The organism is Nocardia glycosmidis (genome assembly GCF_052545115.1).
The window spans coordinates 1-57671 of the sequence record NZ_JBQWRH010000027.1; the positions used below are offsets into that span (position 1 = coordinate 1).

General features: G+C 64.1%; 53 protein-coding genes and 4 pseudogenes (1 of these 57 running past the window's edge). 17 read left to right on the top strand and 40 right to left on the bottom strand.

What is annotated here, in order from left to right:
• Window positions 1-941: 941 nt before the first annotated feature.
• Window positions 942-1631: a site-specific integrase gene (locus tag ACT86A_RS25300; RefSeq protein ID WP_445094717.1), complete on the top strand. Its 690-nt coding sequence runs from the start codon at window positions 942-944 to the stop codon at window positions 1629-1631.
• A gap of 51 nt (window positions 1632-1682) precedes the next feature.
• Window positions 1683-2815 (top strand): IS3 family transposase gene (locus tag ACT86A_RS25305; RefSeq protein ID WP_445094718.1). Its coding sequence is split into 2 segments (ribosomal slippage): window positions 1683-1956 and window positions 1956-2815, totalling 1134 coding nucleotides; the frame shifts between segments, so codons are not numbered across the junction.
• A gap of 294 nt (window positions 2816-3109) precedes the next feature.
• On the opposite strand, the gene ACT86A_RS25310 is transcribed toward ACT86A_RS25305, so the two are convergent.
• The 7 genes from ACT86A_RS25310 to ACT86A_RS25340 all read right to left on the bottom strand — a co-directional run bounded on the left by ACT86A_RS25310 (window position 3110) and on the right by ACT86A_RS25340 (window position 10214).
• Window positions 3110-4531, bottom strand: coding sequence for an amidohydrolase family protein (locus ACT86A_RS25310; RefSeq protein WP_445094719.1), 1422 nt, complete (start codon window positions 4529-4531; stop codon window positions 3110-3112).
• 87 nt (window positions 4532-4618) lie between these two features.
• Entirely contained in the window at window positions 4619-5527 is a 909-nt protein-coding gene (locus ACT86A_RS25315) for an alpha/beta fold hydrolase (protein ID WP_445094720.1), read from the bottom strand.
• A 45-nt stretch (window positions 5528-5572) separates the two neighbouring features.
• Window positions 5573-6790 (bottom strand): NAD(P)/FAD-dependent oxidoreductase, encoded by a 1218-nt coding sequence (locus tag ACT86A_RS25320; protein WP_445094721.1) that lies wholly within the window; start codon window positions 6788-6790, stop codon window positions 5573-5575.
• 81 nt (window positions 6791-6871) lie between these two features.
• On the bottom strand, window positions 6872-7750 hold the full coding sequence (locus ACT86A_RS25325; RefSeq protein ID WP_445094722.1) for an alpha/beta fold hydrolase: 879 nt from the start codon (window positions 7748-7750) through the stop codon (window positions 6872-6874).
• Between the two features lie 156 nt (window positions 7751-7906).
• Window positions 7907-8245: a Rieske (2Fe-2S) protein gene (locus ACT86A_RS25330; protein WP_445094723.1), complete on the bottom strand. Its 339-nt coding sequence runs from the start codon at window positions 8243-8245 to the stop codon at window positions 7907-7909.
• 49 nt (window positions 8246-8294) lie between these two features.
• Window positions 8295-8861 (bottom strand): aromatic-ring-hydroxylating dioxygenase subunit beta, encoded by a 567-nt coding sequence (locus ACT86A_RS25335; protein WP_445094724.1) that lies wholly within the window; start codon window positions 8859-8861, stop codon window positions 8295-8297.
• Between the two features lie 15 nt (window positions 8862-8876).
• Window positions 8877-10214 carry an aromatic ring-hydroxylating oxygenase subunit alpha gene (locus ACT86A_RS25340; RefSeq protein WP_445094725.1) on the bottom strand — a complete coding sequence of 446 codons (1338 nt, stop codon included), beginning with the start codon at window positions 10212-10214 and terminating at the stop codon, window positions 8877-8879.
• 300 nt (window positions 10215-10514) lie between these two features.
• Between ACT86A_RS25340 and ACT86A_RS25345 the strand changes: the two genes are divergently transcribed.
• Entirely contained in the window at window positions 10515-10724 is a 210-nt protein-coding gene (locus ACT86A_RS25345) for a transposase (protein WP_445094726.1), read from the top strand.
• Between the two features lie 461 nt (window positions 10725-11185).
• A pseudogene (locus tag ACT86A_RS25350) lies at window positions 11186-11422 on the top strand (IS3 family transposase); the annotation flags it as partial.
• On the opposite strand, the gene ACT86A_RS25355 reads toward ACT86A_RS25350, so the two are convergent.
• From ACT86A_RS25355 to ACT86A_RS25370, 4 genes are read right to left on the bottom strand one after another with little or no spacing between them, the layout of a single operon-like run.
• On the bottom strand, window positions 11367-12257 hold the full coding sequence (locus tag ACT86A_RS25355) for an alpha/beta fold hydrolase (RefSeq protein ID WP_445094727.1): 891 nt from the start codon (window positions 12255-12257) through the stop codon (window positions 11367-11369). The pseudogene ACT86A_RS25350 and the gene ACT86A_RS25355 sit on opposite strands and share 56 nt — an antisense overlap.
• Window positions 12254-13204 carry a DODA-type extradiol aromatic ring-opening family dioxygenase gene (locus ACT86A_RS25360; protein WP_445094728.1) on the bottom strand — a complete coding sequence of 317 codons (951 nt, stop codon included), beginning with the start codon at window positions 13202-13204 and terminating at the stop codon, window positions 12254-12256. Before ACT86A_RS25360 ends, ACT86A_RS25355 begins: the two co-directional genes overlap by 4 nt.
• 24 nt (window positions 13205-13228) lie before the next feature.
• Window positions 13229-13780 carry a cupin domain-containing protein gene (locus ACT86A_RS25365; protein WP_445094729.1) on the bottom strand — a complete coding sequence of 184 codons (552 nt, stop codon included), beginning with the start codon at window positions 13778-13780 and terminating at the stop codon, window positions 13229-13231.
• Between the two features lie 48 nt (window positions 13781-13828).
• Window positions 13829-14566: an SDR family NAD(P)-dependent oxidoreductase gene (locus tag ACT86A_RS25370; protein ID WP_445094730.1), complete on the bottom strand. Its 738-nt coding sequence runs from the start codon at window positions 14564-14566 to the stop codon at window positions 13829-13831.
• Between the two features lie 99 nt (window positions 14567-14665).
• On the opposite strand from ACT86A_RS25370, the gene ACT86A_RS25375 reads away from it, so the two are divergent.
• A complete protein-coding gene (locus tag ACT86A_RS25375) occupies window positions 14666-15337 on the top strand; it encodes a PadR family transcriptional regulator (protein WP_445094731.1) in 672 nt (223 codons plus the stop codon).
• A 359-nt stretch (window positions 15338-15696) separates the two neighbouring features.
• Here the strand turns inward: ACT86A_RS25375 and ACT86A_RS25380 are convergent, their stop codons facing one another.
• The 6 genes and pseudogenes from ACT86A_RS25380 to ACT86A_RS25405 form a co-directional block, all read right to left on the bottom strand.
• Window positions 15697-16572, bottom strand: coding sequence for an alpha/beta fold hydrolase (locus ACT86A_RS25380; protein ID WP_445094732.1), 876 nt, complete (start codon window positions 16570-16572; stop codon window positions 15697-15699).
• A gap of 366 nt (window positions 16573-16938) precedes the next feature.
• Complete coding sequence (locus ACT86A_RS25385) at window positions 16939-18360, bottom strand: amidohydrolase family protein (protein WP_445094733.1); 1422 nt, start codon at window positions 18358-18360, stop codon at window positions 16939-16941.
• Window positions 18361-18552: 192 nt separating this feature from the next.
• A complete protein-coding gene (locus ACT86A_RS25390) occupies window positions 18553-19419 on the bottom strand; it encodes a sugar ABC transporter substrate-binding protein (protein ID WP_445094734.1) in 867 nt (288 codons plus the stop codon).
• 420 nt (window positions 19420-19839) lie between these two features.
• Complete coding sequence (locus ACT86A_RS25395; RefSeq protein WP_445094735.1) at window positions 19840-20916, bottom strand: ABC transporter permease; 1077 nt, start codon at window positions 20914-20916, stop codon at window positions 19840-19842.
• Window positions 20913-22487 (bottom strand): sugar ABC transporter ATP-binding protein, encoded by a 1575-nt coding sequence (locus ACT86A_RS25400; RefSeq protein ID WP_445094736.1) that lies wholly within the window; start codon window positions 22485-22487, stop codon window positions 20913-20915. Before ACT86A_RS25400 ends, ACT86A_RS25395 begins: the two co-directional genes overlap by 4 nt.
• A gap of 549 nt (window positions 22488-23036) precedes the next feature.
• Window positions 23037-23237: pseudogene (locus ACT86A_RS25405) on the bottom strand (acyl-CoA dehydrogenase family protein); the annotation flags it as partial.
• On the opposite strand from ACT86A_RS25405, the gene ACT86A_RS25410 reads away from it, so the two are divergent.
• Complete coding sequence (locus tag ACT86A_RS25410; RefSeq protein ID WP_508104372.1) at window positions 23181-23960, top strand: HTD2 family dehydratase; 780 nt, start codon at window positions 23181-23183, stop codon at window positions 23958-23960. The pseudogene ACT86A_RS25405 and the gene ACT86A_RS25410 overlap by 57 nt on opposite strands.
• Before the next feature lie 266 nt (window positions 23961-24226).
• Here the strand turns inward: ACT86A_RS25410 and ACT86A_RS25415 are convergent, their stop codons facing one another.
• Window positions 24227-24931 (bottom strand): TetR/AcrR family transcriptional regulator, encoded by a 705-nt coding sequence (locus ACT86A_RS25415; protein ID WP_445094738.1) that lies wholly within the window; start codon window positions 24929-24931, stop codon window positions 24227-24229.
• 183 nt (window positions 24932-25114) lie between these two features.
• Here ACT86A_RS25415 and ACT86A_RS25420 point away from each other — a divergent pair, with 183 nt between their 5' ends.
• From ACT86A_RS25420 to ACT86A_RS25430, 3 genes are read left to right on the top strand one after another with little or no spacing between them, the layout of a single operon-like run.
• Window positions 25115-25516, top strand: coding sequence for an SCP2 sterol-binding domain-containing protein (locus ACT86A_RS25420; protein WP_445094739.1), 402 nt, complete (start codon window positions 25115-25117; stop codon window positions 25514-25516).
• A 26-nt stretch (window positions 25517-25542) separates the two neighbouring features.
• A complete protein-coding gene (locus ACT86A_RS25425) occupies window positions 25543-27057 on the top strand; it encodes an aldehyde dehydrogenase family protein (protein WP_445094740.1) in 1515 nt (504 codons plus the stop codon).
• A 3-nt stretch (window positions 27058-27060) separates the two neighbouring features.
• A complete protein-coding gene (locus ACT86A_RS25430; protein WP_445094741.1) occupies window positions 27061-28164 on the top strand; it encodes an NAD(P)-dependent alcohol dehydrogenase in 1104 nt (367 codons plus the stop codon).
• Between the two features lie 123 nt (window positions 28165-28287).
• Here the strand turns inward: ACT86A_RS25430 and ACT86A_RS25435 are convergent, their stop codons facing one another.
• From ACT86A_RS25435 to ACT86A_RS25465, 7 genes are all read right to left on the bottom strand, one after another.
• On the bottom strand, window positions 28288-28497 hold the full coding sequence (locus ACT86A_RS25435) for a hypothetical protein (RefSeq protein ID WP_445094742.1): 210 nt from the start codon (window positions 28495-28497) through the stop codon (window positions 28288-28290).
• A 472-nt stretch (window positions 28498-28969) separates the two neighbouring features.
• Window positions 28970-30508 (bottom strand): long-chain-fatty-acid--CoA ligase, encoded by a 1539-nt coding sequence (locus tag ACT86A_RS25440; protein WP_445094743.1) that lies wholly within the window; start codon window positions 30506-30508, stop codon window positions 28970-28972.
• Between the two features lie 93 nt (window positions 30509-30601).
• Complete coding sequence (locus ACT86A_RS25445; RefSeq protein WP_445094744.1) at window positions 30602-30973, bottom strand: Zn-ribbon domain-containing OB-fold protein; 372 nt, start codon at window positions 30971-30973, stop codon at window positions 30602-30604.
• Window positions 30970-32127, bottom strand: coding sequence for a thiolase C-terminal domain-containing protein (locus tag ACT86A_RS25450; protein ID WP_445094745.1), 1158 nt, complete (start codon window positions 32125-32127; stop codon window positions 30970-30972). The genes ACT86A_RS25445 and ACT86A_RS25450 overlap by 4 nt, the downstream gene beginning before the upstream one ends.
• Before the next feature lie 30 nt (window positions 32128-32157).
• Window positions 32158-33417 (bottom strand): NAD(P)/FAD-dependent oxidoreductase, encoded by a 1260-nt coding sequence (locus ACT86A_RS25455; protein WP_445094746.1) that lies wholly within the window; start codon window positions 33415-33417, stop codon window positions 32158-32160.
• Complete coding sequence (locus tag ACT86A_RS25460) at window positions 33381-33575, bottom strand: ferredoxin (RefSeq protein WP_445094747.1); 195 nt, start codon at window positions 33573-33575, stop codon at window positions 33381-33383. Before ACT86A_RS25460 ends, ACT86A_RS25455 begins: the two co-directional genes overlap by 37 nt.
• Window positions 33576-33600: 25 nt before the next feature.
• Window positions 33601-34854 carry a cytochrome P450 gene (locus ACT86A_RS25465; RefSeq protein ID WP_445094748.1) on the bottom strand — a complete coding sequence of 418 codons (1254 nt, stop codon included), beginning with the start codon at window positions 34852-34854 and terminating at the stop codon, window positions 33601-33603.
• A 121-nt stretch (window positions 34855-34975) separates the two neighbouring features.
• Here ACT86A_RS25465 and ACT86A_RS25470 point away from each other — a divergent pair, with 121 nt between their 5' ends.
• Window positions 34976-36610 carry a long-chain-fatty-acid--CoA ligase gene (locus tag ACT86A_RS25470; protein ID WP_445094749.1) on the top strand — a complete coding sequence of 545 codons (1635 nt, stop codon included), beginning with the start codon at window positions 34976-34978 and terminating at the stop codon, window positions 36608-36610.
• A 49-nt stretch (window positions 36611-36659) separates the two neighbouring features.
• On the opposite strand, the gene ACT86A_RS25475 is transcribed toward ACT86A_RS25470, so the two are convergent.
• Window positions 36660-38105: an aldehyde dehydrogenase gene (locus ACT86A_RS25475; protein WP_445094750.1), complete on the bottom strand. Its 1446-nt coding sequence runs from the start codon at window positions 38103-38105 to the stop codon at window positions 36660-36662.
• Between the two features lie 3 nt (window positions 38106-38108).
• The gene (locus ACT86A_RS25480; RefSeq protein WP_445094751.1) at window positions 38109-39209 is read right to left on the bottom strand and encodes an NAD(P)-dependent alcohol dehydrogenase; all 1101 of its coding nucleotides are present in this window, start codon (window positions 39207-39209) and stop codon (window positions 38109-38111) included.
• Window positions 39210-39305: 96 nt separating this feature from the next.
• On the opposite strand from ACT86A_RS25480, the gene ACT86A_RS25485 reads away from it, so the two are divergent.
• Window positions 39306-40106, top strand: a complete 801-nt coding sequence (locus ACT86A_RS25485) for a crotonase/enoyl-CoA hydratase family protein (protein WP_445094752.1) — start codon at window positions 39306-39308, stop codon at window positions 40104-40106.
• Between the two features lie 259 nt (window positions 40107-40365).
• On the top strand, window positions 40366-41106 hold the full coding sequence (locus ACT86A_RS25490) for an SDR family NAD(P)-dependent oxidoreductase (protein WP_445094753.1): 741 nt from the start codon (window positions 40366-40368) through the stop codon (window positions 41104-41106).
• Between the two features lie 50 nt (window positions 41107-41156).
• Here the strand turns inward: ACT86A_RS25490 and ACT86A_RS25495 are convergent.
• From ACT86A_RS25495 to ACT86A_RS25515, 5 genes and pseudogenes are all read right to left on the bottom strand, one after another.
• Window positions 41157-41351 (bottom strand): annotated as a pseudogene (locus ACT86A_RS25495) (IS3 family transposase); the annotation flags it as partial.
• Window positions 41330-41507: pseudogene (locus tag ACT86A_RS25500) on the bottom strand (DUF1801 domain-containing protein); the annotation flags it as partial. The pseudogenes ACT86A_RS25500 and ACT86A_RS25495, both read right to left, overlap by 22 nt.
• Before the next feature lie 142 nt (window positions 41508-41649).
• Complete coding sequence (locus ACT86A_RS25505) at window positions 41650-42570, bottom strand: carotenoid biosynthesis protein (RefSeq protein ID WP_445094754.1); 921 nt, start codon at window positions 42568-42570, stop codon at window positions 41650-41652.
• Complete coding sequence (locus ACT86A_RS25510; RefSeq protein WP_445094755.1) at window positions 42545-43201, bottom strand: TetR/AcrR family transcriptional regulator; 657 nt, start codon at window positions 43199-43201, stop codon at window positions 42545-42547. Before ACT86A_RS25510 ends, ACT86A_RS25505 begins: the two co-directional genes overlap by 26 nt.
• A gap of 381 nt (window positions 43202-43582) precedes the next feature.
• The gene (locus tag ACT86A_RS25515; RefSeq protein ID WP_445094756.1) at window positions 43583-44221 is read right to left on the bottom strand and encodes an STM3941 family protein; all 639 of its coding nucleotides are present in this window, start codon (window positions 44219-44221) and stop codon (window positions 43583-43585) included.
• A 508-nt stretch (window positions 44222-44729) separates the two neighbouring features.
• Here ACT86A_RS25515 and ACT86A_RS25520 point away from each other — a divergent pair.
• From ACT86A_RS25520 to ACT86A_RS25530, 3 genes are all read left to right on the top strand, one after another.
• Window positions 44730-45344 (top strand): class I SAM-dependent methyltransferase, encoded by a 615-nt coding sequence (locus ACT86A_RS25520; RefSeq protein WP_445094757.1) that lies wholly within the window; start codon window positions 44730-44732, stop codon window positions 45342-45344.
• A 613-nt stretch (window positions 45345-45957) separates the two neighbouring features.
• Complete coding sequence (locus tag ACT86A_RS25525) at window positions 45958-46287, top strand: hypothetical protein (RefSeq protein ID WP_445094758.1); 330 nt, start codon at window positions 45958-45960, stop codon at window positions 46285-46287.
• A 365-nt stretch (window positions 46288-46652) separates the two neighbouring features.
• Complete coding sequence (locus ACT86A_RS25530) at window positions 46653-47570, top strand: aminoglycoside phosphotransferase family protein (RefSeq protein ID WP_445094759.1); 918 nt, start codon at window positions 46653-46655, stop codon at window positions 47568-47570.
• Window positions 47571-47967: 397 nt separating this feature from the next.
• Here the strand turns inward: ACT86A_RS25530 and ACT86A_RS25535 are convergent, their stop codons facing one another.
• From ACT86A_RS25535 to ACT86A_RS25570, 8 genes are all read right to left on the bottom strand, one after another.
• Complete coding sequence (locus ACT86A_RS25535) at window positions 47968-48300, bottom strand: hypothetical protein (RefSeq protein ID WP_445094760.1); 333 nt, start codon at window positions 48298-48300, stop codon at window positions 47968-47970.
• Window positions 48297-48575 (bottom strand): hypothetical protein, encoded by a 279-nt coding sequence (locus ACT86A_RS25540; protein WP_445094761.1) that lies wholly within the window; start codon window positions 48573-48575, stop codon window positions 48297-48299. Before ACT86A_RS25540 ends, ACT86A_RS25535 begins: the two co-directional genes overlap by 4 nt.
• A gap of 31 nt (window positions 48576-48606) precedes the next feature.
• Complete coding sequence (locus ACT86A_RS25545) at window positions 48607-49497, bottom strand: P-type ATPase actuator domain-containing protein (RefSeq protein WP_445094762.1); 891 nt, start codon at window positions 49495-49497, stop codon at window positions 48607-48609.
• Window positions 49494-52112 (bottom strand): cation-translocating P-type ATPase, encoded by a 2619-nt coding sequence (locus ACT86A_RS25550; RefSeq protein ID WP_445094763.1) that lies wholly within the window; start codon window positions 52110-52112, stop codon window positions 49494-49496. Before ACT86A_RS25550 ends, ACT86A_RS25545 begins: the two co-directional genes overlap by 4 nt.
• 91 nt (window positions 52113-52203) lie before the next feature.
• Window positions 52204-52353 (bottom strand): hypothetical protein, encoded by a 150-nt coding sequence (locus ACT86A_RS25555; RefSeq protein WP_445094764.1) that lies wholly within the window; start codon window positions 52351-52353, stop codon window positions 52204-52206.
• A 268-nt stretch (window positions 52354-52621) separates the two neighbouring features.
• Window positions 52622-53182 carry a hypothetical protein gene (locus ACT86A_RS25560; protein WP_445094765.1) on the bottom strand — a complete coding sequence of 187 codons (561 nt, stop codon included), beginning with the start codon at window positions 53180-53182 and terminating at the stop codon, window positions 52622-52624.
• Between the two features lie 200 nt (window positions 53183-53382).
• On the bottom strand, window positions 53383-54189 hold the full coding sequence (locus ACT86A_RS25565) for an SDR family NAD(P)-dependent oxidoreductase (RefSeq protein WP_445094766.1): 807 nt from the start codon (window positions 54187-54189) through the stop codon (window positions 53383-53385).
• Between the two features lie 333 nt (window positions 54190-54522).
• On the bottom strand, window positions 54523-55602 hold the full coding sequence (locus ACT86A_RS25570; RefSeq protein WP_445094767.1) for a nicotinate phosphoribosyltransferase: 1080 nt from the start codon (window positions 55600-55602) through the stop codon (window positions 54523-54525).
• A gap of 185 nt (window positions 55603-55787) precedes the next feature.
• Here ACT86A_RS25570 and ACT86A_RS25575 point away from each other — a divergent pair, with 185 nt between their 5' ends.
• Window positions 55788-56432: a DUF2267 domain-containing protein gene (locus tag ACT86A_RS25575; RefSeq protein WP_445094768.1), complete on the top strand. Its 645-nt coding sequence runs from the start codon at window positions 55788-55790 to the stop codon at window positions 56430-56432.
• A 62-nt stretch (window positions 56433-56494) separates the two neighbouring features.
• Window positions 56495-57671, top strand: the 5' portion of a protein-coding gene (locus tag ACT86A_RS25580; RefSeq protein WP_445094769.1) for a bifunctional aminoglycoside phosphotransferase/ATP-binding protein. It continues 350 nt past the right edge of the window; only the first 1177 of its 1527 coding nucleotides appear in the window; it begins with the start codon at window positions 56495-56497; its stop codon lies off the right edge, out of view.

Below are 57671 nucleotides of genomic sequence, written 5' to 3' on the forward strand. Positions count from 1 at the left end.
CCCGGTCCCTGAGCTGTCGGCCGCACTATGGGTCCGGAAAAGGACACTCAAACTGGGTATCTTCGATCCGTTGACGACAGAACGACAGGGCGCAATGCTCAAATACGTGGCAAGTAGGCATGATTGCGTGCGGCTGATGTACGTGGGCTCTGCTCCATCGTCGCCCGAGCGGAAGAATGCGCTTCGAACCGGACCAGGATTCGGAAGGGTTTGCGCCTACCTGCATACATCGGAGATGCGGATCAACAGCATTGCAGTGCAAGCCAATTCAGCAAGTTCGTAGCAGGGAGTGTCAACGGCAGGACGGTGTCGGATGACCGCCCGGACGTGGAGAATGTGTATGGTGACGGCATGTACACGAAATGTGTGCAGAAATGGGACAATTCGAGTGTCCGACTCCCCCTCCGGACACTCAATGACACGGTTCTGTGGCAGATTTGCCGCAGAACCGTGTATTTTTTGCCTTCAACCGGGGTCCGGTGCCGTTTTCGGGGCAAGAATGCCGCGCGGTGGTGTCATTGAGCGGCTCGGATACGTTCCCGATGTCGTCGTGGCTCGCACGAGGGATCCGCCGCTGCGGCAACGCGCGGGCCTGCCTCGGCTCCATGCGACGCAACATGTCCGCACCGGACCACGCACAGCCCGATGACCTGGGCAAAAGCTGTGGAGAGAGTCGGGTGGCGAGTACCTGACAGTGGTTTCGACAAAGTCCACTTCACACCACCCCACTCCCCCACCCGCCGCCTGTGCTCGACCCCAGCACCGACGATGCCCACCTCTTACCGGCTGGTTGTCCTCGGTTTCGTGAGTACATCGACCAGCCGCGCACGACAGTCCCGCCCAAGACGCTGGCAACCTACACCTCAGCATGGCGTGCGATCAGCCAGGTATGGGGTGACCGGGAACTGAGCGGGCCGACCACTGCGGAGATAGAAGAACTGATGGATGCACATCAGCTCCGATCCCGTGGTCGCGCCAACTCCCGGGGCGGACACGCAGCCGCGGAGAATCTGCTATCGGCGTTGCGGCGCATCTACAAGCACGCCGAACGCGACAAGCTCATAGATCCCTCCAGCAACCCAGCATCCGCAGCAAGGCTCCCAGGCCGGCGCACCGGCAAAGTCGACGTTCTGACCAGAGAGCAACTGCTCGAGGTTCATCGCGTTGCGTCCACCACCGGTGACGACCTCAAACTGGACGAACTGATCATCATGCTGCACATCCAAACCGCATGCGATCGGCAAGCTGCCATCGATCTCGCGCTTCACGATCTCGACCGCGACAACTGTCTCGTGCGGCTACGCACGCGGGGCGGGGAATTGCACTGGCATCCGGTTTCTCCCCGCCTCATGACCGCGCTGGGAAAGCATGCCGCACGCCGGGGCGGTGAGAACATCACACATCGCGTGCTGCGCAAACGCAACGGACGGCCGATCTCCCGTAGGCGCTACGACGGGTTGTGGAACCGTGTCTGCGAGAACCTGCCGTGGGCTGAGGAATTGGAGGTCACCACCTACTCGATCACCGAAACCGTGCGTGCCCACGTCCGTCAGTTGTTCGGCGAGACGGTCGAGCGGGTTTATGTCGGGCAGCACCACGACGACAACAGGGACTGCCCCGGCTTCGGTTGACTCCTGACCTGAGGAGACCGTCCGGTCTTCTCTGTGAGAGGATGCATCACCGTGCCGAAGCCCTACCCCGAAGAATTCCGTCGTGACGTCGTGGCGGTCGCCCGCAAGGGCCAGGCGCCGTTGACGCAGATCGCGAAGGATTTCGGGATCTCGGAGAGCTGCCTGGCGAACTGGCTCAAGAAGGCCGACATCGAGGACGGCAACCGGCCCGGTGTCACCCGGGCGGAGTCCGAAGAGCTGCGTGAACTGCGTAAACGCAACAAGCTGCTGGAACAGGAGAACGAGATCCTGCGCCGGGCGGCGGCGTTCTTCGCCCGCGAGCTGCCCCCAAAATGATGTACCCGCTGGTCCGAGATCTTGCCGCTGACCGAATCCCGGTGGCGGTGGCCTGCCGGGTGTTGGGATTCTCGAAACAGGCCTTCTACAAATGGGCCGAGGAACCGGTCTCCCAGCGTGATTGGGACGACGCGCATCTGATCAACGCCGCGCTCGACATTCATGCCGATGATCCGGAGTTCGGGTACCGGTTCATCGCCGACCTCGGCTACGAGGCCGGGGAGAACCGCGTCCAGCGACTGTGCTCGCTGCAGGGTATCTACAGCGTGTTCGCCAAGAAACGCGGCCTCACCGCCCGCCCGGGCCCGCCGGTCCACGACGACCTGGTGAACCGCGATTTCACCGCCGCCAGCCCGAATTTGCTGTGGCTGACCGATATTTCCGAGCACCGCACCGCCGAGGGCAAGCTCTACCTGTGCGCGGTCAAGGACGTGTGGTCCAACCGCATAGTTGGCTACTCCGTCGACGACCGGATGACCGCGGCCCTGGCCTGCTCGGCGCTGCGCAACGCCATCGGCCTGCGGTCCCCGCACGGCACGATCGTCCATTCCGACCGCGGCAGCCAATTTCGGTCCCGGAAGTTCGTCAACCTGTTGACACGCAACGGGTTACGGGGATCGATGGGCCGGGTGGCCGCGTGCGCGGACAACGCCGCCATGGAATCGTGGTTCGCACTGTTGCAGCACAACGTGCTCGACCGGAAACGTTGGGACACAAAGGAAGAGCTCCGCCTGGCCATCGTGCACTGGATCGAACGGACCTACCACCGCCGGCGCCGTCAACGCGGCCTGGCCCGGCTGACCCCGGTCGAGTATGAGACCCTGAACAAGGCCTCACTCGCGGCCTGAAACCACCACAACCCGCGAGTCAATCAGATCCGGGGCAGTCCCCCACAACCGTTCCCGCGGTTGGACAAGCTTCTGATCAGGCCATCGTGGTGGGCCGGGACGGCGCCGGACTTCAGACCGAGAGGACAACTCCCGGGAAGAGCACCCCTACCGGGGGCCAGGCGATTCACGAGTCACGCCCGGTCTGAAGAACCGGCACCACCCTGCCAGCCAGCCCCAGGCCAGCCACCACCAACACTTACAGGCGATTCATACAGCCCGATCGATGCCGGTAGCTCCATGTCGGCTCAATTCTCAGGAAATGCTGCTCAGCCGATCCGCCCAGTCTTTCGAGTGCTCGGCCAGGCTCGCCGCATTTTGCGCGTGGGGACTCTCGGCGGTGAGATGGTTCTTCGACTCCTCGATTTCAGCGACCAGGCGACGGACGTCGACAGCGACCAGCTTTCCACCTCGCTTTCGCACAGCGCCGTTGAGGATCACGGTGTCGACGTTGCCAGTGTTCGCATGCTTGACAAGGCTTCCTACCGGGTCCAGGACCGGCGCCATATTGAGAGCGGCGGTGTCGACCAGTACCAGGTCCGCCAGTTTGCCTGGCGTAAGGCTTCCGACCTGGCCGTCGAGGCCGAGGGCTTTCGCACCCTCGATAGTGGCCCAGCGGAAGACGTCGCGCACAGACAACCGCTGCGACGGGACCAGGTTGTAGTCGGTGAGAGCGCCTTGGTTGAGTTCTCGGCGGCCGACAGTCAGCGCCACCCTCATGTTGGTGTACATGCTGGATGCGGTCGCGACGACACAGTCAGTACTCAACGACGGTTGGATGCCGCCCAGCAGTGCGTTCCGGTACGGGACAGGAGGTCCGTAGCCGCCAGCTGTTTCCGAGTCAGGCGAGCTCGAGAAGTGGGCGCCGAGCTCGGCCATGACCTCGAAATCGTAGACACTGAATTCGTTGCAGTGTGACAGTACGGCGCGATGGTCGACCAGGCCCTTGGTGACGAGATGGTGGAAGCCTCGGGTCACGCGAGTGTTGCCAGGACCACAATGCGTGTGCCCCGTCCACACCAAATCCATGTCCAGCGCAGAGCGGATCTCGTTTTCCGTCATCTCTGCGGGAAGAAGGTTCTGCTCGGTGATGGCGATGCCCATCCGCAGGAGGGCGTCAGGGTCGTTCCGGAAGTACGCATCGTTGACCCGATATGCTTCCTTGACCCGACCCGCATGAGATTTGAAGGCGTCCTTGCCCTCTACCTCGACAGGACAGTATCCGTAGGCCCACACACCCCGGATCCCAGAGGTGGCCATCGCTTCGACGAGGGCATCCGAGTGTGCCGGCGTAACAACGCCGTGACTGAAGTCCAGAACCGAGGTCGTGCCACCGTCGATCAGCTCCAGAGCACCGATGTAGGTCCCGATCCGCACGTCTTCGGGGCGAAATCGGCTCAAGTAGTGACGACGGACGTTGTGCATGTACTCGACCAATGTGGTGTCGGACGCGACACCGCGCAGTCCTGCTTGCCACAGGTGCTTGTGAGTGTCGATGAGGCCGGGGTGGACGATCATGCCCGTCGCATCGATGATCTCGGCACCCTCCGGCGCCTCGATGTCTGTTCCGACCTGAACGATCTTCGTGTCCTCGATCAGGACCGAACCACCGCGAAGCTCCCCGATTTCGGGGTCCATCGACACGATCCAGCCGTTGCGAATCAGCTTGTAAGCCATTCCAGCCCTTTACTTTTCAAAAAAAATCGTGCGTCTGTAGCCGGTGCGGCAACGGTCCCGCATCTGCACGGAAACGGCTCTCTATGGTCAGGATGCGCCGAGGAAGCCGAGCGTCATCGTGTTGAAGTCCTCCGGCATCTCGAACGGTACGAGGTGTCCGCACCGCAGTAGAACGACGCGGCATTCGGGCATGAGCCCCACGGCCTGGACCGCCACCTCCGGCGATACGGTGACGTCATAGCGCCCGTGAAAGAACAGAGTCGGGATCTGGAACTTCCACAGGTCGGGAAGATTGTTGTAGTTCACGTAGCTTGCGTAGTAGCCGGCCGCGCTCCGTATCCGGTCCGCTTTGATCACCGGGTCGGTCGCGACCTCGAACATGTAGTCGATGTGCTTATCTGTGATCTGCCCCGAGTCGAACACCATGCCTTCCTTGAGAAGCTTCTCAACGTTGGCGCGAGTTGGCTCGACCATCGCGGCGATACCGAGCTTGATCCCCTCCTGCCGGCACTGGATCTGCCCGTCCTCGTCATAAAAGACCGGATTGAAAAGCAAGGCATTGTCCCCGTTGGAGATTCCGCATCCCGAGATGACGAGCTTGGTGACCCGCTCCGGGAAAAGGATGCCAAAGCATATGGCCGTCGTGCCACCGGTCGAGGTGCCGATCAGCGCAGCGCGGTCGATGTCGAGCTCATCCATGAAGCCTTTGATGTAACGGCACGCAACCTCGCGGTGCAGAGAGGGCGCCATCTGGTCATTGGCCGGCGTCATCGACCGGCCGGCATGGATGGGGTCGAGCAGCAACACCCGGTAGTGTTTCGCCAACTCCTCGACGTTGCGGTGATAGGTGAACCACGACGTCATTCCCTCGCCCCAGGCGCTGAGGCAGATCAGCGGCTCACCGGCACCCATCTCGTTGTAGTGGATGCGGACCCCGTCGACCTCGACGTATTTGCTGGTCGATTCCTCAGTGAACGGTCCTGCATGCAAGGTCATGGCGTTAGCCTTTCGTGAGTCTATTAGTGCGTGGCTGTCGTCTGGTCACGCTGTGAGCTGACGGAGATCGACGCTGGGGTCTGCCAGCTGATGGGGGTCGATCACGGCCCCCGCCTCGATGTAGCGTTTTGTGCGCTTGATGTCGCGCGCCTGGTTGATTCCGATAGCGGCGCGAAGAGCTCCGTCACGAAGGTAGAACGCGGTGAACGAGCGCGATTCGGGGTCGCCGCGGAACACCACGTCGTCCAGTGGATCCGGTTGTCCCGACATCTGCACGTTGAGGTCGTACTGGTCCGACCAGAACCACGGAACTTCGTGGAAAGCCGTCCGACGGCCCAACATCGACGCTGCCGCTGCGGCCGCTTGGTTCTGGGCGTTTTGCCACGACTCCACACGCACGCGCTCGCCAATGGTGGCACTGGGCTGGCTGGCCACGTCGCCAGCGGCATAGATACTCGGGACAGAAGTCTCGCAGAACTCATTCACGAGGATGCCGTTGCCCACGGCCAATCCCGCGGTTCCGGCGAGCTCGGTGGCAGGCACCAGTCCGATCCCCACCAGGACCAGCCCGGCTTCGATCCGCTCGCCCGTGCTGGTAATCACGTGAGTCACTGATGTCGTGCCGCCGATCCGCTCAACCGAGGTCTTGGTGAGGACGCGTACGCCGGCATCGCGGTGGATCTGGGTGAGGATCTGACCCATCCGGCGGCCGAGGACGCGCCACAGGGGTACGTCCTCGATCTCGATGAGCGTCACCTCGCACCCTGCCTCGCGAGCACACGCCGCGACTTCGGCGCCGATGAAGCCTCCGCCGATGATGACGACCGGGACGCCGGCCGCGATGCGGTCCCGCACGGCGATCGAGTCTTCGATGGTGCGTAGGTATTCGACTCCGTTGAGCTCTGTCCCTGGCAGTTGCAGGCGGCGCAGATGGCCCCCGGTGCAGAGCAGCACCTTGTCGGCCTTGATACGTTCACCCGCCGTCGTGACGAGCTCACCGCCGGACCGGTCGATCCTCTCGACCGTCGTCGAGAGTCTCAGCTTGATTCCCAGTGCGGCCCAATCCTCCTCGGGACTGAGATACACCGAGTGCGGGTCGTGTCCCTTGATCAGCACGTCTTTGGAAAGGGGGGGTCGGTCGTACGGCGGATGACTTTCAGCCCCAATGAGGTGAATATCGCCATCGAATCCATTGCGACGAAGCGCCTGGGCAGCTCGTCCGCCTCCGAGGTTGGCGCCGACGATCGCGTAAGCGGCGGTCATGCCGCACCGCCCGAATTCCTGGTCATCGTGTCCTTCTGTCTGTCGCGCCTTCGCCGCTGGTTGGATTCGATCCTGTCTGGATCACCCCTCATCGGCGATCGAATCCACCTGGCGTTCTTCGTGTTCGGTCAGCCAGGCTCTGATGAGCGATAGGTAGACATCCGGTCGTTCTTCGGGGAAGTGGTGCGACCCGCCCTTGACGATCACGAGTCGAGAGTTCTCAAAACGGGTGAACAAGTGAAGCGGCACCTCGACGGGCGCCCAGGGATCGCGATCACCGTACGCCACCAAGGTCGGAACCTTGTTCCGGTCCAGATAGGGACCCAGGTCCTCGGAGGTCCCCAGCACCTCGGGGTCTGAGAACCGCTCGAGGTGGTTCATACTGGCCTCGAACCGTGCATGCACCAGATCGTCCGGAATCGATTCGGCCTCAGCCCACTCTGCAAAAGCAAGGAGTTCCCGCATGGTCTCCGGTGACGGTTCACCAAGGAACGGCATAATCGCGGCGACAGCGACCTTATCGCTGATATTGGGTGTCACGACGCCATACTCGATCACGACGCCGGTGACCGCCATGCTCGAGAAGAGGTCCGGTCGGTCCGCCGCGAGCCTGATGGCTGCGGCTCCTCCTATCGACTGACACACGAAGTGAGCCTGTTCAACACCGAGGGCCTCGAGGACGTCCACGATGACGGCGCCGAGCGCGGTATACGTCGGCCCCTTCAGTCGACCTGCCGGTGATGCTCCATAGTGAGGGAAATCGAGGTAGATCCTTCGATAGCCTTCGCCGAGCTGTTCGCCAACCGGGTGCCAGTCACTCCATCCGCTACAGCCAGGCCCCCCGCCATGAAGGAAGAGCACCGGGATCGAACCAGGATCCCCCATATCGACAACATTGACCTGAACGCCACCGGACTCGATGAGCCGACAACGGTCCTTGGGCATGGGCGTGAACGCCATGGCGTTTAACTCCTTGTAGAATCTGGGGCATCGAAGCAGTGGGTTCGCGGGGCTTGTTGATTTCGTCGGCACGCCCCGAGTCGAGTCTGGGTGAGCGGAGTCCGGGTGAGCGTGTCCGCCGCGGCGGACACGCTCGAGACAACCGCAGGGCTACCGCTAGGCGTTGGGCTCCTCGGTCGAGCGGATGTAGACTTCACCCTCCTCGACCTTCACCTCGTACACCTCAACCGGCACGTCCGCCGGAATCTGGTGGGGCTTGCCATCGAGAAAGCTGAACTTGCTGTCGTGCAGCGGGCACTCGACTTCACGGCGCTCGGGATAGATCTCGCCGGTACTGAGCTTCGTACGAAAGTGGGTGCAGATATCGTTGATTGCGTGGATCTCATCGTCGAACTTCGCGAGGCAGACCGCAACGCGGCCGATCTCCACGCCCAGCATCTCGCCGTCGGCGACGTCGTCGAAAGATGCGGCCTTGGTCCAGTCACTGATGGTCATTGTGGTTTCGATTCCAGATGGTTTGGGAAAGTGGGGCTCCGGTCCCGGATCAGAAGAAGTTGCTGAGGTTCTTCGCCAGGATCACAGTCTGCTCGAGGTAGATCGACCGTCGGGCGATCTTGAAGACAGTTTCGGGGTCGGGACGTAGGACGTCCTCGCGTCGGCCAACCCAGGTGTCCTCCTCGTGCTCGTACCGGCTGCGGTAGAGAAGGAAGTTGACGCTGACGGTGAGCTCACCCTGGTCGTTGCGATCGACTGCTCGGATGTTGGAGTAAATATGGCGGGTTCGCGAGGGAGGGTCCTCGCTCCAGGAGTAGCCGGTGAGCAATTTCTCGACCCGAAGGGTCAGGAATGCCTTGTCGTCGTCAAAAATGCCGATTTCGTTGCGCTGTGTGAATGCGTGATCCATTTGGCTCGCCAGACGAGTCTGTCGCACTGGCATCCAGTAGTGGAGGTCGTCGGCGAACAGATCCAGCCAGTCTCGGAAACGTTCTTCGTCGAGCAGCGAGGCTTCGTAGAAGTAGAAGTGCTCGAGTTCGTGCTGCTCCTGCGCATTCAGCAGGGGGCGGACCCCTGGGCGGGAACCGGGAAGAGAGGTGTCAGTGGTTGTGGTCATCGTCGGCTCCGTAAGTCAGGATTCGAAGGGCTTGGAGTGGTTGGCCTTCAAGTCCGGCCAGTCGGCAGCGTCCATCCACTCGCCCCATACCTTGTAACCCCAACGCATGAAGTGCTCGTTGGCCATGGTGGTCTCGAGGATGGGGAATGGCAGCGGGCCGTCTGTGACAACCTCACCCTCGCCCATCCCCATTTCATAGTTCAGCGGGGTTTTGCGAAGTTCGGCGGTGCGACTGGCCTGTGTGCTGAGATCCCAGTTGTCGCCGTCTTCCTGCTCGATGAAGCCGGCCGGACCGAGCCAGCGCGATGCGCGCACGCGCACGAACTCCCGCTCCTCGGGTGTCGCGTTCTTGTCAACGAAGCAGAAGTACCACATTTCAGTCTGCCCCGGCCCCTTCGGATGACGAACAGTCAACTCCTGGTAGGTGCCCGTGAACATGCCGGTGTTCGGGAAGATGTTCGCGTGGGACGGCGAGAAGGCGATCCCCGCCCTGGGTGCGGTGTCTTGCATGTGGCCGTATTCCCCAAGAACCACAGCGGCGATGGGCGTGTTGCGGAAGTCGCCCGGCGCTGAACTCGGCTCCAGGGTCGGACCGACTATCTTGGCTCCGGTCTCGGACTCTTCCATCACAATGTCGTCGTTCGAGCCGAATTCGAACGGTGAGACCATCGTCGTGGCGGCGTGAGTGATGCTCGGGTGGTAGAAGTCCTGGTTGTTCTCCATGGCCATCTTCCAGTTGCACGGGGCCAGATGCTTACGGATGCCCGGGATGACCTCCATGTCACCGAAGCCGGCGAGCTCGTCGAGCATGAAGCTGCCCGTCGGTCCGAGGTACTCCGAGAGGGTCGGGGCCTCAGGGTCGAGGGTCGCGAAAACGAATCCACGGTAGGACTCCACCTGAGCGGCCGTTTTCAGGCTGAGGGTGGACCGGTCCAGCTTCTGCTTATAGAGCTCCTTGAAACCGGGGACGCCGATCAGCTTGCCGTCAAGGTCGTAGGTCCACCCGTGGTACTTGCACATGAACGACGAGGAATTGCCGGACTCGGCGTTGCAGACGGAATTGCCGCGGTGGCGACAACTGTTGAGCAGCACCTGAATGCCGCCCTCGCGGTCGCGAGTCACGATGACCCGGTCCTCGCCCATGTATGTCTGGAAGAAGTCACCGGCCTTCGGAATCTGGCTCTCATGGCACATGAACAGCCAGGCACGGGCGAAGATCTGCTCCAACTCCGCCTTGTAGATCTCCGGGTCGGAGAAGATCCGACGATCAACTTGTCCCGTGTCCGAATCCACGAACTGCGAGTGCAGGCCGAGCAACCCGCCCCGACCTAAGGACTCGTTCGACAGAGCCACAGCTTCCTCCAGAATGCTAAAGAATTGAATATTGGTGGTGCCGTCGCCTCAACCAGGTGAGTGGCTCGCTTCGTCAGCGTCCGCCGCATCGTCTGCAACAACTACAGGCAGAAGCGGCCGTAACGCCGCTACGCTGTTCGTGACTGCTTTAGTCCCGAGGTGACGTCGTCATCACAAGTTTCGACTGACGATCCAGGCATGTCAATATTGACATGTAAAAAGATTTCCCATACTGGGGTTCCCCTGAAGTAGTGGACATCTGAGATAGCGGGACCGATGGTCGCTGGAAGGTCGTTCACCATGTCTCGTCCGCTTCGATCGTATTCGCCTGAATATCGGGTGGCAGCGGCGCATCGAGTGATCGGTTCCGGCCGACCGGTGCGGGAGATCGTCCGTGAGCTGGACGTGCACGAGAACCTGTTGCACAAGTGGGTGCGCGAAGAACGCCGCCGTATAGCCGCGGCCGGTCAGGTTGGCGGCCGGTCAGATTGGCGGTCGGGCTGCGGCTGACGGTGGTGGCCGGCCACTTGCAACCGATGAGCGCGCGGAAATGGTGCGGCTGCGGGCGAAGTCGCCGAACAGGCCAAAGCCATCGTGTTCCTGGAAAAAGCCCTCGGCGTACTTTGCGGCACGGCGTCCAAAGTGAGCAGGTTCGAGCTCATGGCGGCAGAGTGCGCCGGCCTCGACGTGACCCGAATGGCCGAACTGCTCGGCGTCTCGACCTCCGGCTACTACCGGTTCCTGCAGGTCCGTGCCAGCGCGGAGCCATCGGCGCGGCTGGCGCCGCGCCGGGATATGGAGGTGAAAATCATCGAGGGCGTCAGCCCGCGCTCGTTCAAGACCACCACCATCGCCGATCCAGCGGCATCGTTCCCGCCGGATCTGGTCGGGCGTCGTTTCGACCGTGGCCGCCCCGACCAGGTCTTGTCCTCGGATATCACCTGCCTGAGCTGCGGTGAGGGCGAGCGGAATCGCTGTGGTCGATATTCGAGCACAAGTGCTACTACCGAAACACCTGTGCCTCCAAGACGGAATTGGTTGCAGTTGATAATTGGATGCACTTCTACAATCATCGGCGGCGGCACTTGGCGATCGGGATGCGCTCACCTATCGACTACGAGCAATCCCTCAAAGCCACCCCCCCGAAGCAAGCTAACGCTGTCCACTTTTTCGGGGGAACCCCAGTCCAGCGCGCCAACTTCCTGTAACGAAGTCGGTCACAAGCTGAGCGAAAGCGTCGGCTCGCTCGATCTGCGACCAGTGACCGCACCCGCTCAGGAGCACCGCGTCCGCCGTGGACATGACGTCGACCAGCTCCCAGGTGCGGGAGGGCGGAATAACGTGGTCTGACATACCGTGCACAAGCAGCACCGGGAGATCGAGCTGCGCCAAGTGCTCGTTATCCAGCGGGAGCGCCGCACGATCTCGCTCACGCGCCTTTATCACCCGGTTCAGCCGTCCCGATTGCACCTCGTACTCGGCCACTACCTGGCGCGCGGCAACCATCTCGTCGGTAACCAGCTTGGGATCAGTAACAAACCCTTCGAAAGATCGTCGCAGCGCATTGAACTCGGTGTCAGGCAAGGCATGCGCCTTTATGGCGGCCGTGGGGGCGCTGCCGCCGGTACCCATCGAGATGACGCCGAGCACCCTGTCGGGATGGTCGATAGCCAGCTGCAACGCGATCCAACCGCCGAGGGAGTTGCCCACCAGCCAGGCCTTGTCGATGCCGAGAGCGTCAAGTACGCGCAGGGTGTGCGCGCCCCACTCACGAATACCGTACGTTGCGTCCGGTGCTTGGATGGTCGCCCCGAACCCGATCAGGTCGGGTGCGATAACCCGAAAATCGCGTTGGAGCGCTGGTAGGGTCAGCCACCAGTTGGCAGCGGCGGACACCCCGGTGCCTGACCCGTGCATGAAGACAAGAGGCGTCCCTTGCCCGAGGTCGTGCAGGTGCGTGACCTCCTCTTCGGCGGTGGGGAGCCAGGTGTCGGGGAGAGCGAAAAATTCCGGAGTCTGGTAGCCCGTGGTCCCGATCGTCATCGTGCAGCCACCACCTCGGGCTTGGTGCTGGCCACGATGCCCATTCCCGTAATCCACGACGGAACCGACTCGTAAGCCGTCCACTCGATTTTGCCGCCCCAGGCTGCGGTCGCAGCAGCCCAGGCCCGCAGTTCGCATGCTCCGGGGCCGGCCAGTCCGACGACGTCTTCGGCGTCGAGAGCGCTCAAAGCGGATGGTTTCGTTGCCAAACGTTGCAGAATGTCTCGATCCCAGGTGTCAGCGACGTCCCCGACACCGTCGGAGTCCGCAAGTGCTCGGGCCCGAGAAACGCGACTTGCTTCGACCTCGTCAACGCGAGGACGCCCGTGGATCAGGAAATCGCGCCATTCAGGCGAGATGGCTTCGTCATAGGCGTCGATTGAGGCGGGCCAATGCGACATCCCGCCGGAGCCCAAGGTGACGATCCGCTCAGCGCCGACACTCTCTGCAATCGCTTCGCCGACGGCCGCGCCGAAGTCAGAGCAGCGTTGGAACGACGGGAGTGGAGGGCAGCCGGAATTCACGATAATCGGCACTATGGGAATATCGAGGTTCGGTACGAGCCGCGAATAGACCTGGGTCAGGCCATGGTCAATTCGCATGTCCAGTGAAACTGCGGGGTCGAATCCCCGCTTCGTCACACCTTCGAAAACGGCCTCCGCGACTGCGGTGTGGAGCGGGAGCTCCCCGGCGGGCGTGCCATAATCACCAACCCCCGAGACCCGCTCGATCCCGATTGTGAACGGGGGTAGGAGGTCATAGAAGATGCCGCGAGCATGATCGGGACCGAAGATGATCATGCAATCGGGGCGGAGGGAGTCCAGAATCTGCCGAGCCTGCTCGACGAAAGCGACGAACGCTGCACCCGGATTGCCGGGTGCAGGGTCCGGGGCGAGATTCCAAAGCGGAGAATGGGAAAGACTGATGGTGCCCACAACCTGTGCCATTGCTTAGCCTCCTAATTCAGCTGCTCAGTGGCCGACCGGAACGGTGCCGCCGATAAGCACGAAGGCAACAACGGTCTGTCGGTCGGATCGGTTCGACCAGGCGTGCCGGGTACCGCGCTGAATCAGGACGTCTCCTGGCTTCATCAGGGTCTCCTCGTCGTCGAGAACGGCCCAGATTTCCCCCTCGATAACGATCGCGTAGTCGAGCGACGGAGTGGCGTGGACCTGATCCGCGGGCCCATCCTCTCGGTCCCGCCACGCACCGTCTGGCGGGAATTCGACCATGCGGAAGATCGATCCAGCCGGCGGAGGGTTCAGACGCACCTCTCCGCCGACACCATCGTCTACCGGCCCATCGTTGACCACAGGGACCTGCTGGTGCTGCCAGAGATTCGTGACAACGAAGGTCGGAGTCTCGGCGACCGTCTGGATGGACGAGGTCTCACCGTCGGCGACGATGACGGAACGACCGGCGTTGTTGACTCCCGTGACGATCCGGCGGAAGCGCCGCGCCTCGGGCGCCGGGGCGACGCCGCGCCCAAGCGTGACGGAGTGCGCGATATCAGCGGCAGACATTGATTCGCCCTTTCTCAGGCTCGTGAAGGTCATGGAACCTCGTGAAGGTCATGGAACAAGGGAGAGGCCGCCGTCGGCGATGACGGTCTGGCCGGTGGTGTACTCGGCACCCATAAGCGAGACGATCAGTCGAGCGACATCCTCAGGGCGGCCCACCCGCTTCAATGGGGCCGCTTGACGCACATGGGCGTAGAGCTGATCCCACGCTTCTCCACTGGTCCACGGCGTCTCGATGAGTCCTGGAGCAACGGCATTGATCCGGATGTTGGGTCCGACGACGGCGCCGAGCAACTTCACCATGTGGTGGAGGGCAGCCTTCGAGACGGCGTACGGAATACTGCTGCCACCGACGTCCGCACCAGCCAGCGCGCCGACGAAGGTGATGGTGCCGTTGCCGGCGGCATCGAGTGCCGGCGCTGCGGCCTTGACCATGCGCCACGGTGCAACGACGTTCATGCTCAGGACACGTTCCCAGACCTCATCGGTCACAGCAGCCAGGTCCGCGTGAGAGATCTTGACGGTCGCGCCCGCGGAATAGACGACGTCGTCCAGACGTCCGTGCTTCTCGAGTACTTGCGCGACGAGCCATTCCGGACATTCCGGATCTTGCATGTCGGCTTGGACGTAGGTGGGGTCGCCGAGCTCCGTCAGTAGCGAGTCTGCTGCCTCCTTCGTGCGTGAACCCGATACGACGATCACGTTTCCTCGAGCGGCGAGCTGGCGGGCCACCTCGGCACCAATTCCAGAAGTGCCACCGACAACGAGAGAGACAGAGGATTGGGACATAGGTCACAAGCTATTACACCCACGAGCAATCATGCAAGTATTTTCATGAAAGTTGTTACATGTCGCACTTAACCTCCTGTGGAAGGTAGCGTATACCTCATGTCGCTTGATCACGCCATTCTTGGCTGGTTGGATACGGGACCAGGCTCCGGCTACGACCTGGTCCGTCAGATGGACCTCGGCCTGAACTGGTTCTGGGGGGCGTCTCACAGCCAGATCTACCCGCGCATGAAAGTCCTCGAGGCCAAAGGGCTCATCGACTCGTCGCCGGTCATGGTCGGCTCGAAGCTCGAAAAGCGCGTCTACTACATAACCGACGAGGGGCGCGCTGTTGTACGCAAGTGGGCGAGCGAGCCGCCGACGTACCCGCCGAATCGGGACAACGAACGACTGCGCCTGATCTTCGGGGATCACAGCAGTACCGCTGACCTTCGCCGTCACTTCGAAACACATCTCCGACGGCACGAAGAGCTTCTTACAGCCCTCCAGGAGTTCAAGGGGGTAATCACCAGCCGTCAGCACCCCCGAATCGAGAAGCGAATCGCCGACGCTCCGACCGCAGCGGAAAAGGCTCTGATCCTAGCCGTCCGTGAGATGGCCTACGGAGGTGATATCCAGCGAGCCGAACTCGAGATCACCTGGGCGAAATCCTGCTTGCAATGGCTTGACGAGTTCGAGCAAGGTCTCAGCAACACTCAGGAGGACGGGACCGAGTCGCCACCGCCGGCTGACGCCCAGGTAAGCTGGTCAGCCGGCTCGATTGGCGACTGACCAGGCGTTTGATGGCGGCCTGCAGTGGAGCGTACCGACCTATCGCTAGGCGACACCGTGGCAATCGCCCCGTGCGATGCTTGTGCGCAACGCGAGTTCGGGCGCGAGTGGCGGTCGGGATCCTGTGGTGTCCGTGTCGCGGTAGCACTTCGCACCTTATTCGGTTCGGCGTGCGACCAGGAACGCATCGCTCTAGCAGAGATGACCGGCCGCCGCCGATGTTCGGTCGCCTCAATACGGGGCCGAGCGATCGGGGCGGTGGTTGCGAAGCGGGTGGCTGGACAGCTTTCCTTCGCAACCGGGAATCGAGGGCGCCGCAGCCCGTACCGTTCGGCGGACATCACCTGCGCGGAGAGAATTCAGGTCTCCAGCGCGTACCCGCGGAGGAATGTCAGCACATGGCCTGCATACTCCGCCGGGCGCTCAAACGGCACCCAGTGTCCTGTGTCGCGGAACACCACTAGTTGGGAGTTCGGAGTGAGATTCAGTGCGTTGATCCCGATCTCGACCATGCACATCCGGTCTTGACGACCCCAGATGATGAGGTTGGGAACGTCGAGGCTTGCGAGCGCCTCGCTGTGATCATAGGGCTCTGAGACGCATTCTTGTGCAGCAGCGCGAATTTCTGGACTTCCAAAGTAGTTCGTACGCACGTACTCCACGAGTTCCTCGGTAACCAGCGATGGATCCCAGATGTGTTGCTCGAGGTATCGCCGGAAGTTTTCGGAGGACGGCTCCTCCACTGCTTGCATCGCAGCCATCGCACCCTGCTCGGGATGCACGGCCAGGAGGTACTCGTTGCGATAGCCGTACGCAGTACCGATGTGACCGGCCCCCCAGACCAACTTTGCGGTCCGATGCGGGTAGCGGTAGGCGAAGACGAATGCAGCCTGTCCTCCTTGGGAGTTCCCGACTATGTGGGCCTTCTCGATGCCGAGCGAATCCATCAGACCGAGAGCTAAGCGGGCATGCACGTAGTGGATCGGCTCCCGGAACACGATCGGACCGGTCTTCCCGTAGTTCGCCAAGTCCAACATGATGCATCGATATCGCTTCACGAAGTACGGCAGGACCCGAAACCAGGTGATCCATGCATTTGACCCTGGCCCGTAGGAGTGCAGGAATACGATCGGCTCGCCGGCTCCGACGTCGTGGTAATGCACGGGTATGCCGTCCACCATCGCCACCCTGCCGGTCTCCTGCTCTGTCTGGCCGTCACGGGTAACGAACGCCATGGGTTCTGCCTCTCGGTTTCGGGGTAGAAGACCGCCCGTTCGGGGCGCTGGTCCAGGTATTCATTTGCGACGCGTGTGCAGCCCTCGGGGAAAATATGTTCGGTGTTGCAACGACTGCTGGAATCCGAGCCCCCGATGGGGAGATAGGTGATGTCGCCCACGCATCTGGTGTTCGACGCGCTCGCCAGTTGCGACCTCTCTCTGGACAATCCAGCACGCTACCGGGAGAACGGCGTGCGCCTCATTCAGGAAGATTCTCGACCCCGGACACGTCACCAGAGCCTGAATCCCCGGAGAACCCACGGGCGCCGGCCTGTCAGACCGGCGCCCGTGGGGGCGGAACCGAAGCACCTTACGGCTGGTTGGTCACGAGATCGACGACAAGCTCTCCGACCAGTCGCCGGTCACGCCGCCGAGTTGATCAGCGCTGGTGATCCTGAGCTTGCCGCCCGTAAGATGGTTCTTCGACGCTTCGAGATCGGCGAGCACACGCGACACGTCGACGTCAACCAGCTTGCCGTGGCGTTTGCGCACAACGCCATCGATGATGACCGTGTCGACGTTGCCGGTATGTGCGTGGCCGACCAGGCTGGCCACCGGGTCGAGAATTGGGGCCATGTTGAGCGTCCTCGCATCCACGAGAACGAGGTCGGCGCGCTTGCCCGGGCTGATACTGCCGATCTGGTCTTCCAGACCGAGTGCCTTGGCACCTTCGACGGTCGCCCAGCGAAGGACGTCGCGAGATGACACTCGCTGCTCGGCAACCAGTTCGAAGTTCGTCGAAGGTCCCTGGTTGAACTGGTAGCGCGCGAACATCAGACCCGTGCGCATGAGGGAGTACATACTCGTTTGAGAACCCACGACGCAGTCGGTGCCGAGCGTGGGTTGCACACCTCCGAGAAGCGCATTACGCAGCGGCGCCGGAAAGTTCATCCCGCCGGCAATTTCGGCGTCAGGCGTCGTGCTGAAATGAGCGCCGAGGTCGGCGACTATCTCGAAATCATCGACGCCGAACTCGTTCAGATGCGACAGTACGGTGCGGTGATCGACTAGCCCCTTCGCCACCAATTGGTGGAACCCGCGTGTCACACGGGTGTTTCCTGGTCCGCAGTGCACATGTCCGGTCCACAGGATGTCCATGTCCCGGGCCGACTGGATCTCGTTCACGGTGAGGTCGAACGGAAGCAGGTTCTGTTCAGTGATGGACACGCCCATACGCAAGAGGGCATCGTCGCTGGAGAAGTGGGCATCTTTGAGGCGATACGCCTCCTTGATCCGAGCTTTGTGGGAGCCGAACTGGTCGCGGCCCTCAACCTCGACCGGACAGTAGCCATAGGCCCAGACGCCCCGGATCCCGGAGCGCTTCTCCGCCTCGACCAGTGCCTCACCATGTGCCGGCGTCACCACTCCGTGGCTGAAGTCCAGCACCGTCGTCGTACCAGCGTCAATGAGCTCTAGTGCGCCCGCGTAGTTCGCGATCTCCACGTCCTCCGGCCGGAAACGACTGAGATAGAACTGCCTGACGTCGTGCATATAGCCAACAAGGGTGCTGTCCTGGGCCGCACCTCGAAGACCTGCCTGCCACAGGTGCTTGTGCGTGTCCACCAACCCCGGATGCACAATCATCCCCGTCGCATCGATGACCTCTGTGTTCTCGGGCGCCTCGATATCCGAAGCCACCTGCGTGATCTTCGAGTCCTCAACGAGGATCGAACCGCCCGCGATCTCCCCCACTTCAGGATCCATCGAGACGATCCAGCCGTTGCGAATTAGCAATCGACGAGTCATATAGCACTCCTTCATTGTTCGACCGATATCGCTTCCACCTGGCGAAACAGCGGCCTCTTACCAAGTAGATTACACTGCTTACATGTAAATATAGTCATATTTTGGCTTCGGGAATAGCTCCGATCGCAGCTTCAACTCACGCAACCGACCTCGGATGAGACGCTTCGCGGCTTCGCCTCCGCTCTTCAGGCCCTACATCGCATCCAACTGCTGTTGAAGGCTGGGGTAGTCCTTAGCATTCTTCGACGTCATGACATAGATGGCGGGAGTGGCCGCTACCACGGCCGGCACTTTGTCACCAGCGGCCGCCGCATAGGCGGCCCAGACGAGTTGGGTTGTCGAGGACTTGAGAATGGAACCCGAGCCAGCGAGTAGCTGGCCGTTCGCGATGGCCTCCACCGTTGCGGCGTCACCCGCGGCGCCGATCACGTCGATGTCTCGCCCTAGACTGCGAGCGGCGATCTTGGCTCCGGCTGCCGTTCCACCGTTATACGTCAAGATGCCGGCCAGGTCGGCATACTTCAGCAGCAAGCCGTTCGCCGGCTGTAGCGCGCTTCCAGCGTCGCCGGCCAATTTGTCAGCAGTGGCTGAGCCGACAACATTCAAGCCGCACTTCTCAGCCCAGTACCTGAGCCGCTCGACCCGGTGTTTCAGGAGTGGAACTGGTACGGGTGCACCTATGATCGCAACCTTGCCGCCGGGATTCTGCTGCGCCATGGCCAGACCTGCCGACCACGCCTCGAGATCTGCAGCACCTGCGAGCTGGGTGGTCCACAGACCTATACCGTCTTTGAAGTCGATCACCGCGTCTTGACCGATCACTGGAATGCCCTGGGACCGCGCCCGTCGCAACATCGGTTCGAGAGCGTCGGCGTTGAGGGGGTTGGGCACGACGATGGCGTCAACATGTTGATTCAGTAGCAGCTCGAACTGCGAGACCTGGCGGTCCGGGTCGCCGCCGGCGTCCAGCGCCTTCACAGAGCCGCCCAGCGAGGTTGCGACTTTCTCGAACATCGCCTGCTGCAACTTCAGCTCCTCGAGGGAGCCGATTGGGTTCAAGTAGCCGATCGTCAGGGGCCGGGGCGTAGGCTGCGGGTACTGGTGCGGGAGGTCGTCAAGGGCACCCCTGTATGCGCACTCTTTCTCCGGCAGACCGCCATCTGCGAGACCGCTGGTATCGAATCCGGACACGCCAGCCGGTGGGACGACTTCTCCCACGTTGGCTGCCTTCGAATCGGATCCGCTCAACGAACTGCTTCGGGCATCACTACCACTGGTGCATCCAGCACTCAGCGTGGCTACGGCGACGACAGCCAGTGCCCAGGCGAGGTGATTCTGACGGAGCTTCTTAGTAGATACGTGCATGTGCACAGCCCTTTCGGGTGGAGTGATTTCCCAGATTTCCCAGATTCCCAGCGGGCCCCGAGGACCGGCCGAGCTGGGTCGAGGCGGCCGAAACGAAGTTGAACGATGGGCCGGTCAATCGACATCGATCGGGCTCCGTTCACCGACGCGAGGTCGCGTGCGCCTGAACGTGACCATCTGCATGATCTTGCGTATCGGGCCGGCGCCCGTGCCCTGCAGGAAGTCGAGGACGCCGGCGATCAGCACGATCGAGCCGGTGATCACATGCTGCCAGTAGCTCGGCGCTCCCACGAGCCCCAAGCCGTTGGACATAACCCCCAGGAAAAGGACGCCGACCGCCGTACCGGTGATCGTTCCACCGCCGCCGACGAAGCTTGCTCCACCGAGAAGAACAGCTGCCGCAGCTTGGAACATGATCTCGCTGTTGACCTGAGGACTCACGGCCGCGATCCTCGACACCTGCATGATGGCGGACAGTGCAGCCATAAGACCCGCGACGCCGAAGACGACCGCAACCGTACGACGAACATTGATGCCGGAAAGCCTTGCCGCTTGCGGATTTCCGCCGATCGAGTAGATGTCTCGACCAAAGAGGGTTCGATTGAGCACCACCCAGGATGCGGCGAACACCCCGATCATCACGACGACGGGCACAGGAATTCCTGCTACTCGACCGAAGGCGAGGGTATCGAGCCACGGGCTGATGAGCGGTTCGGTCTTCGAATCGGTGAAGAGACTGACCAGACCACTCAGCAGCCAGCTCGTACCCAGTGTGACGATCAAAAAGGACAGTCCGAACTGTCCGATCAGGATACCGTTCGCCACGACACCGATCACGAAGCCGCCGGCGATCGTCAGGAGGACGGCTACCTCGATTGGTAGGCCAAATGTATTGAACATCAGCCCGAGAACCACTCCGTTGATGCCGACGAGCGCTCCAAGGGAAAGATCAAATGCGCCGACGAGCATTACGAAGGTCATCCCGATCGCTGCCATCCAGAGCGTGCTCGTACTGGTGAGCATGGAGTTCATATTCGAGACGGTCAGAAACTGTTCCTGGGTGACTGCGAAGTAGACGAAAACTGCCACCAGAATCAGGAATACCGCGAAGAACCGTGCCCGCAGTGCCGAACGCAATGCGTTGAGCCGCCTGACCTTCGTTTGCTCTGGCATTGCCACGAGGGTTGTCATTCGATCACTCCTGATGCGAGATGGTTGAGGCGGGCTTCTGAGGCTTCAGTCCGGGACAGCTGAGCGATCACCCGGCCTTGAAACATGACGAGGAACCGGTCGCAGAGCTGCAGCAACTCCTCGATCTCGGAGGAGACGACCACGATGCTCATTCCGCGATCACGCTGCGCGCGCAGAATCTCGTGGATTTCCGCCTTGGAACCGACGTCGACTCCTCGAGTCGGCTCGTCGAGCAAGAGAACCTCGGGTGTGGTGTTGAGCCATTTGCTCAGCAGGACTTTCTGCTGATTTCCGCCACTCAACGCGGTAACCTTCACCGAGTCCGAGGGCGTCACGATATTCATCGCTTTGATGTTGTCGGCAGCGATACGTCGTTCCGAGCGCGCAGGTGCAATTTTCCAACGCGGCCGATGCGAGAACATCGGTACCACGACGTTCTCCCGGATCGTCGCCTTGATCGACAACCCCTGCGTCTTGCGATCGGATGGCACGAATGCCATACCGCGCCTCATGGCCTCCAACGGGCTCCGCGGAATCCTGTCGGACGCACCGATCGACACCGTCCCGTGTGCTTTGTCCTGCAAGCCGAACAGGGCCTCCAGTAGTTGACTCCGACCGGATCCTGACAGACCGACGAGACCGAGAACCTCTCCTCGAGACAGGGAGAAGTCGGCATCGACGACCTGCCCAGGCACGTTCAGCTCGTGAACCACGAGTGCGCGGTCCTTGCTGTCAATCGGAATCGTGCTCGGCACGAACACCTCGGGAAGCCTGCCGAGCATGTCGGCAACCAGAGATGTCCGGTCGTAGTCGCGGCGGGCCCGGGTATCGATGTGCACGCCGTCGCGCAGAACAGTGATGCGATCAGAGACCTCGAAGAGCTCATCCATCTTGTGTGAGACGTAAACCACGGCAACGCCTTCGCTGGCTACCAGTCGCATGATCGCGAACAGCGCCGCCACAGCCTCCTCGGTCAACGAGCTGGTTGGTTCGTCCAGAATCAGAATTCGGGCATCCGTGTTGACGGCGCGGGCGATCTCGACGAGTTGCTGCTGATCCAAGCGCAGCCTCCCCGTCTGGGCGCGCGTATCGATTTCCACCTGAAGGCGCTCGAGGGTAAGGGCGGCGCGACGGTGCAGCTCGCGCCAATCGATCAACCCGGTTCGACGGGGCTTGCCGTGCCCGAGGAATATGTTCTCGCCGACGCTCAGCTCGGGAGCGAGGCTGAGCTCCTGGCTCACCATGGCGATTCCAGACCTCAAAGCGTCTGCTGGCGAGGCAAAATCTCGCGATTCTCCTGCGATCTCGATGGACCCTGCGTCAGGACGAAACTGTCCTGCCAGGATGTTCAGAAGGGTCGATTTGCCTGATCCGTTCTCCCCGATCAGTCCGCGAATTTCGCCGGGCCGCAAGTCGAAATCCACGCCCTTGAGGGCGTGGACACCACCGAAGCTTTTCCGGATCGACCGCATCCTGAGCACTGTCGAGGTCGCCTCGAAGGCCGGGCTCGGCGATCTCGCCGTGTCCTTGACCCCGGTAGGCGAGGGCGGCTGTTCTACGGGTTGGACCATCGGGTCGTTCCTCCAAGTAAGCACTTGCATGACGTAGAGGGGGCGAGGCTCACCTCACGTCGCTCGGCCGAAGTGGTTCACCTCACACTTCGCGAGACTGACGGTAGTCAACTACGAAAAGAGCAGATTGTCGATATGTACATGACACTTTTTTCATGTTTGTTACGCTTCAGCTGTTGGCGGAACCTGCGGTGCAGCACCCATGGCAACGACAGCGCAACCTAGTGGGCGGCGTGTGTACGTGCAGAGAAGCGGGCGGGTTTGCTGCACGTTCAACGGTTCCTCGGGATCTCATCAGCGAGCTACCATGCCAACAGTGCCCGCACGCCGGTTAGATAGTTGAGACATCCGAGGAGTACGGCGGATGTCACTGGCGGGAAAGGATGCCGATTGACGGATCGGGATCGACAGGGTTCCTGTTGCCGTCACACGGGACGGAAAGGCTCGGCCCCAGCAAGTTTTGGGCACAACGACGATCGAGGTCACCGCTCACGTTCGGGCTCGGCGGCGTAGACGGCGAACAACGGTTCGCTCCTCCGGGATGTGGCGTCAGCTGCCTGACTTGTACTCGCGGAGCAGGCCGCGACTGATGACGGTCTTCTGGATCTCGCTGGCGCCCTCGCCGATCAGCAGGAACGGGGCATCGCGCATGAGCCGCTCGATCTCGTACTCGGTGGCGTAGCCGTATCCGCCGTGGATCCGGAAAGCTTCCTGGGTAACCTCGGAGCAATATTCGCTCGCGAGCAATTTGGGCTGCCACCGCTGTGGCATTGGGTCTATCTGCTCGACCGACCCGCCCAGCGCGACCTCGGCCCCGACGGGCACCCCGCGCGCAATACCGTACCGGCGCCGCCGGAACCGGGCCGGCGGCGAATGTGGGCTGGCGGCCGGGTGCGTTCCCTCGGTCCGCTGCTGCCGGGCGAACCTGCCTCCCGCACCACCTGGGTGAGCGGTATCGAGGACAAGATCGGTCGTTCCGGCCGACTCACTTTCGTGACCGTCGAGCACCTCATCCACCAGTGTGGTGCCCTGGTCATCGACGAACGTCAGGATATCGTGTACCGCGACACGCCGAAAACCGATGTCGCGGAGCCCGAAACGGTTACCGAGATTCCGCTCGCGCCCGGCGATCGACAGATTCCGGTCGATCCCACACTGCTCTTCCGCTACTCCGCCCTCACCTACAACGGTCACCGGATCCACTACGACCGGGAGTACGCCCGCGACGTGGAGGGCTACCCCGGCCTGCTCACCCATGGGCCGCTGCAGGCGCTAACCATGGCCGAGGCCGCCCGGGCGCATCCGGACTATCCGACCGGCAAAACGGTGTTCGACTACCGGCTGATCTCCCCGCTCTTCGACCACCAGGGTTTGGTGGTCCGAGCCGATCCGGACGAGGACAGCGGGCTGGCCACCACCGCGCGCGACCGGTCCGGCCGACAGACCGCCACCGGAGTGCTGCGCTCGGCGTAGCACTCCGGCAACGGAACTCGGGTTTCCCGAGCGGTGTCGGGGCGGCGCGGACGCGAACAATAGTTTGTGCCGCGCCACTCACCGGCGCAGCACGCGCGGTGAGACGGGCACGGTGCGGACCTGATCTTCAGGGTTACGGACTTCAAACCCTCTGCGAGGCAGGCGGTTTGGCGAACGCGATGATCGTCGAACGGCTCCGAGGCCGACCACACGCGGTGCGTGGTGATTCGATCAACACGCACCGCGAGTGGCCAGGCTGCCGGATCCTAGGGCTGGTCGGTGTGCGAGCGGGAACAATCGGTGACGATTTTGGCCACGGCAGTTGCGACCTCGCCGGCCGGATCGGCAAGGCCGTCGAGCGGCGCGCGATCGACCAATAGCGAACCCAGGACGAGTTGCACCAGCTGGCCGCCGGCTTCCAACGCAGACAGCCGCTCGTCCGGTTGAAACCACGTCCACGCCCACTGGGAACTGCCGAAGATCAGCAGACTCTGCAGGTCGACGTCCAAGGAACGAAAGACACTGCTCTCCATGCCGTCGGCCAAGACGGAACGAACCACAGACAAGTATTCGGCGCGCAATTCTCGGCCGTGGGTCAGTGCCTCATGTGTTGCGAGCGTGGCGATCTCTCGCTGGAAGGCAACGGTCGCTTCGCGATCGACCTCCTGATAGAGCAGGAACGCGAACAAGAGCCCCGCGAGCCGCTGCCCTGGCGACCTGAATCGCGCGACGATGTCGTGAGCCTCTACCAACCGTCGCTCCATATATGAGTCGTGCATCTGGGCGAACAGTTGATCTTTGGTGCCGTAGTGGTGGACGATCGTCCCCTTCGAGATGTCCAACTCTCTGGCGATCTCACTGAAATTACTGCCCGCGTAGCCGCTGCGGGCGACGTTGCGGGTGAAGGCGGCCAGGATGTCCCGCGAACGAGAATCGCGAACCCGAGTTCGAACCCCTGCGCCTGTTGCCATCGCGCCGCCCTCTCCACTTCGACTGTTGTCGCCATTTCTGCCAATCCTACCGTACGTACGGGCATCCGATGGTATTCGACCGTACGTACGGCCAAAGAGGTATTGACTGTACGAGCGGTCACTGCGACGCTGGTCACAGTTGGTTGCGGGAGATACGCGCACCACAGTCCAGAAAGGTTCCAGATGAGCTACTTCGAGGATGCAGCAGAGGTCTACAAGTACCTGGGCGGCGTGTTCGTGACGGCCAACGACACCCCTGGTGTCGGCGAGAAATTGCGCGCCGCCAACATCGTATTGCGTCTGGACTACAGCTCACCGGACGCCTCGATCACCGTTGTCCTGAAGGACCCCGCGATCGAGGTCATCGAGGGTGAGTCGGAGCTCACGCCGGATGTCCGCATGGCGATGTCCGCCGACAACGGCAACAAGTTCTGGAGCGGCGACTACAACGTCGCAGTCGGTTTGGCGAAGGGGCAGGTCAAGGCAAGGGGGCCGGTGTCGAAGATCCTGCAGCTCATCCCCGCGGCGAAACCGGTCTTCCCGCTGTACCGAGACCTGGTCGCCGGTAAGAACGCGGACAACTAGCCGCCACGAGAATAGAGAGGACGGCTATGGCACCTGTGCCGCATTACTTGATGTACATCGACGGTGAGTGGGTCGACCGGATCGAGCGCTACGACGTCATCAACCCAGCGACCGAAGAGGTTGTCGCGACCGTCGCCAAGGGCAGCACCGACGACGCCGATCGCGCGGTCGCCGCGGCCCTTCGCGCTCATCGGGACGGCGAGTGGCGCAACACGTCCCCCGACGAGCGCGCCCGCAAGATCTCGCGCATGGTCGAGATTCTCAACGACCGGATGGATGACCTGGTCGACCTGCACATCGCAGAGAACGGCGTGACCAGACGCCAGGCGATGGCCTTTCACGTCGGTTACTCGATCTCGCATCTGCAGTACTTCGCCGATCTTGCGGCCACCTACCAGTTCGAGCGCAGCGGCCCGGTGCTCGGCTACCCCACCGCCGCGGCCGGCGTCGTGCGCCGCGAGCCGATCGGCGTGGTTGCCGGCATCGTGCCGTGGAACTTCCCGATGTTGCTCGCGGTCTGGAAGCTGGGTCCCGCGCTGGCCGCTGGCAACTGCGTAGTGTTGAAGCCGGACGAAAAGACTCCGATGACGCTGATGGAGATCGCCAAGGCCGCCGACGAAGCAGAGATTCCCAAAGGCGTGTTCAATGTCGTCATCGGCCCCGGTGAAACAGTCGGGGCCCGGCTCGCTGCGCACCCGGATGTGCGCAAGGTTGCATTCACAGGTTCTACTGCGGTCGGTAAGACGATCAGCAAGCTCGCAGCCGAGAACATCAAGAAAGTGACGCTCGAACTCGGTGGCAAGGGGCCGAACATAGTCCTCGAGGACGCCGATATCACCCAGGCCGTCGACGGCGCATTGTTCGCGTTCTGTCTGTACTCCGGCCAAGCTTGCGAATCCGGTACGCGGCTGTTGCTGCCGGAGTCCCGCTACGACGAATTCGTCGAGCGGCTGATCGAACGTGCGGCGAAGATCCGGGTCGGCGACCCCGACGACTTCGAGACCGATATGGGCCCGATCATCTCCGCCGAACAGAAGCAGCGTATCGAGCGCTACATCGAACTCGGCAAGAAGGAAGGTGCGACCGTGGCCTTCGGCGGTGAGCCTCTCAGCGGCGCGCCGTTCGACAAGGGCCATTGGATCGGGCCGACGATCCTGACCGACGTCGACAACTCGATGACTGTGGCACAGGAGGAAATCTTCGGCCCGGTCCTGGCAGTCATCAAATACCGGACGGTCTACGAGGCCATCGCGATCGCCAACGACTCCGAATACGGCCTGTCCGCCGGGGTCTGGAGCGAGGACATCGATGCCGCGCTGGCGGTCGCCAACCAGATCGAAGCCGGCACCGTCTGGATCAATGACTGGCACATGGTCAACGCGCTGTACCCGTTCGGCGGGTACAAGCAGAGCGGCAACGGCCGTGAACTCGGACCGCATGCGCTCGACGAATATACCGAGGAGAAATTCGTCCACATCGATCTCTCCCGGAAACTCGACAACAAGGTCTACGACCTGGTTGTTCCGCGAGTGGAGGACTAACGAATGCGATCAGCATTGCTACACGACAACGGCGGGCCACTAACGCTCGAAGATGTCGAGTCCGCCGCGCTGGAACCGGACGAAATCCTCGTCAGGATTGCCGGTGTCGGGATCTGTCACACAGACTTGACAGCCATCAACGGCACAGTGCCACTTCCACTTCCGGCCGTCGTCGGACACGAGGGTGCAGGCGTCGTGAAAGCGGTCGGCACGGACGTGACAACGCTGTCGGCAGGTGATCATGTTGTGCTCAGTTTCGACTCATGCCGACAGTGCGCCGCCTGTACATCCGGGCACCCGGCATACTGCGAATTGTTCGCCGCCCTGAACTATTTCGGTACCAGACTCGACGGCACCACCACGATGCGCAGCGCTGGAGCAGACGTACACGGAAGCTGGTTCGGCCAATCATCGTTCGGCACTCACGCCATCGCCAGCGTGCGCAATGCTGTCAAGGTCGACACCGATCTCCCGTTGGAACTACTCGGGCCGCTCGGGTGCGGCGTGCTGACCGGCGCGGGGACAGTGCTGAACGTCCATAGACCGAGAGCCGGTCAAAGCATCGGCATTTGGGGAATCGGCACCGTCGGCCTGTCCGCAGTCATGGCCGCGAAGACCGCGGGATGTGATCCGATCATCGCCATCGATCCCAACCCCGACCGCCTCGAACTCGCCAAGGAGCTCGGCGCCACCCACACCAAGAACCCAACGGAGACAAAGGATCTCGTCTGGGACATCGTCGAGCTGACGGGAGGACTGGACTTCAGCGTCGAGGCCGTCGGCGCGGGTCCGGTAGTGCGGCAAGCGCTCGAGTCGCTGCGCTCCCCCGGGGCCTGCGCCACACTCGGTCTCAAAGCACTCGAGAACGACGTCACCATCGACCAGGGACACCTGCTCATCGGGCGGACATTGACCGGCGTCATCGAAGGCGACGCCGATCCGCACGTCTTCATCCCGAAATTGATCGAGCTGTGGCGCGCCGGACGTTTCCCGTTCGAGAAGCTGATCCGCACGTATCCCCTGGAGAAGATCAACGACGCCATCGAGGAATTTCGCTCGGGCCAGGTCGTCAAACCCGTGCTTGTCACAGGAGAGCGCCACGAATGACCGCTTCAACCGTCGACCAGACAGCATGCATCGTCGACTTCTTCGCGCACGTCGGTGCCCTCGACTTCGAGTGGATGCAGGGTCAGCTCGCGGAAGATTGCCACATCGAGGCCCCGGGTTCAGTCACGACGGCGCCGAGATCGTCGTCCTTGGATGGCAGGCTTCATCAGTTCCTTTCCGGACCTTCGGCACCGGTCGTATCAGGTCGCCGCGCAGGATGCCCAAGTCCTTGATCTCCGCGCTCGTGGCCGCTGTTCCGCGTGCAACCGCGCAGTGCCGCTCACGCTTCTCGTAGCAGGCATCGCGCTCGTCGCTGTTGGGTTCGTACGCCAACGCCCGAAAGTGTAAACCTGGAATCAGCGGACCACCGCAGCCCACGTTGCGAATCCCCCGAGGACCGGATTGTGTTCGGTTCCCGGGGGATTCGCAACGTCGAGTGTTCTCATCCTCGAAGGCATCGGGGCGCCCGGACGTCAAGACCTTGCCGGGTGTTCTCGTAAGCGCGTCGGGGAGCCTGCTGGAAATGCCGACTTCGGCCAGAACATTTGATGCCGCTGCACCGCAGTGGTTTTCGGCCCGGCGGCGAATGACTTCCTGGCCGAGCGCCACGGCTCGGTCTCGATTGCGCACCATCGCGCAACCGAAATCCGCACGCCGCCACCATGGTTCGAATCTCGCCGGAGGTTGGAACCGTCCGGACGTTCGTGCACCGTAATTCTGGGGATGGATGCCCTGGTTCCGGCCGCGCACGCAGTCGGGCCGGAGCCAGTCGAATCACGTCCTCGGCTCCGGCCCGCACTGGGCGTTACGGCCGGAAACTTATCCGCAGCTCGCGCTTGAGAATTTTGCCGGTGGGATTACGCGGAAGCACGGGGATCACCGAGATCGAGGTCGGGCACTTGTAATGCGCCAGATGGTCACGTGTGAAGGCGATCAGGACCGATTCATCGATCGTCGCGCCGTCGGAGGGGACGATGACCGCCTTGACCGTTTCGCCCCATTTTTCGTGCGGCACGCCGATCACCGCGACGTCGGCGACGTCCTGGTGCTGAAGCAGCACTCGCTCGACCTCAGCCGGGTACACGTTCTCGCCGCCGGTGATGATCATGTCCTTGACGCGATCCTTGACGAAGAGGTAGCCCTCTTCGTCGACGCGGCCGGCATCACCGGTGCGCAACCACCCGTCGGGGGTGAGCGCTTCACGCGTCGCCTCGAGCATGTTCCAGTAGCCGCCCATCACCTGCTCGGAACGCACCCAGAACTCTCCGACCTCCCCTATCTCGACATCCTCGCCCGTGGCCGGATCGACTACCCGGATCTCGTTACCGGGCAAAGGGCGACCGGCGGAGGCGCGCAGGTGCTTGCGATGCTCGTCGCGATGTTCCCCTGGACCCAGGACGCAGAACACGCCCGACATCTCCGTCATGCCGTAGACGGAATACAGCGGAGTGGGCAGCACACTCAACATGCGCTCCATCAAGGGCAACGGCATCGGAGACCCGCCGTAGCCGAGGACTTTCAGCGTGCCCAGCGACGACCGGGCACGGTCGTGGTCCTCGAGAAGCATCTGAATGACCGCGGGAACGAAGAAGGCGTGCGTCGCTCGCCGATCCTTGATCAGGTCGAGCAGTTCGGCGGGAATCACCTCGCGCACGATCACCGTCCGAGCGCCGACGCCCATGCCGCCGAGAGCCCAGCTGGTGCCCCCGACATGAAACAGAGGCATCGCGACGATGTTGACCGAGCTCTCGTTCAATTCGTACGCCGGTGCCACCGACATCGCGTGTGCTGTCATGCTGCGTTGGGTCAGCATCGCACCCTTCGGCCAACCGGTCGTTCCCGAGGTGTAGAGCTGAAGGAAGCAGTCCTCCGCAGCCGACTTCCACGGATCGGTCACGGGTTGCGCAGTGGCGAGCCGGCTCTCGTACTCGTCGCCGTCACCACCGAGCACGATAATCTCTCGAACCCTGGGCAGACGATCATGTAGCGCTTCGAGCGCACCGGTGAATTCCGCGCCCACCACCACCAGCTGCGCGGTGGAGTCATCCAGGACATGGACGAGTTCATCCGGCGAAAGCCTGAAATTGACAACCGCGTTCGCGGCGCCGATCAGCGACGCGGCAAGGGTGAGCTCGAGGCACGCGGGATGGTTCTTGTCCAGAACGGCAAGCCGGTCCCCCGGCCCCAGCCCAGCCGCACGGAGCGCGCCGGCGGCACGGCGAACGCGATCGGTGAGCTGAGCCCAGGTCCAGCTCTGGTCACCGAAAGCCAGCGCTTCGCGATCCGGAGCCGCGGCCGACCAATGTTCGACGCTGTCGAAGATTCGGTGAATCTCGGCGGTCATGGGAGCCTCCTCGATGAGGTGCACGTCAACCGTACGTGCGGTCATTCTAATTCCAAACGGATCCGGAGAAGCTCATTCCGGATAAATATCGGGTCAGGGATCGACGACGAAGACCGGGATCGGCTCGCCTTCGCCCGGGTGAACGGTGAATCTGCCCCGAGCGCCGGCGGCGACGGAGCCGGGAGCCGCTAAGCGGACGTGTAACCAGGGCCCTTCATCGAGTTCCACGAGACCGAGGACCGAGCGCTGGCCGGCAGCGTGATCGACAATCACGCACACAACCACGCCGGTGCCGACCGCTGGTACCCAAGCCAGTTCCGCGCCAAGGCATTCTGGACAGGTTTTCGAATCGGGTCGGCTGTAATGACCGCAGCAAGCGCAGCGCCGGATCAGCAGGCGGCCCTCGACGAGGCCGTCGAACCAGGTCGCGGAATCATCGTCACGGCGAGCAGCGAAAGCCGTCATCGGTCGGCCCCCAACACGAGAGTGGCGTGGTGGTCGAGAATTCCGCCGTTGCCGCTGACGATCGCTGTGTCGTGCGCGGCGACTTGACGAACCCCCGCCTGGCCTCGCACCTGCGTCACCGCTTCCAGCAGCGGAGTCATCCCCCACAGATAGAACGAGGACAGCTGCCCACCACCGGTGTTGGTCGGCAGCGCGCCTCCCGGTGCCAGCGCGCCCCCCGCGGCCAGCTCACCAGCCTCGCCTTTGGCGCAGAATCCATAGTCCTCGAGCGTGACCAGCACGGTGTAGGTGTAACAGTCATAGATCTCGCGTATGTCGATGTCGCCTGGGGTCAGCCCGGCCATTTTCAGAGCAGCAGGGCCGGAGACCGCCGCTCCGGTAACCAGTCCGAAGTCGCTGCCACGCTCGAGAATGTAGCCGGGATGGGATTGCCCCCATCCGAGTACTCGGACGGGCGGCTGGGCGAGATCGGCAGCCCGCTCGGCGGTGGTCACGACCACCGCGGCTCCCCCGTTGGAGACCACACAGCAGTCCGGCAGATGCAGCGGCTGCGCGATCCATCGTGAACGGTGGTAGTCCTCCAGGGTCAGTGGTGTGCGCATCTGAGCGATCGGATTGTCTATAGCCCAAGCTCGCTGTGAGACGGCGACCGCACCGAGATGATCCTGCGGCACCCCGTAATGGCTCATGTATCGGCTAGCAGCAAGCGCGTAGCGGTGGTTGACACTAGTGAAGCCCGCGGCGGTCTCAGCGCTGCGGAACCCGGTCGCGCGCAGGGAAGACCGTTGATAGGCCTGTCCGGCAGAGTCATCCGGGTGGCGCGGGGTGTCGGCGAACACGCACGCCACCACCTCCGCGGTCCCGGCCAGCACGGCTGCCGCGGCCTGCGCGACCATGATGCCCGCCGACGCCCCGAACGCGTTGACCTCGCTGAGCATGCGCAGGTCACGCAACCCCAACTGCCGCGCGAGCGCCAGATCCAGGTCGCTATTGTTGCCGGCGTTGATCAGCAGGCCGTCGACGTCGCGGAGCGTGAGCCCCGCATCGGCAACGGCGCGCCTGACCGCCTCGGCCGCAAATGACCGGGCGGTCCGTCCGTAGACCTTGCCCACCTCGGTCAGCCCAGCACCCGCAATGGCAGCGTAGCGCTGCATACCATTTCCTCCTTACCGAATGCCGAGCGGTCAGGCCGGGGCACTCACCACGCGGGCCTGCCGGTCACTGAACTCGAGTCCGTCTGCCCAACTCGCCCCGCGGGCGATGAGGGCTCGGTACTTCATCACCACGGACTGCCCGTTGACGGTCAAAGCTCCGGTCAAACGGTCGCCGCGCCGATACAGGGCGACAAAGCGATCGGACTCGGGACTTCCGGCCACCACCCGCACCTCGTCCGCACCGGGCACACCGACGAACTGGATGCGGTCCTCATACCAGTCCGACCAGAAGTACGGAACCGTAGAGTAGGGCTTGCCCGCGGCGGGCTCCAGAGCATTCCGCGCGGCTATCGCACCCTGCTCGGCCGCATTGGTCCAGTGCTCGATACGCATCAACTGGTCGAAAAGCGGGTTGCGCCAACGGGCCACATCACCTGCGGCGTACACCCCTTCGACACCAACCGCAGCCAGCGTGGAGTCACATTGCACGCCGTCGCCGATGCTCAGGCCGCTGTCCTTCAGCCAGCCGGTGGATGGATCGGCACCGATGCCCATCACCACGAGGTCCGCGTCGACAGCAGACCCGTCGCTGAGGTGCACTCGCTCGATCTTCCCGTTCCGATCCTCGAGCGCCCGTACGGACACCCCGCATCGGAGGTCGGTGCCGGCCCGATGGTGGCGCGCAGCGAGAGCTCCGCCCATCTGTTCACCCACGGCTCGGACCAGCGGTGTCGGTGCGGCTTCGATGATGGTGACCGCCAGCCCACGCTTGCGAGCTCCCGACGCGACCTCGGATCCGATGAAGCCCGCCCCGACAACGACGGTGCGGGCACCGGCGTCGAGTGCGGCGCGCACGGCAATGGCGTCATCGAGCGTTCGCAGCGTGTGCACGCCTGCGAGGCCGTCCGCTCCCGGCAATTCCCGAGCGGTGGCGCCGGTGGCGACCACCAGCGCATCGTAGGCGATGCTGCGCTCACCGGTATGCACGATGCGCTGCCGTGGATCCAGCTCCTCAGTCGGGGCGCCGAGAAGGAGATCCACGCCGAGTTCCACCCTGAGGTGATGCTCTTCCCTGAACATCACCTCAGGCCGCTCGGCACGGTCGAGATAAGCTTTCGACAGCGGTGGCCGGTCGTATGGTAGGTGCCGCTCGGCACCTACCAGCGTGATGCTGCCGGTGAAGCCGGCCTTGCGAGCGCTCTCAACCGCCCGAAGGCCCGCCAGGGAAGCACCGACAACGACCAAACGGTCGATCACCTGGGCTCCAGCCGCAGCGCTTCGGTCGGGCATCCCTCGACCGCGGCGCGTACCTCATCGAGCCGGGCGTCATCGACGACCTCGGTGAGCAACACGAGATCGCCGTTGTGATCGACCTCGAACACCTCTGGCGCCATGGCTTCACAGATGCCGAGTCCCGTGCACTTGGCACGATCGACGATGACCTTCATCGCTTGCAGTTCCTTCCGTGTGGTGTCACGCAGCCGGCCCGAGAGCGACGGGCAACTCGCGATAGCCATTGATGAAGTTCGAGCGGAATCGCTGTGGTGGACCAGCTACACGCATCTGCGGGAATCGAGCGAAGAGCTCGCCCAGCAGTACTCGGGCTTCGAGTCGTGCAAGGCTGTTGCCCAGGCAGAAGTGGGTACCGATTCCGAACGCGAGGTGATTGGCCGGGTTGCGGTGTATGTCGAACCGATCCGGGTCCGTGAAGACAGTTTCGTCGCGGTTGCCCGAGACGTAGAACATCACCACTTTGTCCCCGGCCGCGATCCGCTGGCCGCCCAGTTCGCCGTCGGCCATTGCCGTGCGGCGGAACTGCATCACCGGCGGATGGAATCGCAGGATCTCCTCGATGGCAGGTGTGAGCAGTTCCAGGTCCGACCGCAACTGCGCCCATTGATCGGGGTGCGCGTCCAGGGTCAGTATCGCGCCGGTCAAGAGGTTCCGGGTGGTCTCGTTACCGGCGATCATGAGCAGCTGGAAAAAGCGCTGTAGTTCGTCGGTCGTGAGGCGCTCACCGTCCACCTCGGCGTTCACGACGAGACTCCATACGTCGTCGCCGGGGTTGCGGCGCCGGATCGTCGTCTGCGCCTCGGCGTAGGCGAACATCTCCTGAAATGCCGAGAAGAACGCTGGCCGACCACCGTAGGCAGGGTCATCGAGACCGACCATCCGGTTGGTCCAGCTGTAGAGCAGATGGCGGTCGCTCGCTGGCGCACCGAGCAAGTCCGCCAGCACCATGAGCGGCATCTCGGACGATACCTTCGCCACGAGGTCGATCTCGGAATTCGGTTCGAGGGCGGCCACGATTTCGTGTGCGTAGCGAGCCACGGACTCGAACGTCCCGTTGACCATCTTCGGGGTGAAAACCCGGCTCACGATCTTGCGCAGTTTCGAATGGTCCGGCGGATCGAGGTTGAGCATCATCTGCTGCAACGCCGCGAGATCGCGCGGGCGCTGGTCGCGCAGGAAGGTCGCGCCCACGTGCGATGAGTAGATCTCCGGGTTCCGGGACACTTCCACGATGTCGGCGTGCCTGGTCACCGCCCAGAACCCGGGCCCGCCGTTGAAGCCTTCGTAGGCCGGCTCGTCAACCCAGGCGACCGGTGCCTCGCAGCGTAATTGCGCAAACGTCTCGTACGGTACGCCGTCGGCATACGTGTCGGGATGACCGAGGTCGACCCCAGCGGTGGGAACCACTTGCCCCTGTGACTCGGACGCGACCACGTTTCACTCCTCACTTGACTGACCGTACGTACGGTAACATTACTTCACCGGTCCCGCCAAGTGCTGACTCCCTATCGGCGGGACCGTCTCTTTTCGCGAAGCGGCGAGGAAGGACACGCACGTGGACAGCACAATGCAGGACACCGAACTCTTGGTCTCGGATCTGTTCGAACACGGTTGTTCGGTACATCCCGATGCTGTGGTCGCTCACTACCAGGGCCACCGCACAACTACCGAAACCTTCGCCGAGCTCGGCGAGCGAACTCGGCGGCTGGCCGGTGCCCTCTCAGATCTCGGGGTGAGCACTGATGACGTGGTTGCCACGCTGTGCTGGAATACGCCGACTCACCTGGCTGCCTACTTCGCCGTGCCGTCTATGGGCGCGGTGTTGCACACCCTGAACCTGCGGCTATCCGATGATCAGCTGATATACATCATCAACCATGCAGCAGACCGGATAATCATCGTCAGTGGCGATCTCACGAAGCAGCTCGCGCAGATCCTGCCCGAATGCCCGACTATCCGCGACATCATTGTGGTCGGCGAGCCTGCCGAGCCCATCGACGCCGCCCCCGTGCGGATGCACGACTATGAGACGTTGCTGGCGGCAGCGACACCGCTCGCGGCATGGCCGCAACTATCGGAGAGCAGTGCTGCAGTCCTGTGTTATACGACCGGAACCACGGGCACCCCCAAGGGCGTGGCCTACAGCCACCGGTCGATCTACCTGCACACGCTGACCATTTCCACCGGCAGCGCGTTCGCATTCAGCGACGACGATCGAGTCCTGCCGATTGTTCCGATGTTCCATGCGAACGCCTGGGGCTGGCCTTACGCGGCCTGGATCAACGGTGCGGATCTGATCATGACCGACCGTTTCCTACAGGCTGAGCATCTCGCGCGAATCATCAGTGAACAGCAGCCCACGGCGGCGGCGGCGGTGCCGACGCTGTGGAGCGCGCTGGACGCCTACGGGATCGAGAACAACGCGGATTACTCCAGCTTGCGACTGGCCGTTTCGGGTGGTTCACCGCTCTCGCCGGCGCTCACGGAGTCCTTCGCCGCCCACCATGGCGTCGGGCTGACCCAGGGCTGGGGTATGACCGAAACGTCGCCGTTGCTCACCTTTTCTCGTCCGCCCGCCAGGTCCGAGAACCCCCTCGATCTCGTGTACCGAACTCGCACCGGGCGTATCGTGCCCGGCGTGCGGGCTCGCGTGGTCGATGAGGAGGGCGTCGAGCTGGAATGGGACGGTGCTTCCGCCGGCGAGGTCGAACTGCGGGGCGCGACGATCGCGGGCACGTACTTCAAGGCCGATCCGGAGACGTTGCCGGACAAGTTTCGTGACGGTTGGCTCCGCACCGGCGATCTCGGCGTCATACACCCGTCGGGCTGGATCGAGCTGAAAGATCGTCTCAAGGACGGCATCAAGAGCGGCGGCGAATGGATTTCGACCGTCGAATTGGAGAACGCGGTGGCCACCCACCCGGCCGTGGCCGAAGCTGTGGTCGTTGGCGTGCCCGACCCGCGGTGGGAGGAACGACCGCTGGTATGCGTGCAGCTCCGCGATGGGGCCGCTGCAACGCCCGAGGAACTTCGGGAGCATCTGGTCGGCCGGGTCGCGAAATGGTCGCTCCCCGAGCGCTGGTCATTCGTCGATGGGATCCCGAAAACCAGTGTCGGCAAGCTGGACAAGAAGCGTGTGCGTGCCCAGTACGACGCCGCCGAGCTCGACGTGCGGATGGTCGAGGGCTGACAACGAACATCGCGGGTGGGTCGGCGCGAACCGGCCCACCCGCTCTATTTCATCCGCGGGTGTAGATGGATTTGTAGGATATGTAGGCCGTCATGCCCTCTGGTCCCAGCTCTCGGCCAAGCCCGCTGGCCTTCACACCACCGAAGGGGGAACCCAGATCCAGGTTGTAGAAGTTGACTCCGACCGACCCGGTGTGGATACGGCGCGCCAAGTCCATCCCGCGTTCATGGTCCCTGGTCCAGATGGTCCCGCCGAGACCGTATTCGGAGTCGTTCGCGAGCCGGACCGCGTCGTCCACGGTGTCGTAGGGCAGGACCACCAGGACCGGCCCGAAGATCTCTTCCCTGGCGAGCCGCGACCCCGGGTCTACATCGGCGAAGACCGTGGGCTCGACGAACCATCCACGATCCAGGTGGTCGGGTCGCCGACCGCCGGTCGCGACCCGACCACCCTCGGTGCGGCCCAGAGCGATGTAGTCCTCCACCCGTTCACGTTGCCGCGCCGATACCAGCGGCCCGACCCGAGTCGCGGGATCCGCAGGGTCGCCGACCGGCATACTCGCGGCGAGGTCGGCCACCGCGTCGACGACCTCCGCGTAGCGGCTGCGCGGCGCGAGAATGCGAGTGCTGAGATGGCAGGTCTGTCCATTGTTCAGCAGGCTCGCCCACGACAAGCCTCGTGCGACCACGGTCAGATCGGCGTCGTCGAGGACGATGGCGGCGCTTTTTCCACCGAGCTCGAGGGTGACCGGCCGCAACAGCCTGCCACACACCGCACCGATCTCGCGGCCGGCGGCGGTGGAGCCGGTGAAGGCTACCTTATCCACACCAGGATGCCCGACCAGATAAGCACCAGTCTCGCGACCCCCGGGGACGATATTGATGACGCCGGCCGGCAGTCCGGCCTCCGATGCGGCGTCGGCCAGCTGGAACGCATCCAGCGCTGTCTCCGGTGCAGGCTTGATCACCAAGGTGCACCCTGCCGCGAGTGCCGGGGCGACCTTGAACATCATCAATGATTGCGGGAAATTCCACGGGATGATGGCGGCGACCACACCTATGGGCTCCCGCCGGACCACAGTGACGCCGGGACCACCGATCGCTGTCCGGTGCTCTTCTACGGGAGTGCGTCGCGCCAGGTCCGCGTAGTACCGGAGCGTCGCGGCGGGTCCGTGTCCCTCCGCGGCGCGCGCGATCGTCATCGGCATGCCGATCTCTCCGGTCACAAGGGCCGCAGTCGCGTTCGCTCTCGCCTCCAATGCAGCGGCGAGTGCGAGCATGGCGTCCGCTCGCTCATCGGGCCCATAGGCGGCCCACGACGAATCGGTGAGAGCGGTGCGGGCTGCGCTCACCGCTGCGTCGATGTCGGCGGGGGTGCCATGCGGGGCGGTTCCGAACGGTTCCTCGGTCGTCGGGGAAACCACCGTAATCGTCGATGGCGAAGCTGCGGCGACCCATTGGCCATCGATGAACAAAGCGTCGCGTGTATGGGACATCGCTTATTCTCCTTGCGGGATCAGGACCGGCTTGATGGTGGTGCCGTTCGCGGCGTGACGTTCGGCCTCGTTGATGGCGCTCAATGGGTAGGTGCGGATCAGCTTGTCGAATGGGAACTTGTCTTGCCGCCAGAGCTCGATCAGCTGGGGCACGAGCAGCTGAGGTACCGCATCACCCTCGAGGATGCCCATCAGGTTCTTTCCACCGGCGAGCGCTGAGGGGCCGAAGACGAGCTCGCGCGACCCGGCGCCGACCAATCCGAGGGTCCCGGTGGGCCGCAACGCATCGACCGCGTCGGCGATGACCGCCGGAACGCCCGTGGTGTCGAGTGCGTATTGCACTCCCCCGCGGCTCAGCTTGCGGATCTGCTTGGCGAGTTCGGCAGAATCGCCGCGCACAGCGTGTGTGGCACCCAGTTCTCGCGCGAGGGCGAGACGTGACTCGTGCAGGTCTACCGCCACGATCGCGGCAGCCCCGGCCACGTGTGCGGCCATGATCGCCGCCAGCCCGACTCCGCCCGCGCCGAAGACCGCCACGCTGCTCCCAGCTTCGACGCCGAGCGCGATCAGTATCGACCCTGCTCCCGTCTGAATCCCGCACCCTAGTGGCCCCAGCAGGTGCAGTGGGAGGTCCTTGTCGACGACCACCGCGTTGCGTGCTTCGGCGATGGCGTGGGTGGCGAACGACGACTGCCCGAACCAACGGGACGCGAGTGGCACTCCCTCAGCGTCGGTGACCAGGCTCGGCGCGAGCAGCGTCCGGCCGGTGAGATTCCGTGCGAAGAATGTCTCGCAGTACGCCGGATGCCCGCTGATGCAGTTCTGGCAGCGCCCGCACGAGTCGAAGCTCAACACCACATGGGCGCCTAGTGAAATATCGTCCACCCCGGGCCCGACCGCGGTGACCACCCCAGCTCCCTCGTGACCGGCGATCAGAGGCAGGGATGCCGGGAATCCGTCCTGCCTAGGCAGCACATCGGTGTGGCAGAACCCGGTTCCCGCGATCTCGACCAGCACTTGACCCGGCCCCGGCTCGGCGAATTGCACCGGTTCGAGAGCGAAGGGGGCCGTTCGGTGACGTAGCACCGCAGCGTGACCCTCCATAGGACACCTCCCTAATTGACCGCACGTACGGTCACAGAGTACCGTCTGGACAACACCTCGCAACGGCCTGGTCGGCCTAACGCTCAGGAGGATTACGTGGTCACTGCACAGCTGAACGCCCCCGCCGCATTGTTCGAGCGGCGCGGCCCCATCGCGCTCATCACGCTCAACCGGCCTCATGCGATGAACGCCGTCAACGCAGCGGTTTCCACTGCCGTCGGCGCGGCCCTTGCCGAGTTCGCCGCCGATCCATCGCTGCGGGTCTGTGTGATCACCGGTGCGGGTAAGGCCTTTTGCGCTGGCGCAGACCTTAAGGAGCTGGCGGCCGGACGTCCGATCCTCGACCCCGACCACCCCGAACGTGGCTTTGCCGGAATTGTGCGCCACTTCGTTGACAAACCACTGGTCGCAGCAGTGAATGGCTTCGCGCTGGGCGGTGGCACCGAGATCTTGCTGGCGTGCGACTTGGCTGTCATGAGCACGGCCGCGTACCTCGGTCTCCCGGAAGTGAAGCGGGGACTGGTGGCCGCAGCCGGAGGTTTACTGCGGCTACACCGACAGATTCCACCGAAGGTCGCCGCAGAAGCGGTATTCACCGGCAGATCCATCGACGCGGAGGAGGCGCTGCGCTGGGGGCTGGTCAACCAGGTGGTGCTGCCGAACGAGGTGTTGGACAGCGCGCTGTTCCTGGCCGAACAGATCGCATTCAACGCGCCGCTCGCTACCCGTGCGAGTAAACGGATCATGGCGCGCAGTGCCGAAGTCGGATCCGAATGGAACGCCGCCGCGTGGGAGATGAACGAACAGGAATTCCGCGCGGTCCGCTCGAGTCGAGACGCACATGAAGGAGCCACCGCCTTCGCCGAAAAGCGAACTCCACAGTGGACGGGTGCTTGACCGATGGATGCCCGCATCAGCAGCCCACCAGTGCGTTTCCACCACCTGGCGTCCGGTTTTCACGGTTTCGAAGAGGAGTAGTTGTGTCTGTGCAGTTCGAGGTCGAACCCGCTGTCGCGGGAATCGTCCGCCGCACCGAGGAACTCGTTCGTAATGTTGTCCTACCCGCTGAGACTGAGTGCGGTGGGTCCGCGCATAACGCGTCGGAAGGGTTGCGGCACGAACTGCAGGAGCACGACACCCAAGGAACACGCATCTCATGACCGAGCGGACCGCAATCATTACAGGCGCTTCCCGCGGTATCGGCCTCGAGATCGCCAGACGGCTCGCCGCCGAGGGCTACTCGCTTACGCTGTCCGCCCGTCACGAAGCAGGTCTTCGCAATGCTGCCCAACAGATCGTGACGGAGACCGGTGTCGAGGTCGACACCGTGGTGGCGAACCTGGCGATCGAGGACGACGTCCGCACTTTGGTTGCGGCGCATGCCGCGCGAAACGGCCGCCTCGACCTGCTCGTGCTCAATGGCGGAGTCGGCGCGGAGGGCCCCCTTGCCGAGATGCGAATGAATACCTATGACCTGCTGTTCGCGGTCAACCTGCGTGCACAGTTTCTGCTGATCCAGCAGTGCTTGCCTCTACTACGGAAAGCGGCTGCGCTGGAACCGGCGACAGGTGCCAAGGTCGTGGCACTGGCATCCATCACCGGGGTGGCCGGAGAACCCAACCTCGCCGCTTACGGTGCCAGCAAGGCCGGCCTGATCTCGTTGTGCGAAACGGTGACGCTCGAAGAATCCGGAAAGGGTGTGACCGCGACGGCCCTCTCCCCCGGCTACGTCGACACCGACATGACCGCGTGGAAACGAGAATCACTGGGCCGTGCCGCCATGCTCACCACTGGTGACGTCGCCGAGCTCGTGCTGGCAGTTACGCGCTTGTCCGCGCATGCCGTGGTGCCCAACATCGTGCTCACCCGAGCAGGCGCGCAGATATGGCGCGCCTGACGCGAAGTGCAGCGAATCCGCAGTGACCTCTACCCCGCGTGGCATGACAGTTCGGGGCCGTTGTCACTGTGCAGCGCCGTGGGGTATCCACGGCCTGTGGCGGTGCGGTCGAGTTCGTCGATGAGCCGGTCGGCGGTGATGGAGCGTTCGACCAGTCCGCCCAGGCATTCGCGGGTGTGCTCAGCAACGATGGACACGATCTTGACCGGACGGCCGTCATCGGTGGCGTCGAACTGGAAATCGACTTGGCGAAAGTGGTCTTCACCTTGTCCTTGTAGGTCTCAACCGTGCAAATCAGACCAGAGTGCGAGAACTTCGGGACGCCGTCCGGATTCGACGCCTTGCGCCACTTGGCTTCCTCGATAATTTTCGGGATCGGCCTGGATGATGAGCGCCCGCACACGGTTGACGATGTCAGCTCACCAGTCAGTCGTTACGAGACACGACTGTACATTCATCTCGTCGAACTGAGGTGGGACGAATGCACGGGAATCCCTCGGGACAGGGCCGGTTGCGCGCCCTGCGCCGAGGGTGGGGTGGGCGTTATCGCGGGGTACGGGTATCGCCGCGGGCGATCTTGGCGATGGCAAGGAATGCGGCGGTGACGACGGTGAAGATGCCGACAGTCATCGCCGTCTCGTTGATTGCCGTGAGGTCCCAGGTGACTCCGGCAGCGTCGGTGGTGGTGCCGGCGCTTGTGGTGAAGAAGGTGGGGATGGTGGTCAGCCCGGTCGCCGCGTATAGCAGAACGGGCTGCAGGAGTGAACCGGGCGTGACGGTGGCGCTGGGGTTCGCCGCGCGGGAGAGCAGCACCGCGAAGATCTGGAGGAAGGTGTAGGTGCACAGCCACCAGCCGAGGTAGTTGGTGTACGGGACACCAAAGACACCGCCGCCGTGCTCCCAGATCCAAGTGTGGCCAACGGTGGAGGCCTGCGCGTCGATGGTGACGTCGAACATGGTCATCAAGGCGGCGGCGAGGGCGGGGAGCGCGAAAGTGTTGAACCGGCCGGTGCGCTCATGCCAGTTCAGCCGCTCATCGGCGCGGTCCAGCAGCGTCGAGGCGGTTAGCCACGAGATGTAACCCAGGCCGAAGTAGGTAAACGGGATCGTGATCGGCACGAGGAATAGCTTGAGGCCGCCGGTGTAGTGGTAGTGCCCGAATGGAAACCCGGTGACGATGCTGAGATTTTCGTAAGCGTTGCTGACCAGAAAGGTCACGATGAAGAAGGTCAGGAACCGGCGCCAGCCGTATCGGCGGGTGCCGTGGATGACCGCGAAGGGGACCGTCAGCAACAGGCAGGCCAGGATAGGGCTTCCGAGTCCGGCGAGAGGGATCAACAGGGCTGCCGCCAGGCTGGCGAAGACCAGGACCCACTGGGCGATGGTGATGGCGCGATCGCGGCTGTCGGGCTCAGCCGTGGACGTTTTGGCTCGTTGTTCAGGATGTGTGCCGGTGATGGTCATGGTTGTCGGTCTCGCTTTCTGGCGTAGAGGTTCTGGAAGGGGGGGTCAGGGCGGGCAGCATGACGGCGTCGATCAGTTCCTCGATCAGTGCTGTGTCAGGTGGCGCATGGCCCAGGACGGCGAAGCTGATGATCACCGCGGCCGGTAGCCGGGGAATCAGCGTGCCCCCGTCGTTGATGAATTCCCCCCGCCGCGCCGCACGCTCGGTGAGCGTGGTCCACGTGCTCGAGGCGAGGTGCTCCACGGCGGCGGTGAGCCGCTGCGCGGGCTCCGGGGTGGTGGCGGCTGCCAGCATCAGCGCCGCCAAGATCCTGGTGCGCTTGGGGGTCAGGGCGTCCGCGATGAGCCGCGCCAAGGCAACCAGGTCCGCTCGCAAGCTGCCCAGGTCCGGCGGTTCCGACGGGAGGCGGGCCAATTCGTAGTCCACGGCGGCGACAACCAGTTCGGTCTTGCCCGGGAACCGACGGTAGATGGACGGCGTTGTGGACGACGCCCGACGCGCCACGTCCGCCACCGACAGCGCGTCGAACCCGACCTCGGCTAACGCATCAACGGTCGCTTCCAGGACCGCGCGGTCAATCTCTTTACTAGGGGGCCGGCCCACCGGCCGCGCCATGCTTGCCTTCGCCACATTAATTACGATATAGGACCATAATTAAACTGGCAAGGTCGGCAACAGTGCGACGCAGTGACCTCGGGCGCTCTCAGCAGGGACCGACCCCTCGAAACCGTGGGTTGCCGGATCCGATAAGCGACTTTCTGATAGCTCGGTCGCCGCCGTCCTGCGGGGATACGCTGTTGTTGACGAAGTCAACCCGCATGGTTCGGGGTCGCATGGTCCGAACTGTGACGCTCCGACGGAATGCGCGGCATTCGGCAATACCGGATGTTTCGAGTCGCACGGTGTCTCGCTGATTGGACGCGCGCTCCGCGAGCGACGGCGCGGATGTCTGGCGTACAGGGAACCGTCGGTAAGCGAACCCCTGTCGCACTGAGCCGATTTCTGCGTCGGCTAGGCGATGACCACTGAAGGGCGGTGGCGGCGCATTGCTTCCAGGACGGTCTCCAGGGGGACAGGCAGGGTCAGTGCGGAGATCGTGGCGGGGCTGTAGCCGGATGCGCGCATGAATCGACTGGTCGTTCGGACGAACCACGGTAGTTGCGCAAGGTACGTATCCGGTTGATGCAGAAGGAATTCGAGGATCCGTTGCCCATGCATGCGGTTGAGGCGGATGCTGTCGATGTCCGTCCACAGAATGCGACCCTGGTCGAAGTGTTCGATCCCGTCGGCGGTGATGATCAGTTCCGGGCGTCGCCTGATCAACCGAGGAACACCGAGGTACATGAAGAAACAGGAGCACGCCACGCCGACGGCACCGAGGACGCCTAGCGCGAACGAGACGTCGTTGATGGTCGGCAGGACGACGGCCAGGGGCACGACCGAGATCAAGACAAGCAGAAGTGCGCGCCATCTGGGTGCGTAGTACCGGGTGGTAGGTAAGTCATCGATGTCCACGAGCGCTGAGAATAGTAGACCTTTGGTGCAGTCGAACCTGTCCGGATATACGCCGACCTGCGATCCGATATATCGATTACCTGAAAACCGATGACTTCGGCGCAATATGCCCCGCGACGCGGATACCCCGAGCACGGGCTACCCGGTCGTGTCGTTTCGAACCACGGGCGGGACGGCGAAAGTGCCTGCAGACTCCGTCCCCCTCTGTCGGCACAGCTCCCCCTCCCTGGACCGAGCACCGCCAACAGCGAACGTCCGGAAATCTCGATGATCGGATGTTTATTTCGGCTACTCACACTCGAAACGTGGAGGGTGTCGGCCGAGGCAGGTGAGCCTCACGGCGGGAGGTGGTTTCACGGCAGAGCGCGAGCAGCTACGCTGCCTGCGCCTGCGGCGCCGAGGAACTGCTCATTGCCACGCCCTGAATCGATTGGCGATGGAACCGCCTTCGCGGCTGAGCAGCTCGCCGGGTTGGCCTCGATTTGGTGGTAATGATCGTGGATGCGGGGGCTTACATCGAAGTTGGCATCCAGTCGTTGTCGGCCGGATTGCCGGCCGGGTGGCGTGCGAGGAAATGCTGTCGCGCACAATCTGACATGCCCGCACGAGTCGCGGGACGTGCCGACCGTGGAAGGAGCTGCCGATGGGTTCGCGTGTACCGAGTCAGTGGGAGGAGATCACCGCTGCCGATCCGACGCATTCGGCGCGGTATGTGGAGCGGTTCCGGGATCTGGCGGCCGAGGGGCGGGATATCTTCGGCGAGGCGCGGATGGTCGATGCGATGCTCGAGCGGGGCGCGCGGGTGCTGGATGCCGGGTGCGGTGCTGGGCGGCTGGGCGGATACCTGCACCGGGCGGGGCATGAGGTGGTGGGTGTGGATGTGGACCCGGTGCTGATCGCGGCGGCCGAACTCGACTACCCGGGGCCGCGCTGGTTGGTCGGCGACTTGACCCTGCTGGATCTGCCGGGGCGCGGGGTGAGCATGGCGTTCGATGTGGTGCTGTGCGCGGGGAATGTGATGGGATTCGTGGCCGAATCCACCCGGCGCGAGGTCCTGGCCGGGTTCGCCCGGCATATCGTGCCGGACGGGCGAGTAGTCGTTGGATTCGGCAGCGGCCGTGGCTACGAGTTCGACGTCTTCTTGGCTGACGCCGAATCCGCGGGTCTGGGTGTGGAAGTGCTGCTGTCGAGCTGGGATCTTCGCCCATTCACCGCGGAGTCCGATTTTCTGGTGGCGGTGTTTTCCCCCGTCACCTGAGTCGACCGGATTCGAATCAGTGCACGATCTGCGAGGAGACATGCTGGCCCTGGTGGCCGAAAGTTTTCCACCACCGCACACCTGATCGAAATGGCCTATGCCGCAGTTATCGCGACTCGCGGCGGTCTCCCGATCGAGCGCGTCGACACCGCTGCCGAGCGCAGTCGCGTGCCGATAGGATTGCCGCTGCCGCCCGGCGACCAGTCCCCGACCTCACCCACAACCGTGGAGGTGCCCCGGAATGAGCAGCAGTCCAGGCACTCTCGTCATCGCTGGATAAACGGCCCTGGCTGCCCATCTTCTCGACGCCGCGATCCGCGCCGAGCTGGCCCAGCTCGGCGACTCCGATCGCTACACAGCCCTTTTCGTCTACGACACCGACTTCTCGGGCCGAGTCGGCCGCTGGACGCTGTTCGGCACCGACGCCGAGTACGCGCGCATGCTGTGCACACAGATCGACCAGCTCGAGGTGGCCACCGATGTCCTGCGCGAGAAATTCCCGGCCTGCTAACCCGGCTGGGTGATCACCACCGATCCCCTCTCCCTCACCGACCACTGAAGGGTTGCGTACGTAAGCGCACGCCCTGCGACCGACGATCCGCTGGCAACGATGTTGAGCGGCCGAGTAAGCAATCTACTCGCCCGCAACGGAATCACGACCCTCGCCGACCTGTTGCTCTGCCGACGGATCGACCTCGCCGCCTTCCCTCTCGTAGGCGCCGGGACTCTCGGCGAGATCGCCGCCGCCCTGAGCGACCGCGGCCTAGCCTTGCTACCTGATCACGGCTCCGAGTTCCGGCCATCACTGCACGACCAGCTACGCGTCGCCCTCGAACACCGAGTCGTCTTGATCGCGCTGATCGCCCGCATCCGCGCCGCGGATACCCCCGAGATCCGGGACGACATCGACACCACGCTGGCTCGCCTCGGTGCCACGCTCTGACCAGCACCAATGACATGTCCCGGCCACGAGCACCGCCCCAACGTTGCGAAGGCCTCCGCCATCGAAGGTCGCATCACAGAACTGGTGAATCGTCGCGGCTAGGGCGTGTGTCGACGTGGTTGGGCACGGTCTCGTGCAGCGATGATCTGCATATCGGGGCAATGCATCCTCAAAGCTCGCTTAACGGCTCAACATTTGCGCTCCGGGAAGGCGCGCGCACTGTGCGTATTCGCACCGGGTACTCGCTGCGGCTCGAGCTACCGGCTGTGCGCCGGAGCGGGTACTGCGAGTTCGAATTACTACCCTTCACCGGTGGCACCCGGCAGCGAGGTGAGTTGGCTGCCATCCGGCTACCGTTGAGTCGCATGACGCACACAGAGATCGAAATCACCGCGGAGTTGGTGCGGGATCTGCTGCGTGACCAGCACCCCGACCTGGCCGAGCACCCTGTGCGGCTCGGCGCGCGTGGCTGGGACAACCAGCTGTGGCGGCTCGGCGACGACCTCGCCGTCCGCTTGCCCTGGGCGACGGAATCCGCAGATGCGTTGCTGCGCAAGGAATACACCTGGCTGCCCGCTCTCGCCCGGCGTCTTCCGCTGGCGGTTCCTGTTCCGCACCGCTTCGGTGAGCCCTCCGAACGGTTTCGGCGGCCGTGGATCGTCACCACCTGGGTACCGGGCGAGCCTGCCGACCGAGCCCCCGTCACCCACGCAGCGGAGGCGGCCACAACCCTGGCCGCCTTCCTGACCGCACTTCACCAACCCGCCCCCGAACAGGCACCTCTCGGCCGCGACCGCGGAGGGCCGCTGGCTCGCTGTTCCGACAGGTTCGCCGAGCAGCTTGCAGCGGCCACCGAGCTGGGGCTGATCTCCGAGCCCGATGCCGTCCGCGCGGTCTGGGAAGACGCCGTCGCCGCGCCCGTTTGGGCCGGCCCGGCGCTGTGGCTGCACGGTGACCTGCATCCGGCCAACGTCCTGACCGCGAATGGTGCGATCTGCGGCGTGATCGACTTCGGTGACATCTTCGCCGGCGATCCGGCTTTCGATCTCGCTGCCGCGTGGATTCTGCTGCCCGACGGTGCCACCGACCGCTTCCATGACGCCTACCAGTCAGTCGCCCTGGACGCGGCGACTCTGCAACGCGCCCGCGGATACGCGGTACTGCGCGCCTTCGCCGGCATCTTTATCGGAGACGCCGGGGTCCACGGCCGTCCTAGTGGCAAGCCGACATGGGGTCCACCGGCCCAGGCCGCACTGCGACGCCTCATCGCCACTCAGCGATGATGAAACCCGGTTCCCCAACGCCTCAGAAGACCGGGGACGTATCGCGCAGGATTCGAACAATTATCGCCGCCGGGTCGTCTGTTGCCGCGATGTCAGCGGTCCAAACTGGGGTTCGTCGCCAGCGGTCGAACGCCAGCTCGCCCCGCCGGTCCCGAACGGATCCATGCGGGTGTGCAGGTGCGGTCTGTGTCGATGTAGTCCTCGCCGGTGCGTTCGGCGACGAGCAACCAGAAGCTTTCCGAACTGAGCAGGTGCAGGCTGGTTCGACCTCTCCAACGAGTCGCGCCCGCCGAATCCCTAGTGCAGCGGTTCCTGAGCAACCCGCCGAGCATCCACCTCAGGTCGGCGGGCAGCGCCCGAACAGGTATCACTCGAGGTCGGAGACTCCTCACCCCGCCTATGCGGTACGGCGCAGCCCGGCGAGCACCCGCTTCAGGTCAGCAGCCGATACCTGGTAGTCGTCCCCGACCTCGGCCAAGCCCTCATCGACCCAGCCCCGGATAAGTTCGGCGAGGTCGATGCCACGCTTGCGCGCCTCCGCTTCGGCCAGCTTCCTCTGGCGCAACCTCAGCCGCACCGTGGTCACCACGAACGAGTCGTCGTCGGCAGTGGAAGGCAGCACCGCGTCGGCATCCACCGTCTCACCGAACACCAGCTCTCCCGCCTCGGCGGCCGCAGCCAGCTCCTCGCCCTCGAGCAGGGCCTTCGTGTCCTTGTCCTGTGCGCTCATTGGTTGTTCTCCCACTCCTCGAACGCGGCTTGCTGCTGCGGAGTCATCGGCGCGGCGTAGGTGATCTGGTGATCCCAGCCGTCCAGCGGCCGCAGGACGACCAGGATCGGCGTGCCCGCCGGTGTGCGGGTCCAGACCGCCAGCCCGCGCGCACCGGACTTCGTCTCGACCCGCTGTACCCATCGACGCCGCGCGTCCAGTAGCGCCGCGATCACCTCATCGGTGCCCAGACCCTGCAGACGGCTGATCGCCGATGGCAGCCATTCATAACCCACGGGTAGAGAATACACCGAGCATCTCCGCAGATCAGCGGGTATGGAAGAACTGTTTCACGAAGGCTGGATCACTAGAACTAGCGGTCGATGACGTGATCACCGAGGACGGCCAGATCTTCCTCCTGCTCCGAGAGCCGCCATCCCCGGTCCCTGAGCTGTCGGCCGCACTATGGGTCCGGAAAAGGACACTCAAACTGGGTATCTTCGATCCATTGACTCGATCGGCAAGCCGCGCCGCCGTGGCAGCCGCCTGCCGCGCCAGCGTGACGATTCCGGCATAGGTACTCTCCCCCACGGTCGCGGAGGCCCGGATATCGACGACGGCACCGGCATTGACCACGCCGCTGCGTACCTCGGTGCTCGCGCGGCGCGCGACCGGGACCGATTCCCCGGTCAGCGCCGACTCGTCGAAAACCCCTGCTGTGGTGAGCACTCCGTCGACGGGCACCGTCTCACCGGGCAGTACGACCACGACATCACCCGGTGAAATTTCGGTGGCCGCCACGGTTTCGATGCCGCTGGCATGCCGCCGATGCGCCTGTACCGGTGCGCGCCTCAATAACGCGGATAGGTCGCGCCCGGCTCGGCGGCTGGCGTACGCCTCCAGTACCCGGCCGGTGGCCACCATCAACGCGATCAGTGCGCCCGCGAAATACTCGCTGACCGCGGCGGCACCCACCAGTGCCACCAGCGCGAGCAGATCGGCGCCGTAGCGTCCGCGCCGAAGATCCTGGAAAACCCACACTGCCGCGGGCACGAGCGCGATCGCTGTGGCCGCGAGCCACAGCACATCGGCGACAGCTCCGCTGAACGGACGTGCGACCAGTCCGGCCGCACCCAATACGCCGATCACGGCGACGAGGATCGCCTCACGAAACACCCTCCGCGCCGGTGTCTTCGACGTGCTCTCTGCCGTGTTCATGACGTCTTCTCGATCTCGAATCCCGGTGCCGGAGTACTGATCCGGGTACTGCCTGTGCGCGAGAAGTGCTTCTGCAAAGTGTCGGCAGCCACAACGGCGGGTATAGCGGACAGCGCGGCGAGCGCGGCGGTTCCGGTCGGGCCGGTTTGGTCGAGTAGGTGGGCGAGCGGTGGGATGTACAGGAATGCGGCGAGCATGCCGAGTTCGGCGAGGACGGCCCACAGCAGCAGCCGGTTGGTGCCCAGCGACATCCGCCATACCGGCCGGACTGTGCTGCGGCAGGCGGAAGCGTTTGCCACCTGGCCCAGGACGATCGCCGTGAATGCGGCGCCGGAGCCGGCCGCCAGCACGGGCCCGGTGGGGAACGACTCGCCCGGTCGCCAGCCGGCGGCCAGGAACGAGACGACGAACACGGCCAGGCTGATCGCCGCCTCCACCGGGCCGAGGACGCCGAACGCGCGGGCGAACAGCTTCCGGTCGAGCAGATGGCCCCGCGCCGGCGGCCGGTCGAGCACATGCCGTGCCGGCGGCTCGGCCCCAAGCGCCAATGCGGGCAGCACATCGGTGCCGATATCTAGGGCCAGCACCTGCAGCACGCCGATGGCGAGCGGAAATGTGCCACCGGACAATGCCCAGACCACGAACGGGGCCAGTTCGGCGACGTTGTCGGTGAGATGGTAGGTGAGGAACCGGCGGATGTTGGCGAACGTGGCTCTGCCCTGTTCGACGGCGGCCACAATGGTGCCGAAATCGTCGTCGAGCAACACCAGGTCCGACGCTTCGCGCGCCACATCGGTTCCGGACTTGCCCATCGCGACGCCGATGGCGGCCTCGCGTAGCGCGGGTGCGTCGTTGACGCCGTCGCCGGTCATCGCGACGACATGGCCGCGCGTTTGCAGGGCCCGGGCGATACGGAGTTTGTCCTCCGGCGTAACCCGTGCGACGACGGCGGCGTCCCGGTCCAGCAACTCCCCCAACTCCTCTGGTGCACTGGGCAGCTCGTGACCAGTGAACACCGGGGTTGCAGGACCGCCCAGACCTACCTCACGTGCGATCGCCCGGGCAGTCTCCGGATGGTCGCCGGTGATCATGACGACCTGGATACCGGCGCGGCGGCATGCGGCCAACGCGGCGGCCGCGCCCCGGCGCGGCGGATCCTCCAGTGCGACCAGCCCCAGCAGAGTCAGTTCGGCTTCCGCCTCGTCCGCCGTCGTGGGCAGGGGGCCGGTGAGCTGCCGGGCAGCCACCGCGATCACCCGCAACCCACGCCCGGCCAGCCGGTGCAGCGCGTCGGTCGCCTGCGGTTGCGGCAGGCAGCGGGAGAAGATCGCATCAGGTGCGCCTTTGACCAGTACGCGGTCGTCGACGACGACCGCCATCCGGCGCCGCCGCGCGTCGAACGGGAATCGGGCGCGTTCGGGATGCGTACCGGCGTCCTCGTCGACACCGGCGCGACCGGCGAGGACGTCCAACGCCGCCTCCATCGGATCCCCCTGCGCGACCCACTCTCCGTTTCGGTGCGCCACTCGCCCCGAGGAGCAGCGGCGGGCCGCCCGAGCCAGCTCCCGCAGCGAATCCAGGCCATCGGGCGGCGTGCAGATCACCTCACCGGTCGGTTGGTAGCCGTCTCCGGCGATCGTCGCCGCCCCGCCCGGCATCCAGACCTCGACCACCGACATCTCGTTCTGGGTGAGGGTTCCGGTCTTGTCGGTGCAGATGAGCGTGGTGGAGCCGAGCGTCTCCACAGCCTCGAGATGGCGGACCAGCGCATGCCGTTCGGCCATCCGCTGCGCGCCCATGGCCAGTGACAGCGTGACGGTCGGCAGCAGCCCGCAGGGCACGACGGCCACGGTGACGCCGACTGCGAACAGAAACCCGTCGGAGGCGGGGGTGCCGACCAGTAGCGCCAGCGAGAAGAACACGACACCCACGACGATCGCGACGGCGGCGATGATCCGCGAGATCCGATCCAGTTCCCGCCGCAGCGGGGTGAGCGCCGGGTGCTGCGCCTGGGTGAGTTTCGCGATACCTGCCAGCCGGGTCCGCTCCCCGATCGCCACCACTGTTGCCTGGGCTTCGCCTTCGACGATGAAACATCCCGCATACACCTCGTCTCCCGTAACGGGATGTTCCGGCACACTTTCACCGGTGAGCGCCGAGGTGTCCACGGCCAGCGCATGTACCCGATCCAGGCGCAGATCCGCCGAGATGCGGTCGCCCTCGGCGAGTAAGACCACGTCGTCGGTGACGAGTTGGTCGGCGGGCACCTGGACGACGGTCGCGTCGCGCACCACGGTGACCTTGCGGGGCAGTAGGTTACGCAACCGCTCGGCGGCATGCTCGGCCCGCTGCTCCTGCACGAATGCGAAAAGCCCGTTCAGCACCACCACGACGAACACCGCGATGCCCAACTGCGGCATCCCGGCCACGAATGCCAGCGCGCCGGCCACCCAGAACAGCAGGGCGAAGAAGTGCACCATCTCGCCCGCGAACCGCCGCCACGCGGGAGTCGCGTGCCGCACAGGCAGCGCGTTGAGACCCTCCAGCCCTTGTCGGCGGGCCACTTCGGTGGCGGTCAGCCCGCGTCGTCCGGTAGCCAGATCGACGGCGCTCATGCCAGCGCCTCGCCGCCGCGCGGTTCCGGCAAGGCCGCGATCGCGGCCGCCGCTGTCCGCCCGCTCATGAGCACACCCGCCAGGCGATCATCTAGGCCCCGATCCTGCGATGGGTCTTCCGATGATGGTGATCGGGATGATGGCGCGTCCACCAGACCGCGATCAGGAGCGCGACCATACACAACGCCGCGGCGACCACGATGCCAACGACTACGACCGCGATCACTTCACCGGTAGCCATACCTGTTACATCCTTCGTGCCGCGCAGCGTCGACCACCAGCGCGTGCGGTGGTACTCCGATCCGAGTCTGCGCCGCCCCGGGAGCCGCCGCGCGGGGCAAAAGAATGCGAAGACCAGGACTTTTGCCACTTTATGTGTGACTTGCAGCGGAAGATGGCGGTGTTCTCGCACTGTCAGGTGGCGCCGATGGAGGCGTCGAGCCCCTATGCCCCTGAGACGCAGGGTATTCGAGCGTCCCATTCATGCCGGATTGAGAGCGCTGGTGCAGTCATAGACAGGTCGCGAGCGATTCGAAGGCGCTGTGCAGGTCGGATCCGGCGAAGATTCGGGGTTCCGTGTCCGGCGCGGTGGGTTGTCGGACGGTGTAGTAATCAGCCAGATACCGCAGATCGCCCCACGGTTCCTGCGCGTGAACGCGGTCCAGAACCCGCTCACATCGGAGGCATTCGATCCATGGGACGACGAGCAGCCCCGTCAAAGCGGAGTCGGTGATGCCGAGTCGGCCTGGCTCGACCGGCGACGAAGTCTCGTCGGACAGCAGTCGCAGCGAAGCCTCATCATCGGATTCTGGTGCACACGCGATGATTTCGTCGTGCCGCGCCAGTCGTTCGCCCCATTGCTCGGCCAGCACTTCGATCTCGGCACGCGTACGGTCGCTGATAGGCACCTGGTGCTCGATCAGCTGTTGCATCAAGAACCACAATCCGGCTTCCTGCCGACCGGCCGCGCGGCAGTCGCGAAAGTTATCGCCGGCTTCAGCGGGCAACAGGAGAGCCAGTCGTTCCCAAAGGTCCACTTCGTAGGCCTCGTAACGACTCTCGCCCTCCACCAACGCGACACTACCGGGCGGAAGGTCTGCACAAGTTCACATGCCCACACCTCGCCCGACAACCCACGCTCAGACCGCCTGGTGCACGGCATCGTGTCTTGGTAACGAGCGTTCCTGATCCAGACGGCCAGCGTGGATTGCCGCTGGTCGCGCTGATCCCCCGCCGACGCCGTGCGGCGCCAGCGGGGATCGCGTGCGGCTCACACCGCTTTGCGTAGCCCGGCGTCGACGAGCACGTCGGTCCCTGTCGTGCTCGCCGAGCGAGGAGAGCAGAGCAGCACGACCATATCGGCGATCTCCTGCGGTTCGATGAGCCGCCCCGTGGTCAGCTGCATCATGTCCGCCGCACCGCTGCGCAGCACAGTGTCGCGATCCGAGCCGGTCGCTGCAGCGAGGACGTCCGCAGCGCCGCCTTCCTCGGTCCACCACGGTGTGACGACCGGTCCGGGGGACACCGTGTTCACCCGGATGCCCTGCGGCCCGAATTCCTCGGACAGTGCCTTGGTGAGGTTGGCGATCCCGGCTTTCGCCACCCCGTAGTCGACGTTGATATTGCTCGGCACGTGGGCGAGCGTGGAGGAGATGTTGACGATGGCGCCGCCGCCGCGAGCCAGCATGAGCGGTATCGCGGCGCGAATCGCTCGCACGGTCGCCATGAGATTGAAGTCCAGCATGGCATGCCAGTCGGCATCGTCGAGCGCGTTGAACGAGAAGCGCGGCAGCACCGCGCCGGGCGGTGGCCCGCCCGCGTTGTTGACCAGGATGTCCACACCGCCGAAGGCGCGTTCAGCCGCGCCGACGGCTCGAGCCGGACCGTCCGCTGCGGTGAGGTCCATCGCAACGTGCACCAGCCGGTCGCCTTCGAGCTCGGCGAGTTCCGGGGTCGAGCGACGCGAAACCACCACGACCAGTGCGCCTTCCGCGTGAAGGGTGCGTGCGGTGGCCAGCCCGATTCCCTTCGACGCACCGGTGACCACCGCGACTCTGTTCTGCAACTGAAGATCCATGTAGCGAAGTCTGCTGCGGCAGCGGACGCGCCGCTGGCGGCTTCCGGTCGCGGCGTCCGGAAACCGAACGGGTACGTCGCTGGACTCAGGTCGGAGCAGTTCGGGAAGCGATGTGGGGGCGCAGGCACAGTGAACCCGAACGGCTCGGCTCATCCACGCCACCGATCAACTCGCTCAGGCGCTCATCTGAAAGCCTTGTCTCGGCATCCGCCGACGACCGCGACTCGGCATTATGGGGACGTTCCAGATACCCGCGGCTTCAGGCTGCGGACCTACATTCGCCTCATCAGCGCCACCTGACATCGCGAGAACACCGCCACCGAACACTGCGAGTCACACTTTATGACGCAGAGGTTTACTCCGCCCCGGAGCTGTGATCGACCGTGCCGGCCAGGCGGCGGGCGGCATCTTGGACCTCGGTGGTGAGCCGCCGCAGTTGCGGAGTGATCGCGGCGATCGGAGCGACAGGAGAGCGTAGGTCACGCGCCTTTTCCGGGAGCTGGGCGAGTCGATGGGAACTCGATGCGAGACGAAGGCGGCCACGTCATTCTCGTCCAGCCCGCCTGAGGCGACGATACGCACCTCGGGTATACCGGCGCGTTCGAGCATCCGGCGGGCGCCGAACGCCAGCGCGGCGAGGTCACCGCTGTCCAGCCGGATAGCAGCGTGGTGATGCAGACCGAGACGGTCGACGACCTCGATAGCGTGGGCGACGCCGCCGAGTGTGTCGTAGGTGTCGACCAAGAAGGTGGCCTGCCCGGGATGGTCGGCGACGAAGGCGTAGAAGGCGTCGAACTCGGTCGGGAAGGCCTCGATATAGGAGTGCGCCGTGGTTCCGGCCGGGCGCAGGCCGTACCGGCGGGCTGCCTCGACATTGCTCGTTGCCGCGAAGCCGACCGAGCCCGACAGACGGGCAGCGGCCAGTCCCGCCTCGATGCCCTGAGTACGGCGAAAGGCGAAGTCCACCAATTCGATACGGTCCGCCGCCGCGATGCGGCAGCGCGCTGCCTTGGTGGCGAGCGTCGTATGCACGCTGACCTGGTTGAGCAGATCGGTTCCGACCAGCTGCGCCTCGGCGATCGGCGCGGTCACCTCGAGGATGGGTTCGCCCGCGAGAACCATCCGTCCATCGGGGACGGCCCACACCTCACCGCTGAACCGGAGCGGGGTAAAGGACTCGATGCTGTCGTCGTCGAAGCCGATGGCGGCCAGGTACTCCAGAGCGGCTGGCGCGAAGCTGAACTGTTCGAGCCAATCCAGGCAATCGGCGACCCCGGCGGTAACGAGAAATCCGCGATTGGCGGGCAGGTTGCGGACGAACAAGCTGAAGGTAGCGGGCGTGATCATGCGCCTGCGCAGGTAGCTGGCCGCCATGTTCAGCTCATAGAGGTCGGTGAGCAATGCGCCGGGCATGTGTCGAGCATGTTCGCCTCAGTAGGTGCCGGTTGCAGAGGCGAAGGGGCTCACCCCTCGGCCGAGGCGGGCAGGCTGCGGATGACCAGGGCCGAAGATCCCCAGCGAAAAGAGTCGATCGGCCGATCCGGTCCGGGGACATCGGGCTCTAGGCGTGGGGTGGCCACCAGGACGACGCTGATGGCATGTCTCCCAAGAGCGATCCTCTGGCAGCGTCGGTGTACAACGCCCACGAATGGCTGAACGCGGTGGCCGGAAAAATCGGCACCGAGGACCCCGACTTCGTGCACCGGGTGGTGCGCACTTGGCTGCATGCCGTACGAGACCGCATCGGTGTCGTCGGCTCAGCCCATCTGACCGCGCAGCTGCCCGAGATTCTGCGCGGCATCTACTACGAAGGCTGGGTGCCGAGCCACACTCCCGTAGGGCATCGTGTCACACCCTTCCTGGACCAGTTCGCCAACGAAGCCGGCGTCACTCGCGACGAAGTACCCCGCCTCGCCGGCGCGGTCACCGACACGCTGACCGACCGGTTCTCCCCTGGGCAGCTCGACGGTGTCTTCGCCGTGCTGCCGGAGCGCCTACGAGCGGTGTTGCACGGCGAGAGCGCTGACCGGATCGCCGCCGCTGAGACCGTCACCGACCGGATCGACGAGCTGGAGCATCGACTGCTGTTGCTCGGCGACGCCATCGCGGTGCTCACTCGCGGCCTCGAACAACTGCCGATCGGTGACACCGGCGACGAACGCCGGACCACGGCCGCGCAGCAGGCCCACCGCATCCTCATGGCCGAGCATCTCACCACGGCATCCTCCGAGCAGCCGCAGTAGTCCCATCGGCATCGGCGCCTGCAGCCCGGAACCTCGCTACCTCGCCCCGAGAGGGTGTCATCATGCTCCATGCCTCGGCCACGCGAAACAACAACCGGATAACTGCCGCGCTCGAGCCGTTCGCGCAACTGCGCGAGACCCATACCGGCCTGGTGCTGCTCTGCGGGGACCGCGCCTACAAGGCGAAGAAACCAGTTGTCACCGACTTCCTCGACTTCGGTACGCCGGAGAACCGCGAGCTGGCGTGCGCCCGGGAACTCGAGTTGAATCAGCGCCTCGCGCCCGACGTCTACCTCGGTCTTGCTCATCTGACAGATCCAGAAGGCGGCGCCGATGAACCGATCATCGTGATGCGCCGGATGCCGGACTCACGGCGCCTGTCCACCATGCTCGCGGACCCGTCCCCGGAAGCGGCCGAATTGTCCGCGCTGGCAACAACTCTCGCACGATTTCACGCCACAGCCCGGCGCGGCGCCGATATCGACCGTGCCGGCGCACCGGCGCAGCTGCGGCGGCGCTGGCACGCTCTGCTGCGGCCCTTGCGTGAACACCCGCACGAATCGATCGATCCGTGCGGCCTGGCGCATTCCGAAGACCTCGCCATGCGCTACCTCGACGGTCGCACACCGCTGCTGACGGAACGGATCGCGGATGGCCGCATCGTCGACGGACACGGGGATCTGCTCGCGGAGGACATCTTCGTGCTCCCCGACGGCTTCCGGATCCTGGACTGCCTCGACTTCGATGACGAATTACGCTACGTCGACGGCCTCGATGACGCCGCGTTCCTCACTATGGACCTCGAATTCCTCGGTCACCCTGAGGAATCCGATTCATTCCTGAACGACTACCTGCGCGCGGCAGGCGATTCACCGCCGCCGTCGCTACGCCACCACTACATCGCCTATCGGGCAATGGTCCGCGCGAAGACCGATCGTGTCCGCGCGGGACAGGGCGATCCGGATGCGTCACGGCATGCCGAGCAGCACCTCGAGCTCGCGATACGCCATCTGGAACAGGGCGCCGTCCGGCTCGTGCTCGTCGGTGGTCTGCCCGGCACGGGAAAATCGACGGTCGCCGCCCGGCTGGCAGCCGCGACGGGAGCCGAGGTGATTTCCAGCGACAGCGTGCGCGCCACGCTGCGTGCCACCGGAGCGATCGCCGGAGCCGCAGGCACCTTCGGCGGCGGAGCCTATCGGCCCGCCGCGAAGACCCTGGTGTACGCGCATCTGCTGGACA

Coding starts and splice junctions, on each gene's coding strand:
- ACT86A_RS25300 (WP_445094717.1), top strand. CDS start 942: ATGGATGCACATCAGCTCCGATCCCGTGGTCGCGCCAACTCCCGGGGC.
- ACT86A_RS25310 (WP_445094719.1), bottom strand. CDS start 4,531: ATGGCTTACAAGCTGATTCGCAACGGCTGGATCGTGTCGATGGACCCC.
- ACT86A_RS25315 (WP_445094720.1), bottom strand. CDS start 5,527: ATGACCTTGCATGCAGGACCGTTCACTGAGGAATCGACCAGCAAATAC.
- ACT86A_RS25320 (WP_445094721.1), bottom strand. CDS start 6,790: ATGACCGCCGCTTACGCGATCGTCGGCGCCAACCTCGGAGGCGGACGA.
- ACT86A_RS25325 (WP_445094722.1), bottom strand. CDS start 7,750: ATGGCGTTCACGCCCATGCCCAAGGACCGTTGTCGGCTCATCGAGTCC.
- ACT86A_RS25330 (WP_445094723.1), bottom strand. CDS start 8,245: ATGACCATCAGTGACTGGACCAAGGCCGCATCTTTCGACGACGTCGCC.
- ACT86A_RS25335 (WP_445094724.1), bottom strand. CDS start 8,861: ATGACCACAACCACTGACACCTCTCTTCCCGGTTCCCGCCCAGGGGTC.
- ACT86A_RS25345 (WP_445094726.1), top strand. CDS start 10,515: ATGTCTCGTCCGCTTCGATCGTATTCGCCTGAATATCGGGTGGCAGCG.
- ACT86A_RS25355 (WP_445094727.1), bottom strand. CDS start 12,257: ATGACGATCGGGACCACGGGCTACCAGACTCCGGAATTTTTCGCTCTC.
- ACT86A_RS25360 (WP_445094728.1), bottom strand. CDS start 13,204: ATGGCACAGGTTGTGGGCACCATCAGTCTTTCCCATTCTCCGCTTTGG.
- ACT86A_RS25365 (WP_445094729.1), bottom strand. CDS start 13,780: ATGTCTGCCGCTGATATCGCGCACTCCGTCACGCTTGGGCGCGGCGTC.
- ACT86A_RS25370 (WP_445094730.1), bottom strand. CDS start 14,566: ATGTCCCAATCCTCTGTCTCTCTCGTTGTCGGTGGCACTTCTGGAATT.
- ACT86A_RS25375 (WP_445094731.1), top strand. CDS start 14,666: ATGTCGCTTGATCACGCCATTCTTGGCTGGTTGGATACGGGACCAGGC.
- ACT86A_RS25380 (WP_445094732.1), bottom strand. CDS start 16,572: ATGGCGTTCGTTACCCGTGACGGCCAGACAGAGCAGGAGACCGGCAGG.
- ACT86A_RS25385 (WP_445094733.1), bottom strand. CDS start 18,360: ATGACTCGTCGATTGCTAATTCGCAACGGCTGGATCGTCTCGATGGAT.
- ACT86A_RS25395 (WP_445094735.1), bottom strand. CDS start 20,916: ATGACAACCCTCGTGGCAATGCCAGAGCAAACGAAGGTCAGGCGGCTC.
- ACT86A_RS25400 (WP_445094736.1), bottom strand. CDS start 22,487: ATGGTCCAACCCGTAGAACAGCCGCCCTCGCCTACCGGGGTCAAGGAC.
- ACT86A_RS25415 (WP_445094738.1), bottom strand. CDS start 24,931: ATGGCAACAGGCGCAGGGGTTCGAACTCGGGTTCGCGATTCTCGTTCG.
- ACT86A_RS25420 (WP_445094739.1), top strand. CDS start 25,115: ATGAGCTACTTCGAGGATGCAGCAGAGGTCTACAAGTACCTGGGCGGC.
- ACT86A_RS25425 (WP_445094740.1), top strand. CDS start 25,543: ATGGCACCTGTGCCGCATTACTTGATGTACATCGACGGTGAGTGGGTC.
- ACT86A_RS25430 (WP_445094741.1), top strand. CDS start 27,061: ATGCGATCAGCATTGCTACACGACAACGGCGGGCCACTAACGCTCGAA.
- ACT86A_RS25440 (WP_445094743.1), bottom strand. CDS start 30,508: ATGACCGCCGAGATTCACCGAATCTTCGACAGCGTCGAACATTGGTCG.
- ACT86A_RS25445 (WP_445094744.1), bottom strand. CDS start 30,973: ATGACGGCTTTCGCTGCTCGCCGTGACGATGATTCCGCGACCTGGTTC.
- ACT86A_RS25450 (WP_445094745.1), bottom strand. CDS start 32,127: ATGCAGCGCTACGCTGCCATTGCGGGTGCTGGGCTGACCGAGGTGGGC.
- ACT86A_RS25455 (WP_445094746.1), bottom strand. CDS start 33,417: ATGCCCGACCGAAGCGCTGCGGCTGGAGCCCAGGTGATCGACCGTTTG.
- ACT86A_RS25460 (WP_445094747.1), bottom strand. CDS start 33,575: ATGAAGGTCATCGTCGATCGTGCCAAGTGCACGGGACTCGGCATCTGT.
- ACT86A_RS25475 (WP_445094750.1), bottom strand. CDS start 38,105: ATGTCCCATACACGCGACGCTTTGTTCATCGATGGCCAATGGGTCGCC.
- ACT86A_RS25480 (WP_445094751.1), bottom strand. CDS start 39,209: ATGGAGGGTCACGCTGCGGTGCTACGTCACCGAACGGCCCCCTTCGCT.
- ACT86A_RS25490 (WP_445094753.1), top strand. CDS start 40,366: ATGACCGAGCGGACCGCAATCATTACAGGCGCTTCCCGCGGTATCGGC.
- ACT86A_RS25505 (WP_445094754.1), bottom strand. CDS start 42,570: ATGACCATCACCGGCACACATCCTGAACAACGAGCCAAAACGTCCACG.
- ACT86A_RS25520 (WP_445094757.1), top strand. CDS start 44,730: ATGGGTTCGCGTGTACCGAGTCAGTGGGAGGAGATCACCGCTGCCGAT.
- ACT86A_RS25530 (WP_445094759.1), top strand. CDS start 46,653: ATGACGCACACAGAGATCGAAATCACCGCGGAGTTGGTGCGGGATCTG.
- ACT86A_RS25535 (WP_445094760.1), bottom strand. CDS start 48,300: ATGAGCGCACAGGACAAGGACACGAAGGCCCTGCTCGAGGGCGAGGAG.
- ACT86A_RS25545 (WP_445094762.1), bottom strand. CDS start 49,497: ATGAACACGGCAGAGAGCACGTCGAAGACACCGGCGCGGAGGGTGTTT.
- ACT86A_RS25550 (WP_445094763.1), bottom strand. CDS start 52,112: ATGAGCGCCGTCGATCTGGCTACCGGACGACGCGGGCTGACCGCCACC.
- ACT86A_RS25555 (WP_445094764.1), bottom strand. CDS start 52,353: ATGGCTACCGGTGAAGTGATCGCGGTCGTAGTCGTTGGCATCGTGGTC.
- ACT86A_RS25565 (WP_445094766.1), bottom strand. CDS start 54,189: ATGGATCTTCAGTTGCAGAACAGAGTCGCGGTGGTCACCGGTGCGTCG.
- ACT86A_RS25570 (WP_445094767.1), bottom strand. CDS start 55,602: ATGCCCGGCGCATTGCTCACCGACCTCTATGAGCTGAACATGGCGGCC.
- ACT86A_RS25575 (WP_445094768.1), top strand. CDS start 55,788: ATGTCTCCCAAGAGCGATCCTCTGGCAGCGTCGGTGTACAACGCCCAC.